Origin of the sequence: Marinobacter sp., assembly GCF_041690455.1 — a bacterium.
Taxonomy (GTDB): Bacteria; Pseudomonadota; Gammaproteobacteria; order Pseudomonadales; family Oleiphilaceae; genus Marinobacter.
On sequence record NZ_JAWLHI010000018.1, the window covers coordinates 1 to 57,671 of the forward strand.

The window sequence follows — 57,671 nt, forward strand, 5'->3', positions numbered from 1 at the left end:
CGCTCCAGTCTTCAGGTTGTTCGAAACGGTTCACATGGGGCTGACCGGGATCTGCAACGGACCAGGCCTGTTTCAGCTCCCAGAGGGTGCCATCCAGCAAGGTGGAAATGGCCAACCGCCCTTCCGGCCGGAGAAGCCGGCGGCATTGGGCCAGGACGGTTTGAGGGTGTTGGCACCACTGGATCATCAGGTTGCTGAAAATCAGGTCAAAGGTGTCCGTTGAGAACGGTAAGGATTCGGCGTCGGCAGTGAGCCATTGGATGCTTTGCGGGCTTGAGGAGCTGGCCTTTTCGATCATTCCGGGTGAGAGGTCCACGCCAACAACGTGCGCTTCCGGGAAACGGTTCTGCAGCTCCCGGGTAAACCAACCGGTGCCGCAACCAAGATCAAGAATGGTACGGGGAGCTGCGTTTTGCTGAGTCAAGCGCGCCAGCATGGCGTCTCCCATCCGGCGCTGCAGGCGGGAAGCCTGTTCGTAGGTAGTCGAAGCCCTGCCGAATTCCCGGGCGATATCGCTCTTGGCGGCCGGAACGGGCTGGCCCAGTGACTCTGGCGGTGTCCGGATTACGCCCATGCGGTCTCCGGCGCTTCCATCATTGGCCGGCACTCCTTCAGCGCCGCCAGAAGGCGATCAACGTCCGCCATCCGGTGCGCGGCGCTCAGGGTAACCCGCAGCCTCGCCTCGCCGGCTGGTACCGTTGGCGGGCGGATGGCGGTTACCAGCAGCCCCCGGTCTTCCAGCGCCTTGCTCAGAGCCAGGGCGGCGTCGTTGGTGCCAACCATGATCGGCTGGATCGGGGTGTGGGATGCCATCAATTCGTAACCGAGCGCCCTCGCCCCGGTCCGGAATCGGTCAATCAGGGCCTCCAGGTGTGAACGCAGGTAATCGCCACGTTCGATGACATCGAGGCTGGTGCACGTCGCCTTGGCGACAGCCGGCGGCATCGCGGTGGTGTAGATATAGGTCCGGGCTTTCTGGACCAGATAATCCATCAGCAACTCCGAACCGGCCACGAAGGCACCGCTGGTGCCAACCGCCTTGCCCAGGGTCCCGATCAGAACCGGCACGTCCTCTTCGGTCAGTCCGGCATCCAGCACACTGCCGCGACCCTCCGGACCAAGAACACCGATGCCATGGGCATCATCAACCACCAGCAGAGCGTCGTGCGCCCGGCACACACGGGCCAACTCCCGCAGCGGCGCAACATCCCCGTCCATGCTGAACACACCGTCGGTCACCACCAGCTTGTGGCCACTCGTCTCCGCCAGCATGGCCTCCAGAGCGGCTACATCACCATGCCCATACCGCCGGATCCGGGCCCGGCTGAGGATGCAGCCGTCGATGATCGAGGCGTGGTTCAACCGGTCCGAGAAAATCGTATCGCCACGGCCTGCCAGCGCGGAAATAACGCCCATGTTGGCCATATAGCCGGTGGAGAAAAACAGGGCTGAACTGCGACGGGTGAACTTTGCCAGGCGCTCTTCCAACTGGTGGTGGGCGTCGTGGTGGCCACAGATCAGGTGGGAGGCGGCGCCGCCGAGGCCGGTTTCCGGGAGCGCGTTTTTCAGGGTTTCGATGTTGGCAGGATGGTTAGCCAGCCCCAGGTAATCGTTGCTGCAGAACGACAACAACGGTTTGCCATCGGCTGTCAGTTCCGGTTGTTGGGGACCGGATACCAGCCGGCGAGTACGGTACAACCCCGCCTGTTTCCGCTCTTCAATCTCTTTGGCAAAGTTACGCATCGCTGTCAGACCGTTAGCGAGTTGAAGTTAACTGCCAACTTCGGGTGAAGGTCGGGACCCTCTTTCCGGGACTGTTGAGGGCCATGGACGGCCCGAAACAAGCGCACATGGATGTGCTCGTAGCGTGTCCCGGAAAGAGGGTCCCGACCTTCACTAGCACCGAAGCCCAAGCTCAACGCCAGATTCAGGCAGACTCCCGAGTAGCGTCATAAAACATATGCCGGGTCGACTCATACTCCACCGCCTCGGCAATTGCCTCTTCCTCCTGCTCCTCGGTCGCACACTGCTCCCGCTGCTCAGGCCGAATCCCAAGCTTACGGAACAACTGCATATCCGCATCCGCCTCCGGATTCGAGGTGGTCAGCAGCTTCTCGCCGTAGAAGATCGAATTCGCCCCCGCCATGAAACAAAGCGCCTGCATCTGCTCATTCATCTGCTCCCGACCGGCAGACAGACGCACATGGGAAGCCGGCATCATGATCCGCGCCACCGCGATGATCCGGATAAACTCGAACGGATCCAGGTCCTCAACATCCTCCAGCGGCGTGCCCTTCACCTTCACCAGCATATTCACCGGCACACTCTCCGGATGCTGGGGCAGATTGGCCAGCTGGACCAGCAGACCGACCCGGTCATCCTCATCCTCGCCCATACCCATGATGCCGCCGCAGCAGACCTTCATGCCGGCCTTGCGCACGTTATCCAGCGTATCCAGGCGATCCTGATAGGTACGGGTGGTGATGATGTGGTTGTAGAACTTCTCGGAGGTATCGAGGTTATGGTTGTAGTAATCCAGACCGGCATCCGCCAGCTCCTGCGCCTGGTCTTCCTGAAGCATGCCCAGGGTCATGCAGGTTTCCAGGCCCAGGGACTTCACCTCGCGGATCATGTCCAGCACGTAGGGCATGTCCTTCTTCGTAGGACTACGCCACGCGGCGCCCATGCAGAAACGGGAAGCGCCCTTCTCCCGGGCAGCCTGCGCCTCGGCAACCACCTTCTCGATTTCCAGCAGCTTTTCTTTTTCCAGCCCGGTGTTGTAATGACCGCTCTGGGGGCAGTACTTGCAGTCCTCCGGGCAGGCGCCGGTCTTGATGGACAGCAGGGTACTGACCTGAACCTCATTGGGATCGAAATGCTGACGGTGCACACTCTGGGCACGGAACAGCAGGTCATTGAAAGGCAGTTCGAAAAGTGCGCGGGCTTCCTGGAGCGTCCAATCGTGACGCAGTTCATTCGCGGTCATGTTCAAGTCCTGTTAACCTTTCCCGGTCTCTGGGTTTACGGATGAAACAGATGATAAAGGGACTGAATCTGCTGTCAACCTTAAAGGAGTTAAAGGTTAACAGCGCCGCAAGAGCAGGACGCTGTGTTGCCTGCCTGTCTGCCAACGCTTTCCATGGCCTGTGCGCCCCCTGCCGGGCGGATCTGCCGGTTAACCGCTGGAGCTGTTTTACCTGCGGGCTACCCCTGCCCTGGGCGGCAGACAACCTGCGCTGCGGCGAGTGCAGCGAGGAACCACCACCGTTCGAGAGGGCCCGGATTCCCTGGCGCTACCAGTTTCCCGTGGATGGCATGATTGGCCGGTACAAGTACCACGGCCAACGGAAGTTCGCCCGCCCCCTGGTGGCAGACTTCGGCCAGTTCCTGGCGGACCAGCTGGCCGGGGAACCGGCCAGCATGCCCGACCTGCTGGTGCCGGCACCCATGCACCCGAAACGACGTCGAAAACGGGGCTTCAACCAGGCCACGGACATCGCCGAACAGGTGGGAGGGCAACTGGGCATTCCGGTTGATGCCGGCCTGGTCCGGCGGGTAAAACAGGTGCAGTCCCAACGCGAGCTGAACAGAACGCAGCGGCTGGCCAATCTGAGGGATGTTTTCGAGGTACAGGGTACGTCACCTGCGCGGGTCGCCATCGTGGATGACGTCGTAACCACCGGCGCCACGGCCCGGGCACTGACTCTGAAACTGAAAGCAGCCGGCGCGGGGGAAGTGGAAATCTGGGCTCTGGCCAGGACGCCCGGCTGAGCATTGACCGAAGCCGGTTACCGGGCCAGCTTGTCCCGGACCAGCTCCGCAATGGCAAGGCAGGAAGTCAGCCCGGGAGACTCGATTCCGAACAGGTTGACCAGTCCAGGAAAACCATGCTCCCCGGGCCCGTCGATACGGAAGTCGAAGAAGCCACCCTCCGGGCCCTTGAGCTTGGGTCGGATTCCGGCATAGGCAGGCTGCAGACGCGACGCATCCAGTCCGGGCCACCACTGTCGGATGCCTTCGACAAAACGGTGAACGCGCTGCGGGTCTACGGTGTAATCCTCGGTTTCGATCCACTCCACATCGGGACCGAACCGGGCCTGTCCCGCCAGGTCCAGGGTGAGATGAACCCCCAGCCCGCCCGCTTCCGGCACCGGGTAGATCAGGCTGTCGAACGGGTGCCGGCCGCTGTAGGAAAAATACACGCCCCGGGCGAACCACTGCTCCGGTCGCTGACTGTCCGGCAGTCCTTGCCAATTTGCCGCCAGGTCCGGCGCTCCCAGCCCGGCCGCATTGATGACCTCATCGGCAACCAGTGTGCAGGCCGAATCCCCACCCACGGTCAGACGATGGCGACCACGCTCAGACACAGCCGAAAGCACCGGGGACTTCAGCACCAGCTGCCCGCCATGATCTTCCAGCTCACCGAGCAGGGACAGCATCAGGCCGTGGGAATCAATAATGCCGGTTTCAGGGGACCAAAGTGCTGCCTCCGCCCGAACATCCGGTACCCGTGCTCGAACGTCCGCGCCGTCTAACAGTTCAAGAGGCACCCCGTTAAGTGACGCCGCGCTTTGTATTCCCTCCAGCTTAGCCTGCTGCTCAGCACGGGTTGCCACAATCCATTTGCCGCATTTCCGGTGCCCCACATTGCGGCTAAAGCAATAGTCATAGAGCTGCCGACGGCCAGCTACGCACAGACGGGCCTTGAGGGTGCCCTCGGGATAATAGATACCGGCATGGATCACTTCGCTGTTGCGGGAAGAAATACCCTCGCCGAACCGGCTGCCGGATTCCAGGACAATGACGTCCCGGCCAGCCATCGCCAGCTGCCGGGCCACGGCGAGACCAACCACGCCAGCCCCGATTACCACTGTCTGTGTTTCCAGGATATCCGTTTCCGTCAACGGCTCCCCTCCCCTGATTTCACCCTGAATGCCCGGTAAACATTACCTGAAACACCATAAACGTTATACTTGCAGCCAGGAAGATGTTAACGGAGCCCCATGGATGTCGGACCGCAAACAGTTTATTGCCGTTATGGTTGTCGCTGCACTGTTCGTGGGCTGGCTGGGATGGCGCAGTTTCGAGGTCATCAGCCTTAACGAGCTGCTGAAATCCGATGACATGGTCGCCAACTACCCCTATCAGCACCGGGTGCTGCGGGTAGAGGGCGACACCGCCATCATGGGTTCGCTCCGGTCACACTCCGTATCCACGGAAGAAGCCCTCAGGGCGATCTTTCCGAGCATGCGAAACCTCCCGGACAACCACCGGGACTGGCAACGGGCGGAACGGCAGCTGGCACAGGTGCAGGCCCGGGCCGGTGAAATCGTCCTTGCTGACTCCGGAATTGACCATGTCCGATGGGAACTGGACCAGAACTGGTATCATCTGCTGCGCATGAAATCGAAAACCGACAAAGGCCTTTGACCACACTACCTATGCCCAACGACCCGCAACCGGCCGTATCCAGCCACCCCTACGATGCCCTCACCCCGGACGTCATCCTTGATGGCCTGGAGGAAGCGGGCTTTCCGGTCAGCGGGCGCCTGTTTGCCCTGAACAGCTACGAGAACCGGGTTTACCAGATCGGCATCGAGGACCAGACTCCGGTGATTGGCAAGTTCTACCGTCCGGGCCGCTGGAGCGAAGCCGCCATCCGCGAAGAACATACTTTCACCCTGGAACTGCAGGAAGCAGGCATCCCGGTGGTGGCGCCGATGGTCATGGCAGGCGGGGACACCCTGGCCGAACATGGCGGTTTCCGGTTTGCGGTCTTTCCCCAGCGGGGTGGCCACGCGCCCGATACCAGTGTCACCGACACGCTGTTCCGGCTCGGCCAGTGGCTCGGGCAACTCCATAACATCGGGGCTCGCGAACCGTTTCAGCATCGGCCCACCTTTGCCCTGATGGAAGGTATCGAGACCAACAACCGGTTACTTATTGAGGGCGACTGGATCCCTCAAGACCTGCGGCCGGCCTGGGACAGCCTTATACCGCAACTTCTGGAGCTGTGCGCCGCCCGCATCGACGATGCCGGCCCGGTGGATACTCTGCGGCTGCATGGCGACTGCCACGCCGGCAACATCCTGTGCCGGGAGGAGCAGATGCTCTTTGTCGACCTGGACGATTGCCGCTCCGGGCCGGCCATCCAGGATATGTGGCTGCTGCTGAATGGCGAAGATCACGAGCGCGGCGCCCAACTCGGGGAACTACTGGAAGGCTACGAAATGTTCCGGGACTTCAATCGCCGTGAACGTCACCTGATCGAGCCCCTGCGCTGCTACCGGCAGATCGCCCATTGTGCCTGGCTGGCCAAACGCTGGGACGACCCCGCCTTCCCCCGCTTCTTTCCCTGGTTTGCACAGCCACGGTTCTGGTCCGACCAGATCCTGTCCCTGAGGGAACAGATGGCGGCCCTGCAAGCCCCGGCCATCAGCATCCCGGGCCAGTACTGACCGAATTTCATTCACTTCACAACGAGGTAGGCATGAGCCAGAGTGAAGCCCGTTACACCGTCCGTAGCCTGATCATCACCGCGGCGATTTCCGTCATCGGCACCGTCCTGGCACTGGAAACCGCAGGCCGGATTGACCACTCGGACAACAAAGACCACGTGCCTGTGGGCGAGTTCGAGGCCATCCACGTGACGCCGGACGAGCCGTTCCGGATGTCGCCGAAGGCGTCGGAACTGCATGCGGTCTGCGAGAACGGCTACCTGGCGATTGCCGCCGATGTGGATCCCGATTTCCGGGGCATCCTGGTGGACTACAAGAATCGTGGTGTCCGCTGTGCCCGGCCCTCACCTACCGGGCCAGCGGTACCGGAGCAGGGAGCTTCGGATGAGTAAGGAAAGACCCACCCCGACACCACCGGAACAGGCTACCGATCGCCTGTTCGCCACGGAGCGCAAACCGGAGGATTTCCGTTTCGATGCGTCCGTGGCACGGGTGTTTCCGGACATGATCCGCCGCTCGGTGCCCGGTTATACCACCATCATCCCGATGATCGAGGTGATCACCGAGCAGTACGCCCAGCCCGGGTTCAACTGCTATGACCTCGGCTGTTCCCTGGGCGCGTCTACCCTGGCGATGCGCCATGGTATTGGCGACAAGGACTGCCAGCTGTTCGGGGTAGATAACTCGGCGGCGATGATCGAGCGCTGCGAACATTACATTGCCCTCGACGACTCGACGCTACCGGTAACCCTGCGCTGCGAGGACATCCTGGACACCGAGCTGAGCGATGCCTCTGTTACCACCCTGAATTTCACCCTCCAGTTCGTGCCACCGGAACAGCGTGCAGAACTCCTTGCCCGTATCGCATCTGCGACCCGTCCCGGCGGCGTATTGATCCTGTCCGAGAAGATCCGGTTCGAGTCGGAGCAGGAACAAGAGATCCAGACCCGCCTGCATCATGAATTCAAACGGGCCAACGGCTACTCGGACCTGGAAATCAGCCAGAAGCGCTCAGCCATCGAGCAGGTGCTGATTCCGGAGACCCTGGCCGCTCACCGCGAGCGCCTGCTGGACGCCGGTTTCGACCAGGTGCTGCTGTGGTACCAGTGTTTCAACTTTGTCTCCATGCTGGCCATCAAGGCCAAATAATCATTGCAATGCACTCATGACAACTTTCGACTGGCAACGTTATTTTAACCCGGTTCTGTCCGAGCTCGATGCCCAGGGCCTGCAGGATTGGGCGGAGGGTCTTCGCACCCAGTTCACCCACAAGTTCGAAGAAGCGCCCCACGGTGACCTGAGCCGGTGGCTGCGGGCTGTGGACACCCTGCCCCGGTTGCCGGATGTCCGCGGGCAGTTGAATGCCCCGGCTGTCACCCTGGAAAGCGATCGCGCACTGACAGAGGCGGAGCAGCAGAACCTGGAAGCGGGCTTGCGCGGGCTAATGCCCTGGCGAAAGGGCCCGTTCCGGTTTTTCGATACGTTTATCGACACGGAATGGCGATCGGACTGGAAATGGGACCGGGTCGCGCCCCATCTATCGGACCTCAAGGGCCGGCAGATCCTGGACGTGGGCTGTGGCTCCGGCTATCACTGCTGGCGCATGTATGGCGCAGGCGCACAGCGGGTCATCGGTATCGACCCCGGCCTGCTGTTCCTGTTCCAGTTCCTCGCGGTGAAGAACTATCTCGGGGAGGTTCCGGTCGATCTGTTGCCGGTGAGAATGGAAGACCTGCCAACCAACCTGGAGATCTTCGACACCACCTTTTCCATGGGCGTGCTCTACCATCGGCGCTCGCCCCTGGATCATCTCCTGGAACTCAAGAGCACCCTGCGCCGGGGCGGCGAACTGGTGCTGGAAACCCTGGTGGTGGACGGTCCGGAGGGCTACAGCCTGATGCCCGAGGACCGCTATGGCCAAATGCGCAACGTCTGGTTCCTGCCCAGCTGTGACACCCTGTTACGCTGGCTGCAGCGCACCGGCTTCCGGGACGCAAAAGTGGTGGACGTCACCGAAACCACAACCGGGGAGCAACGTTCCACGGACTGGATGCGGTTCAATTCGCTGCAGGATTTTCTCGATCCAAAGGATCCTTCGAAAACCGTGGAGGGCTATCCGGGCCCGAAACGAGCGACAGTCATTGCCACGAAACCCTGAAACAAGAAAGCCCCGCGATTTGCGGGGCTTTCTTGTTTATGGCGGAGCTTTTGTCGCTTACTCGCCGAAGGGATGGCGCAAGGTGATCGTCTCGATGCGGTCGGGACCGGTGGAGATGATGTCGATGGGCGCCTCAATCTGCTCCTCCAGGAAGCGGATGTACGCCTTGGCGTTCTCCGGCAACTGATCGATGCTGGTCAGACCCACGGTGCTCTCGCTCCAGCCCGGCAGATCCGCATACACCGGCTCGATGTCCTTGTAGCTGTCGCAGCCAATGGGCGGTCGGAAGATCTCACCGTTCGGGGTCTTGTAGCCCACGCATACCTTGACGGTTTCCAGTCCGTCCAGCACGTCCAGCTTGGTCAGGCAGATGCCGGAGACACTGTTGATCTGGATAGCGTGACGCAGGGCCACGGCGTCAAACCAGCCACAGCGGCGGGAGCGACCAGTGGTGGTACCCACCTCGTTGCCTTTCACCGCCAGATGCTGGCCCATGTCGTCAAACAGCTCGGTCGGGAACGGACCGGAACCGACACGGGTGGTGTAGGCCTTGGTAATCCCCAGCACGTAATCCAGGAACAGCGGGCCAAAACCGGAACCGGTGGCGGTACCGCCAGCGGTGGTGTTGGAGGAGGTCACGTACGGATAGGTGCCAAGGTCGATATCGAGCAGGGAACCCTGGGCGCCTTCGAACAGGATGTTCTCGCCACGCTTACGATAGTCGTGCAGCAGGTCGGTCACATCTGCAGCCATGGGCAGGATTTCCTCACCCATCTGCTTGAGCTCGGCCAGGGCCGCGTCGATGTCCTCAGCCTCTTCCTTGAAATACTCCGTGAGTACGAAGTTGTGGTAGCTCATGATCTCCCGCAGCTTCTCCTCGAAGTCTGCCGGGTTGCACAGGTCGCCCAGGCGCACACCGCGGCGGGATACCTTGTCCTCGTAGGCGGGACCGATACCGCGACCGGTAGTGCCGATCTTGTCGTTGCCGCGGGCACGCTCGCGGGCCTGGTCGATGCGGACATGGGTGCGCAGGATGATCGGACAGGCCAGGCTGATTTTCAGGCGCTCACGCACCGCTACGCCATTTGCTTCCAGTTCCCGGACTTCCTTGAGCAGGGCTTCCGGGGACAGGACCACGCCATTGCCGATCAGGCACTGGACATCCTGGCGCAGGATACCGGAGGGAATCAGGTGCAGGGCGGTTTTCTTGCCCTCGATCACCAGCGTGTGGCCGGCGTTATGGCCACCCTGGAAACGAACCACGGCGGCGACCTTGTCGGTCAGCAGGTCAACAATCTTACCCTTGCCTTCGTCACCCCACTGGGTGCCCAGCACAACTACGTTCTTACCCATGATTCTCTCTCAATTCAGTCCAGCGATTCGACGACCCACTCGCCGTCCTTCTTCACCAATTGCCGGTCACACCCGCGGGTGGCAGGGCTAACACCCTCATCCTCCGGCAATGCCCGGATAACCGTTTCCGTTTTTCTCAGGTCCGAAACCGCCCCTTCCAGGGCCGGATCCTGATCTGCCGGCGCCCAAACCGCGCCGCTCTTGTGTAATGCCCGCTCGCCCAGGGACACCAGGGCCCGGATGTCGAGACTGAAGCCGGTGGCGGGACGTGGACGGCCAAAATCGCTGCCAATGGCATCGTAACGGCCGCCCTTGGCGACGGAATCCCCGTGGCCGGGCACATAGGCCGCAAACACCAGGCCGGTGTGGTAGTTGTAGCCCCGGAGCTCACAAAAATCGAAACCGAAGCTCACTTCCGGGAAGTCCCGGGTCAGCATGTTCGCCACACGGTCCAGCTTGTCGAGGGCGGCATCCAGTGCCTCGGAGGCACCGCTGAGGATCTTCCGCGCTTCGATCAGCGCCTCCGGGCCACCGCTTACGCGCGCCAGCTTCCGGAGCCGGCTGCCGGCGGACCCTTCCGGGCAGTCACCCAGGAGCTCATCAAGTTCCGGTACCGATTTCCGGGCCATGGCATCAAAGATGGTTTCTTCGGTATCCCGATCGAAATCCGCCTCACCGATCAGGCTCTCGTAAATCGCCACATGTGCCAGATCCAGGTGAATACGCGGCAGCCCGGCAACCCGGAGAGTTTCCAGCATCAGGCTAATCACTTCCATATCCGCAGACTCGGAGGCACTGCCAAACAGCTCGCAACCGGCCTGGATTGGCGTGCGGCCGGTCAGCATGTGGCGCGGTCGGGTATGCAACACGTGGCCGGCATAACACAGACGGGTAATACCTTCCTGACCCAGGGTATGGGCGTCGATACGGGCGGCCTGGGGGGTCATGTCCGCACGCACACCCATCATCCGACCGGTAAGCTGATCGGTCAGCTTGAAGGTCTGCAGTTCCAGGTCATGCCCGGTACCGGTAAACAGGGATTCCAGATATTCGATGAGAGGCGGGATAACCAGCTGGTAGCCCCAGCGTTGGCAGGTATCCATTACATCCCGTCGCAGGGATTCGATCCGTCCGGCCAGCGGCGGCAGAATGTCCTCTACCCCGTCCGGCAGTAACCAGCGATCAGATACTGTCATGAGATTCCGTTGTCTGTTATTCCCGCAACAGTCAGATGACCGCGGGGAGCACTCAGGATTTGCGGCGAAGTCGTGGGTCAGAAAAACCCGATACAAAACCGGCCGAATTTTACACGGTTGTCGGGCACAAAAAAACCGGAATACGAAGGTATTCCGGTTTACTGCTTCAAATCCGGATCAGTTGGTGGCGCCCATAGGATCCTTCAGGAACCGTAGGAAGTCGCTGTCCGAATCGATGACCATGATGTCATCCTTGCTGGAGAACGCATTCTGATACGCCGTGATGCTGCGATAGAAGCTGTAGAACTCCTCGTTCTCGCTGTAGGCATCGGCATAGATGCGCGCTGCCTGGCCATCACCCTCACCGCGCAACTGCTCGGACTTGGAAAAGGCCTCCGCCAGGATCACGGTTTGCTGGCGATCTGCATCGGCACGGATACCTTCCGCTGCCTCACGACCGCGGGAACGGAATTCCTGGGCCAGTTTTTCACGCTCGGTTGCCATCCGGCGATAGACGTTCTCACTGACCTGTTGCGGCAGTTCAATCGCCTTGACCCGGATATCCAGCACCCGGATACCGAACTCGGTGACGGAGGTTTCATTCACCTGGTCCCGGAGGGAGTGCATCAGCTCGTCCCGCTGACCGGAAACCACCTCGTGCATGGTACGCACACCGAACTCGTTCCGCAGGCCGTTGTCGACCCGGGAGGACAGCAGCGACTGGGCCCGGAACTCGTCACCACCGGTTGACCGGTAGAAGGTATCGACATCGGCAATCTGCCAGGCCACATAGGAATCCACATCCAGTGGCTTCTTCTCGACGGTCAGGTACTGGCGCGCCGGCAGGTCCATGGTCAGTACCCTTACGTCAAACTCCCGCACCTGATCAATCACCGGCACCTTGAAGTGGATGCCCGCCGGGATGTTGGTTTCAATCAGCTCACCAAAGCGCAACAGTACGCCCCGGTGGGTTTCCGGAATGATGTAGACACTGGCCGAGACCACCAGAACAACGATCAAGGCACCGGCAAGGCCGATAATACTCTTCGGACCCATTGATTATCTCCCCGTTCTGGAATTGGTAGCCTGACGATTGCGCAGTTCACGCAATACTTCGTCAGTCAGTGACTGGATATCCACCTGGCCGTCCATGGAACCGGTATTACCGGAACTGTCACGACCACCGGTCACCGTATTGCGCTTGATCATCTGATCCAGCGGCAGGTACATCATGTTGTTGGAGGACTTGGTGTCCACGAACACCTTGGAGGTGTTGGACATCACGTTCTCCAGCGCCTGGATGTACATACGCTCACGAGTCACCCGGGGCGCATCGGCATAGACTGCCAGCAGGTCAAGATAACGGGCGGTTTCACCACGCGCCATCTCGACGACACGTGACTTGTAGGCATTTGCCTCCTCGATCATACGCTGAGCCTTACCGCGGGCCTCGGGAACAATCTTGTTCCGATAGGTCTCTGCTTCCTCGATCGAGCGCTGCTCATCTTCCCGGGCACGCTGAACTTCCCGGAAGGCATCCTGAACCGGCGCAGGCGGCTGGGTGCTCTCGACGTTGACACGGACGACCCGCAGACCGGCGCCGTAGTCCTGGAGGAAGGCCTGTAGCCGCTGTTCGACGTTGATCGCCAGCTCGGCACGACCTTCGGTGAGCACTTCATCCAGGGTCGCACTGCCCACTTCATGACGCAGGGCGCTGTCAGTAGCGAAAGCCAGCGCCTGGTTGGAGTCACGCACGTTCAGCACGTAATCCCGGGCATTGCTGACCTGGTACTGGACCTGCAAGTCAACGGTCACCAGGTTTTCGTCCTGGGTCAGCATCTGGCCCGCAGACTCGGCGCTACGTACGTTGGTTACCCGAACCTTTCGCACATCATCAATCAGGGGCACCTTGAAACGCAGACCCGGATTTTCGGTACGGGAATATTCACCGAAGCGGAGAACAACTGCCCGCTCCTGCTCATCGACTGTGTAGAAGGACTGGAAGACGACGTAACCGACGACCAGTATGCCTGCCAGAGCCAAAATCGCACCGAAACCACCGGCGCTGCCCCCGGAGCCGCTGTCGCCGCCTCCGGACTTGCCGCCTTTGCCGCCCAACATCTTGTTGAGCTTGTCCAGGCCCTTTTTCAGAGCCTCGTCGAGGTCTGGCGGCCCCTGATCATTGCCGCCGCGACGACCACCACCGGTTCCCCAGGGATCGTTGTCGTTACGGTTTCCACCCGGTTCGTTCCAGGCCATAGTGCTCTCCGTTCCTATACTTGTCGAATGGCTGCAAATACTAGGGATTTATACGCGCCCCGGCAACAGTTTACGCTTTCAGGCGTGGCTGTTTTCAAGGCGAATCTCATATTCTTTCACGCCTGCCCTGCTCAGCAACTGGAGCCAGTCACGGTTCTGCAGCCGGACTTCCACCACGCTGTCACCGGTCTCCCGGTGCTCTTCACTGAGCACGGAGCCGGCTTCGTGCAGCAAGGCCCGAAGCTTTCCGTCAGCGGGACCGAGCAGTACGAAATGGTGCACCACGTCCTCGGCCAGACGCTCAACAATCGCGTCAAACAAGATGTCGAGCCCCTCTCCGCTTACCGCGGACACCCAGACACGCACCGGAACACCCTCTTCATTACGATCGATACGGGGTGTGAATCCGTCCAGCAGGTCGATCTTGTTGAACACCTGTAATACGGGAATCTCGTCCGCTCCGATCTCAGCCAGAACGTTTTCAACCTGCTCGATGTTGTCGTCCCGACGACCATCGTGACAGTCGATGACGTGTAATAGAAGGCTGGCCTCGGTGGTCTCTTCCAGGGTTGCCCGGAAGGCTTCCACCAGTTTGTGCGGCAGGTGCCGGATGAATCCGACCGTGTCCGCCAATACGACCGGACCAATGTCCGGAAGTTCCAGTCGACGTAAGGTGGGATCCAGGGTTGCGAACAGCTGGTTGGCGGCGTAGACCGTGGAAGTGGTCAGCCGGTTGAACAGCGTGGACTTGCCGGCGTTGGTGTAACCCACCAGCGAGACGGTGGGAATATCGGCCCTGTGCCTCGCACGGCGCCCCTGGTTCCGCTGCCTGCGGACTTTTTCCAGGCGCTTGTGGATGGACTTGATTCGCTCACGCAGCAGGCGGCGGTCGGTTTCCAGCTGGGTTTCACCGGGCCCCCGCAGGCCGATACCGCCCTTCTGCCGCTCCAGGTGGGTCCAGCCACGAACCAGCCGGGTGGACATGTGCTCGAGCTGGGCCAGCTCTACCTGCAGCTTGCCCTCGTGGGTCCGGGCCCGCTGGGCAAAGATATCGAGAATGACTCCGGTGCGATCCAGCACCCGGCACTTGAGTTCACGCTCGATATTACGCTCCTGACTGGGACTCAGGGCATGATTGAACAGCACCACATCCGCCTCGGAGGCAGTAATGGCATCACGGATCTCTTCCAGCTTGCCTTCACCCACAAACAGACGCGGACTCGGCTGCTTGCGCGAGCCGGTGACTACAGCCACCGGCTCTACACCGGCAGAGGTTACCAGCTCCCGGAATTCTTCCAGGTCTTCGGAATCCTCATAGGCGGTAAAATCAATGTGGACCAGAACCGCCCGCTCGCCGACATCAGGACGCTCAAACAACTTGCACAGACTCCCGGGTCATCAGAATCGACCCCTCAGAAAAACAAACACCCGCGCACCTGAAGCCGCGGGACGGCTCTTCGGAAACGCGGGTGGCAATACCGGGAAAGCGGCTGTATCAGTCTTCAGACTCGCCCTCTCCTCCCGGAGCCTGCTGCGGAATGCGAACATTGCGGGCAGGGACCACAGTGGAAATTGCGTGCTTGTAGACCATCTGGCTGACAGTGTTTTTCAGCAAAATCACGAACTGGTCGAAAGACTCAATCTGGCCCTGAAGCTTGATACCGTTGACCAGAAAGATGGAAACCGGGATGCGCTCCTTGCGCAATGCATTGAGGTAAGGGTCTTGTAAGGAGTGCCCTTTTGACATGTGTGTTCTCCTGTTTTTTAGTAGATGCAGATCGTCGTTATTCAGATTTTAATGTGGTGCGAAGTCCGAGCTTTTTCAAGGCTTTTTGGACAACCAGTTTATCGTCACTGTCAAGCCAGTGGACATCGGACCATTTTCTCAACCAGGTGAGCTGCCGTTTCGCCAGCTGGCGGGTGGCAGCAACACCCTTGCTCACAAACTCATCGTGCTCACTGTCACCGGCGAGGTATTCCCATGCCTGCCGATAACCGACACAACGCATGGAAGGAAGTTCCGGATCAAGGTCGCCCCGGGCCATGAGCGCCCGGACTTCATCAAGAAAACCGGCCTCCAGCATTCGGTGGAAACGCAGTTCTATCCGCTCATGAAGCACTTTGCGCTCACCGGGTGCGATTGCAAGTTGCGTTATAGTATACGGCAGAGCGCTCCCTTCGTCTGCCTGCCACCGGGTGAAATAGGTGTAATCCTCGACTTCCGAACCACCCGACGCTCTTTTTTGCGCCTGCCAGAACGCCGAGATCGGTTTGCCGGTCAGCCGGATCACCTCCAGCGCCCGCAACAGTCGTTGCCGGTTATTGGGGTGGATGAGGCGCGCCGCTACCGGATCTTTTTCGTTCAGCTCGTCATGAAGAGCCTGCCAACCTTTCTCCGCCGCCTCCCGTTCCAGACGGGCCCGCAGCTGAGGATCCGCAGATGGCAGCCCGGACATGCCGTGCAGGAGGGCTTTGAAATACATCATGGTGCCGCCCACCAGCAGTGGAATGCGCCCGGCTTCGGTAATTTTCTTCATTTCAGCCAGGGCATCGCGGCGGAAGTCGGCGGCGGAATAGCTCTCCGAAGGATCACAGATATCGATGAGCCGGTGCGGTGCCCGGGCCAGCTCTTCGGCGGAGGGCTTGGCGGTACCGATATCCATACCCCGGTAGATCAGGGCGGAATCGACACTGATGATGTCGCAGGGCAGGTGCTCGCAAAGGGCGATAGCCAGGTCGGTCTTGCCCGAGGCCGTTGGTCCCATCAGGAAAATGGCAGGCGGGTGCTTGCCCGGTGCATCACTGGTCGTCATCAGGACTCCCTCAACGCCCGCGCAGGAACAGCTTGTCCAGCTCGCTCAGGGTCACCAGGGTCCAGGTGGGACGACCATGATTGCACTGGCCGCTCCGCTCGGTTGCCTCCATATCCCGAAGCAGGGAATTCATCTCCGGGATGGTCAGCTGACGGTTTGCCCTGACCGAGCCGTGGCAGGCCATGGTGCCCAGCAGTTCATGGGTGACGGCCTCGACCCGATCACTCTGGCCATGCTCGATCAGATCAGCCAGCACATCCCGCACCAACTGCTCGGCATCGGCACCACGCAGAAGTGCCGGCACCTGCCGGACCGCCAGGGTTTCCGGCCCGATTCGCTCTATCTGCAGGCCCAGTTGCTGCAACCCTTCGCCGTGGGTTTCCGTGAGTGCAGCTTCTTTCTGGCTGACCGCCATGGATACCGGCACGAGCAGTGGTTGGCTTTTCAGGTCCTGCTCAGCCAGTGCCCGCTTCATCCGCTCGTAGGTGATGCGTTCGTGGGCCGCGTGCATGTCCACCACAATCAGGCCGGCACGACTCTGGGCCAGGATATAGATTCCGTGCAGCTGGGCGATGGCATAGCCCAGGGGTGGCTCCTCCTCACTGTCGGCGGGCGGCGTCGCCTGCACCTGAGCCAGTCCGGCCGAACCGGGAGAGGACTCGGCGGTCACCCCGCCACCGGCGTTGAGGGACTGGTAGAAGGCCATCTGGTCACTGGCCCGCCATTCCTGCTGCGGCTCCGGCGGCCGGTTCCCACCGAAACCGGAAGGCGGAGCGGCACCATGACCGGCATTCTCCCGGGGCGGGTAAGACCAGCCCTGCTGCGGGTTCATGGTGCCGGAATTTTCCAGACCCGCCGGCTGGGCTGAAGCCTCCCGGCCAAAGGACTGGGCCACTGCGCCGCGCAAGTGGTCATCGGGCCGGACATCCGCCAGCGCCCGGTGCAGGGTCCGGAAGATAAAATCGTGGACCAGACGGCCGTCCCGGAACCTCACTTCGTGCTTGGTGGGGTGCACGTTCACATCGACGGTGGCGGGATCCACTTCCAGGTAAAGCACAAAGGCAGGGTGACGGTTGTTGTACAGCACGTCGCGATAGGCCTGGCGCACCGCATGGGCCACCAGCTTGTCCCGGATCACCCGGCCGTTGACGAAGAAGTACTGCAGGTCCGCCTGGCTGCGGGAAAACGTGGGCAGCGCTACCCATCCCCAGAGCCTCAGCCCGGTAGCCTCGGCATCAATGACCACGGCATTGTCGATAAACTGCTGGCCACACAAGGCCCCGATACGGCGTTCCCGGTCCAGCGCAGATTCGGCCGGTCGCAGGCTCTGCACCACGCGCTGGTTATGCCGCAGGGTGAAACCGGTATCAAACCGGCTCAGGGCCTGGCGACGGATACACTCATCGACATGATTGAACTCGGTTTTCTCGGTACGAAGAAATTTTCGCCGGGCCGGCGTGTTGAAGAACAGATCCCGGACTTCCACGGTGGTCCCGACCGGATGCGCCGCGGGAGAAATCCGGGCATCCATTTCACGGCCCTCGACTTCCACCCGGGAGGCGGCTTCCTGATTTTCGGTTCGGGACGTCAGGGTCAGTCGGGACACGGAACTGATACTGGCCAGCGCCTCGCCCCGGAACCCGAGGGAAGCAACGGCTTCGAGATCATCGAGACTGGTGATCTTGCTGGTCGCGTGGCGACTGAGGGCCAGAGGCAGGTCATCTTCCTCGATGCCACTGCCGTCATCACGGACACGGATAAGCTTGACACCGCCCTGCTCTATCTCAATATCGACCCGGCTGGCACCGGCATCCAGGGCATTTTCGACCAGCTCCTTGACCACCGATGCGGGACGCTCCACCACCTCCCCCGCGGCTATCTGGTTCGCCAGCCGGGGAGAGAGCAAATGAATGTGGGGCATGTTTCGGGAAAACCTCTTACTCAGGATGCGGGGATACGAATGGTTTGCCCTACCATAACACGGTCATCACTCAAGCCGTTAAATCGCATCAACTCGTTAACGGAAATCTGGTTTTCCTTGGCCAGCTGGGACAGGGTATCCCCGCGCCGGATCCGGTACTGACTGACGTCATTGCCACCCTTGCCGTTCTGCTTCTGCCAGGCCAGCAACGTGCCTGGCGGCGGCGTCTTGCGGAAATAATCCTCGATTCCGTCCATGATGGCGCTGGCCAACCGGCTGCGATACCAGTCCGTCGCCAGGTTCTTCTCTTCCTGGGGATTGGAGATAAAGCCTGCCTCGACCAAAATGGATGGGATATCCGGCGATTTCAGCACCACGAACGCCGCCTGCTCCACGCCCGGCTTGTGCAACTTGGCGACCCGGTCCAGCTTGCCCAGCACCGAGCTGCCCACGCCCAGGCTGGCGTTGATACTGGCGGTCATGGACAGGTCCAGAAGAACACCTGCCAACATATCGTCCCGCCCGTCCAGGGATACACCGCCGGTGCCACCGATCAGGTCGGAGCGATTCTCGCTTCGCGCCAGCCAGCGGGCAGTCTCACTGGTAGCTCCTCGCTGGGACAGGGCAAAGACAGACGCCCCTTTCGGTTGCGGTGTGCGGAAGGCGTCGGCATGAATGGACACAAACAGATCGGCATTATACTTCCGGGCCAGCAGCGTCCGGTTCCGCAATCCAATGTAGTAGTCACCGGTTCGGGTCAGCTTGGCGGTGTAGCCCGGCTGCTTGTTGATCAGGTTCTCAAGGGTTTTCGCCATTTTCAGGACCACGTCCTTTTCCCGGGTTCCCCTCGGGCCGATCGCGCCCGGATCCTCGCCACCATGGCCGGCATCAATCACCACAATCACGTCCCGCTTGCCACCCGAATCCTGGGTCACCGTCGGCTGGGTCGCCCGTTCGAGCCGACTGCCATTCTCATCGATCAGGTCCACCACCAGTCGATGGCCATACTGCTGGTTGGGTTCCAGCTGGAAACTCCGAGGCTTGATATCGCTCTTGAGATCGAGCACCACCCGCAGGTCATTACCGTTCCGCGGCGCGCTGCGAATGCGCTTGATCGGGCTACCTGAGAGATCAAGGTTGTCCAGGTCGGCCCTGAGCGAGGCGTTGCTCAGGTCGATCACCAGTCGTGAGGGCCCGCTCAGGGAGAAGATGTTGTGTTGCAGCGGGCCGGTCACGTCCAGCACCAGGCGGGTGTGGTCCGGCGCGGGCCAGATCCGCGCACCCTCGACACGGTCACCAGCTGCCGCTCCCCATGCCAGGGCCCAGGCTGTGACCAGCGCCAGCAATTTGATAAGGCTGCGTTTTCCCTTGAACATACCGCTTACCTGCAAAATATCAGCTATCACCGGCGGTCAGTGTTCCGGACCGACCAGTTCGAGCTCGTTCATCAAATGGGCACCCTGGGCCGAACGGGCCCGGATAATCACGGACCGGCCGTCCCCTTCCCGCTCCAGGTGGATCTCCAGATCCGGCTCCGGCAGGACACCCTTGCCCCGCTCCGGCCATTCGATCAGGCACAGGTTGTCTCCGGAAAAATAATCCCGGATACCCATGTACTCCAGCTCTTCCGGATCGCCCAGGCGATACAGATCAAAATGGTAGGCCGGCGGTTTCAGGTGCTCGTAGGGTTCCACCAGGGTATAGGTGGGGCTCTTTACCGCCCCCTCATGCCCGAGGCCACGCATGACACCCCGGCTCAGGGTGGTCTTGCCCATGCCAAGGTCGCCGTCCAGGAATACCGTCAGCCCCTGGCCGGACTCGATGACCAGACGGGCCAGTTCCTGACCGAGCTTTTCAGTCTCCGCCTCGCCCTCCAGAAACAGGCGGCGTTCGTTACCGTAAATCGTCATCCATCCTCCCGTTTCTGAGTATCGGTAAATTCAATCCGCCGGAAAACCGACGGCAGATTATCGATCACATCGGCGGGGATCAGCCCGATGTAGCCGCGGGATTCAGAGGCCCGGTCAGCCGCTGCCAGATGGGCACAGGCCCCCAGGACCGTTGCCCGGGCCAGATCATCCAACTGACCGCACATGGCCCCGAGAATCCCCGCCAGGACATCACCCATGCCACCGGTGGCCATTCCCGGATTACTGCCGCTGACAATATCCACCGTCTGGCTACCGGAGGCAATCACGGTTCCCGCCCCCTTGAGCAGAACCACCCCACCAAAGACGGACTGCAGTTTGCGCGCCACCGCCATCCTGTCAACCTCGACTTCGGCAACGGTGCAGCCAAGTAAGCGGGCGGCCTCACCGGGATGCGGTGTCAGCACCTGATGGTCCGAGGGCACGGCGACCCGGGCAGCCATCAGGTTCAGGGCATCGGCATCCAGCACTCTTGGCTTGTCGCTGGCCAGCACCTGCTGAAGCATCTGCTGCCCCCAGGCACTCTTGCCGATGCCCGGTCCGCACACGACAACCGACGCTGCTTCAAGCAGCGGTGACAGTTCGGAGCCGTGAATAAGACCGTGCACCATCACCGAAGGACAGCGGGCCAGTGCCGCCGAGATATGCTCCGGGCGCGTTGCCAGCGAAACCAGGCCAGCCCCGGAACGGGCGGCAGCTTCTGCCGCCATCAGCCCGGCGCCGCCAAACCCGCGGTCCCCGGCGATGATGAGCACGTGCCCGAACCGCCCCTTGTGGGCGTTCGCCGCACGTTCTGGCAGCCAGTGCCCCACAGCCTCCCAGTTCCGCAAACAGGCCACAGGAAATTGGCCACTGCCATCAATGTCGTTTTCGGTACCCAGCGAGTCAAACACAACCTCGCCACATACCGCCGGCCCATGCCCGGTGAACAGCCCGGACTTGAGGCCAATAAAGGTAACCGTCATCGTTGCCCGGACCACATCACCGTCGGCAACCCCGGTGGTCGCATTCAGACCCGACGGCACATCCACCGCCAGCACCGGTACGCCACTGGTATTGCAACGGGCAATGACACCGGCAAACGGCTCCCGGGGGGCTCCGGAAACACCGGTCCCGAGCAGGGCATCGACAATCAGGCCGGCATGCTCAAACGAGGCATCGAGTGCGGACTCATCAATCGTCGACAGTTCACGAACCTCGACGCCATCATCAACGGCCTTCTGCCAGGCCTTGCGGGCATCGCCGGCAAGTTTTTCGGTTGGGGCTACGGCAATGCAGGACACGGTCAGCCCGTGCCGCTTGGCGTTGGCTGCCACCAGGTAGCCGTCACCGCCGTTATTGCCCGCACCACACAGCACCAGCACGGGGCCACAGTCGGGCCAACGCCGGACCAGTCGACGGAAAGCCGCGTGCGCCGCAGTCTGCATCAACTCGAAACCGTCCACGCCCAGTTCGTCAATCACGTAGCGGTCCATCTGCCGCACAGCATCGGCGGAATAGAGGTCGTCTGGTAGACTGTGCGCAGAGATGGGCGGCATGAGCCTGAGCTCCCGTTACAGAAACCGGTTTAAGAAAATTGGCCAGATACCTGTAAAGCATAGCAAAACAGTGAAAAAGGTCATAACTTAATCAAATTAAACTTCCGCAGTGAATCCACCCGGACCACGCCCGCTGACATTGCAGCCATGACCGAGCCGAAAGAAACTCCACCAGCACCGCCCGAACTCGATGATTTGCCGGGTAAAATCCGGCAATGGGCGCGGGAGCTGGGCTTTGCCGATGCCGGCATTACCCTGCCGGAAACCGGCCCCCACGCGGACCGACTGCAGGCCTGGCTGGCCGAGGGATACCAGGGCGAGATGGAATACATGGGGCATCATGGCGACAAGCGTTACACGCCGACGTCGCTGGTGCCCGGCACGGCGCGGGTCATCTCGGTACGGATGGATTACCTGCCGGCGCCGGATAACCCGAAAGAAGCGCTCACTGACCGGGAAACCGCCTACGTGACCCGCTACGCGTTGGGGCGGGACTATCACAAGCTGATGCGCAAACGCCTGGCCACCCTGGCGAAATGGATTGACGAGGCCGTCAGCGGGTTCGAGTACCGGGCCTTTGTGGACAGCGCCCCGGTGCTGGAGCGGGCCCTGGCCCAACGGGCCGGGCTGGGCTGGATCGGCAAGAACAACATGCTGATTCACCCGAAGGCCGGGTCGTTTTTCTTCCTGGGCGAGATTTTTACCAGCGCACCACTCCCCGTGGATCCGCCCTTCGAAACGGAGCACTGCGGCAGTTGTTCCGCCTGTCTGGAGGTATGCCCCACGGACGCTTTTGTCGGCCCTCACCTGCTGGATGCCCGGCGCTGTATCAGTTACCTGACCATTGAGCTGAAAGGTTCGATTCCGGAGGAATTGCGCCCGAAAATGGGTAACCGGGTGTTCGGCTGCGATGATTGCCAGCTGGTCTGCCCCTGGAACAAGTTCAGCAAGCCAACGGCAGAGCAGGATTTCCAGCCCCGGCACGGGCTGGACAACAGTTCGCTGGCGGAGTTGTTCCTGTGGACGGAGGAGCAGTTCCTGAAGCGGACGGAGGGGTCGGCGATCCGGCGCACCGGTTACGAAGGCTGGCTCCGGAATTTGGCGGTCGGTCTGGGCAACGCGCCCACCACCATTCCGGTAGTGGAAGCCTTGAAGCAGCGGGCGGACCATCCGTCAGAGATGGTCCGTGAGCATGTGCACTGGGCGTTACGCCGGCACGGGCTTACAGTTTGAAGAAGTGATCGCGGTAGTGGCGCAGTTCGTTGATGGAGTCGCGGATGTCGTCCAGTGCCAGGTGGCTGCCTTTTTTCTTCACGCCGTCGAGTACGTCGGGGCGCCAGCGGCGGGCCAGTTCTTTGACGGTGGAGACGTCGAGATTGCGGTAGTGGAAGAAGGCCTCGAGTTCCGGCATGTACTTCACCAGGAAGCGGCGATCCTGGCCGATGCTGTTGCCGCACAGGGGGGATTCGCCGGGGCCCACGTGTTTTTTCAGGAACGCGAGGGTTTCCTGTTCGGCTGCCGTTTCGGTGATGGTGCTTTCTTTGACCCGTTTGGTGAGGCCGCTGGCTCCGTGGGTGTTGGTGCACCATTCGTCCATGGCCTCGAGGAGGCTGTCGGGCTGGTGGACGGCGATGACGGGGCCTTCGGCGATGATGTTGAGTTCTGCATCGGTGATGATGGTGGCCATTTCTATGATGCGTTCTTTTTCCGGATCGAGGCCGGTCATTTCCAGGTCGATCCAAACCAGGTGATTGCCTTCTGCCATCTCTTTTTCCCCTAGCCTTCAAGTTTCGGTGCATGGCGGCGGTGGGGTTTTCCTCCCGGGAACCGCTACGAGCACGTCCATGTGCGCTTGTTTCAGGCCATCCCTGGCCTTCAACATTCCCGGGAGGAAAACCCCACCGCCGCCCTGAACATACGAGGTGTATTCAAAACGAAAGGTCGTCATAGTACAGCGACCAATAAGTGATTCCAGTATGATGGCACGGACGATAAAGAACTTTCACGGGATCTCTCTTATCATTTATGGCAAAACGGCGACTGAACAAACAGCAACAATGGCGGATCAAGAAGATCCAGCAGGAACGGGCTGCCCGTGCTGCCAAAAAGGAAAAGGTCATTGAACAGCAGGCCGAGGCCGGTGAGCTGGGGCCGGAGCAGGAAGGTCTGATCATCGCCCACTATGGTCAGCAGCTGGATGTGGAGGCCCTGGAGGGCGACGACGCCGGAACGGTTTTCCGATGTTTTGTCCGGGCCAATATCGACAGTCTGGTGACCGGCGACCGGGTGATCTGGCGCAAGGGCAAGAGTGAGACCGGGGTGATTGTCGCCCGTTGTGACCGGCAGAACCTGCTCCAGCGGCCGGACAATTTCGGGGCGCTGAAGCCGGTGGCGGCAAACATTGATCACATCATTCTGGTGATTGCCCCGGAGCCGGAGCCCCATGACAACCTGATTGACCGGTACCTGGTGGCTTCGGAGACCAGCGATATTCCGGCGGTGATTCTGCTGAACAAGACGGATCTGATTACCGATGAGAACCGGGCGCAGATTGAAACCCTGCTTTCCCGGTATGAGAGCCTGGGCTATGAGGTTGTGCATACGTCGGCCGCTGAATCGGGCAATGAGCCGGCGCCTGAGGTTGCGGCGCTGGTGAAGGATCAGACCAGTGTGTTTGTAGGTCAGTCTGGTGTCGGCAAGTCGTCGATTATCCAGACGCTGCTGCCGGGGGAATCGCTTCGGGTGGGGGCGGTTTCGGAGAGTACCGGTAAGGGTATCCACACCACCACGACGGCCAAGTTGTTCCATCTGCCCCTCGGTGGCGATTTGATTGATTCGCCGGGTATCCGGGAGTTCGGGCTGTGGCACATGACGCCGCAGGAGATCGAGTACGGTTTCCGGGAGATCCGGGAGTTGATCGGCATGTGCAAATTCCGGAATTGCCGTCACATGGGGGATCCGGGGTGCGCCCTGGAGGCGGCGGCCGCGGACGGGCGGATCAGTCCGGAGCGGCTGAAGAGTTTTCACCGGATTCTGGCGGACATGGCCGAGCAGCAGGCCCGGGGCCTGAGGGTAGACTGAGTCGCAAAGCGGCAAAACCGTTTCTACACCCCTACGCCGTTTTGCTAAACTGCGCGCCTTCTCAAGTAAAGGGTTCGTTTTGATGCTCGATAAACTGTTCGTTCTGAGCCAGTACCTCACTCCGCAGCTGGCTGTTTCACGTCTTGCCGGTCGGTTTGCAGATAGCGACGGCAATCCGGCTTTGAAGAACCGTGTGGTGAAGTGGTTTATCGGCCGCTATGGCGTGGATATGAGTGAAGCTGCGGAGCCGGACCCGACCGCTTACCCGAGTTTCAATGCGTTTTTCACCCGGGCGCTGAAACCGGGCATTCGTCCCATTGCCGAGGGTGAGAAGACCCTTGTCAGCCCAGTGGACGGCAAGATTTCCCAGCTGGGCCAGGTGACCGGTGACCGGGTGTTCCAGGCCAAGGGTCAGTCTTTCAGCCTCAATGAGCTGCTGGGCGATAACCTGGAGCGCACCGAAGCATTCTCCGAAGGCGAGTTTGCCACCATTTACCTCGCCCCCAGCGACTATCACCGTATCCACATGCCCATGGCGGGCAAATTGCGGGAGATGGTGCACATCCCCGGCAAGCTGTTTTCGGTGAATCCGGTGACGGCGGAGCACGTGCCGAACCTGTTTGCCCGCAACGAGCGGGTGGTCTGCATCTTCGATACCGATGCCGGCCCCATGGCGATGGTGCTGGTGGGCGCGATGATTGTTGGCAGTGTCGAGACCACCTGGTCCGGCGTGGTGGTGCCGGGCAACGGTCTGGTAACCGACTTCCAGTACGAGGGAGAGCAGGCCCGGGAGTTTGCCAAGGGCGAGGAGATGGGCCGGTTCCGACTGGGCTCCACAGTGATCATGGTGATGCCCAAGGGTGCTGTCAGCTGGAACGATGATCAGGTCGCCGGCAAGACCGTGCGCATGGGCGAGGCCTTCGGCGAACTGGCCTGAACTCAGGCGCGTTCGAAGGGGAAGGCCAGCACGTCCGAGATATCGGCTGTTCCGAGCTTGAGCATGAGCAGCCGGTCCAGCCCCAGCGCCACCCCGGCGCAGTCCGGCAGGCCCTGCTCCAGCGCCGCCAGAAAGGCATCATCGATCGGCATTTCTGGTTTTCCGGACAATCGGCGTTGATGGTTATCCGCCTCGAACCGGCGCCGTTGCTCGAACGGATCGGTCAGCTCCCAGTAGCCGTTGCACAGCTCCAGCCCCCGGACATACAACTCGAAGCGATGCGCGACGAGGTGCCCCCGGTGTTCCGATACCCGTGCCAGTGACGCCTGGGAAGCCGGATAGCCGGTGATAAACACCGGGCGCTCAATGCCCAGATTCGGCTCGACTGCAAAGCTCATCAGCAGGTCAAGGCAACCATCCCGCCCCAGCCCTGCCAGCTGTTCAGGCTCCAGCCATTCCTCGCAGCGGCGCATCAGCTCACGCTCCGTGGACTCGAGCGGGTCCACGTGCGCCCAGGTCTTTACGGCATCCCGGTAATACAGGACCTCCGGTTGCTCGCAGCCCAACCAGCCGCACACCAGGTCGGAAACCTCGGCCATCAGCTCCCGGTCATCGAACCCCGGCCGGTACCATTCCAGCATCGAGAATTCGGGGTTGTGGCGCCGGCCCCGCTCACCATTACGGAATACCTTCGACACCTGATAGATCGGGCCGGACCCGGCGGTCAGCAGGCGTTTCATGTGGTATTCCGGAGACGTCTGCAGCCAGCCACCCTCGATGCCGGAGGCGGATACCTGCGCCCGGATTCCGTCCAGGTTCACATCGGTCACGCCGCTGCGACCCAACACCGGGGTTTCGACTTCCAGTACCCCTCTTTGCGCAAAAAAGCCGCGCACAAACTCCAGTTGTTGTGCGCGGCTTTTCAGGGCAGCCTGCGAGGCAGCGGGCTGCCAGACAGGTTGATCAGTCATGCCGGATCAGCTGCTCTTGACGCGGCTGACGTACTCGCCGGTCCGGGTGTCGACCTTCAGCACTTCACCGATGGTGATGAACAGGGGCACGTTGACCACGGCACCGGTGGACAGGGTCGCCGGCTTGGAGCCGCCCTGGGCGGTGTCGCCTTTCATGCCCGGATCAGTATCCACCACTTCCAGCTCGACAAAGTTCGGCGGGGTCACGGACAGGGGCGCGTCGTTGTACAAGGTGACGGTGTACTTGTCCTGCTCCTTGAGCCATTTGACGGTATCGCCAACCGCTTTCTCACTCGCCGGGTACTGCTCGAAGGAACCGTCGGTCATCATGAAGTACCAGAATTCGCCGTCAGAATACAGGTATTCCATTTCCAGCTCGACCACATCGGCCGCTTCCAGGCTCTCACCGGACTTGAAGGTCCGCTCCCAGACGCGGTTGGTCATCAGGTTCCGCAGTTTTACCCGGTTGAAGGCCTGGCCCTTGCCCGGTTTTACAAACTCGTTCTCGAGCATGATACAGGGGTCGCCATCCAGTAAAACCTTAAGACCGCCGCGGAATTCGTTGGTAGAATATGAAGCCATGAAATGTCCACCTGACACAATGTCGTTAAAATTTCAAAGGTCGCTATGATACAGCGAACCCCCGCCCGTATAGAAGCCCACATCTGTGAACAGGATTCCCGAAGCTGGCAGGAGCTGCTGTCTGCCTCGATGACCACGCCCGAGGCACTGCTGGAGCGACTGAATCTGCCCACCGAAACCTGGCTTGAGGGCGCGCGGGCCGGACACCGGCTGTTTCCGATCCGGGTTCCGGAGCCCTTTATCGCCCGTATGACGCCCGGAAACCCTGACGACCCACTGCTGCGCCAGGTGCTGCCGCGAATGGACGAGGCGGCCGAGGTGTCCGGTTTCATCCGGGATCCTCTGCATGAAGATGGGGCTATCCAGACCACCGGGATGATCCGGAAGTATCGTAGCCGGGCGCTGCTGATGGTAACCGGCCAGTGTGCCATCAATTGCCGTTACTGCTTTCGCCGGCATTTCCCCTACGAAGAGCAACGTCTCACCCCTGAGGACCGGGACCAGGTACTGCGCACGCTTGGGGACAGCCCCGAGATCAATGAGGTCATATTCAGCGGGGGCGACCCCCTGGCGGTCAATGACCGGCTGCTGGCCCGCTGGGCGGCGGATATCGCCAAGGTGCCCCACATCCGAAGGATCCGGCTGCACACCCGGCTGCCGGTGGTGATTCCCCAGCGTGTGTGCGACGCCCTGCTCAAGTGGGTCAGCAGCTCGCCGCTGCAGGTGGTCATCGTGCTGCACATCAACCACCCGGCCGAGATCGACAAGCCGACCCGCCGGGCCCTGGGTTACCTGCATTCGGCCGGAGCCATACTCCTGAACCAGAGCGTGATCCTCAGGGGCGTCAATGATACGGCGGACGCCCTTGAGGACCTGAGCGAAACCCTGTTCGAAGCCGGGGTGATGCCCTACTACCTGCATGCTTTCGACCCGGTGGCCGGTGCACATCACTTTGATGTGGGTGATAATGAGGCCCGCGAGCTGGTGCGGGAGTTGCTCAAACGGCTGCCCGGGTTCCTGGTTCCGAAACTGGTCAGAGAGGTTCCGGGCGAAGAAAGCAAGACGCCTCTGGACCTGTGGCCGTGAGCGAGATCACAAACCTGGACGTCGATCACTTGCAAAAGTTTGTTAACTCGTGATCTTCTCGCTTTTCGTCGACCGTTTGCTATTTTACAGTCGACTATGGGTTACAAATAAAAACATAAGGGAAACCGACGGTGGCCCGGACATTGGCGCGAATTCATGGAAGGCACGATTCTGAAACCTGATCTACGAGTACCGGAACAGAAAACCACGACCCTGTCCTTTTGCGAAACGGCGCCGAAGCCCTTCCGCAACTGGGTGGCTCAGTTGCCCATGGCCAACATTGGCGAGGTGTCCCGACAGCTCTACCATGCGATCATCGAGCTCAACCACCTTTCGGTCGCGCCCCAGCAGAGATTGCAGTTTCTGGAACTGATCCGGGAGAAGATCCATTTTGTCTGCAACGAGCTGTCCCGGCATTACCTGGGCCTGGCCGTCGCCCTTCCGGAGAAGCAGCGCAAGATTGCCAACCTGGCCCAGGCCCTGCAGATGCACCTGGCCACCGGTTACAAGATTTGTATCCTAGACGGCCTCGACAACGGCGGACTGGACAGGAACCGTAAGCCCGTCACCATGGCAATTCACCGGGCTATCTCGGAGCTGTCCGCCACCATCCTGCGCTCCCATCAGCTTTATTGCCCGAGCCCTGCTCGCAGCTGGCTGGAATGCCATCGTCTATACCGTTTTGCCTACCGCAACGGCATGACCCATCTTCAGGTGGAAGACAACACCCTGAAGTCCCGCCGCACCAGCTCCCTGGCCGACAGTTACAAGCGGGTTCTGCTGCTCGGTTGCGCTCGCCCCAACCAGTTGCGGCAGTCCGAACTCAACCAGGCGTACGAGCTGTTCGAGACCTGGACGGAACACACCCAGTGCGGCCCGGATATTGGCGAAGACAGCCTGTTTGTGGTGAACATGGAGCATGACAATCCGCCGATCTATCGCAGCCTGCTCGATAACCAGCCCGGTGACGACAGCTTCGGTTTCGACACCCGGGAGCTGTCCAACATGGTTTCCGAGACGCTCCAGGCCCGGCGCACGCACCAGGAAAAAGAAAATCCCCTGCGTATCCCGGCCAATATCAGCGACACCCTGCTTACTCACCTGAGCCAGGCCCTCGGCATCCTGGCCAAACGCAACTTCAACCGCATTGCCAGCCAGGGCACCCTGGAGGTCTGCGTCGGCCTCACCGCTGTCCATTATTTCATCGCCGGTGAAAAATCCTTCGCGGAATTCGTCAGTGGTAATGCCAGCGCCCGGGAGGAAGAGGACAACCACTTCCTGACCGAATCGAAGAAAGCGGAAGATGCCTGGGCCGGCGCCCATGATGCCGGCCCCAGCGAGGAGCGGCACTCCTCCCCAGACACCCCGATCAACTTTCGTGGTGGCTATTTCGGCAAGCCCGCTGCAGATCCGATTCCGGAGAAGAATCTGCCCCGCTCCCACCAGGCCCTGCTGATCAACACCAGCCCTGGCGGCTACTGTGTTGGCTGGGAAACCAATGTGCCTCCGTCCATCCAGGCCGGTGAGATCCTCGGCGTCCGCGAACAGCAATCCCATCCCTGGAGCGTTGCCGTTGTACGCTGGATCCGGCAGGTAAAACACCAGGGCACCCAGGTGGGCATTGAGCTGCTGGCCCCCAGCGCTGCGCCCTGCGGGGTCCGGTTGCTCCAGAAAATCGGAAACAACAGCGAGTACCTCCGTGGTTTACTGCTGCCGGAAATACGTGTGGTCAACCAGGCCGCCACCCTGATCACTCCCCGACTGCCGTTCCAGTCCGGGAGCAGGATCTCCCTCCTGCACGATGGCAGGCAGGACCAGGGCACACTCGGTCGCAAAGTCTCGTCCACAGGCAGTATCAGCCAGTTCGAACTGAAACTTCAGAATAATACGGCACTGAATATCTCCAGCCAGACCGATACGCCGGTGGCCAGTGAGGATGAGTTTGATTCGCTGTGGCCGTCGCTCTGATAAGCGAGACGCGGGTGGCGAACTGGCCAAACAGAGGGTTGTTATTACCCCCTATCCCCTGCATCATTCTGCATAAGTGATAGACCGGCCTCTGACTCTCGGCAAGCAGTTTTCCTCAAAACACTGTTTTACAAGCAGATCTTAATGCTGCCCTGGAGCCGGCTCCGCAAACGAGTAGCACGAGACTTCTTACGAATGCAGAAAAAGAACGCCACAGTACACCTGCTGATTCTTGATCCATCTCAAAATGATGCTGAATCACTGGTCAGTCTGCTGAGGAATTCCGGGAAGGCCACACGAGCCCATCGCATCACCTCGGAGGAAGATCTTGAAGAGGTGCTGAAAACCGGCAACTGGGATCTTTTGCTGGCCCGGGATGTGGACGACGAATTCGGTGCCAATGAAGCCCTGGCGATGGTGCGCCGGATGGACAAGGATATCCCGTTCATCCTGCTGATGCCTGAGGATAGCCGAGAACGGAAGGTCGGCATCATGAAGGCCGGTGCCCAGGACGCTGTCCCCTTCGACTATACGGACCTGCTGGTGCTGACAGTGAACCGCGAGATCGCGGCACTGGAAGAGCGCCGGCGCCGGCGCGTGCTGGAATCCCACCTCCGGGAGGCGGAACAGCGTTGCCAACTACTGCTGGAGAGCTCCAAGGACGCCATTGCCTACATCAATGACGGCATGCACATCTATGCCAACCAGTCCTACATGGATTTCCTTGGCTACGACGACATCGATGATCTGATCTGCATCCCGGTCCTGGATACACTGACTCCGGAGAGCCAGGAGCGGTACAAGGAATTCATGAAGCGCTTCGCCGATAAGGGCGAGGACGGCATGACCCTCAACTGTACGGCACAACGCAGCGATGACCAGGAGCTGAAGGTCACGATGACCGTGTCTTCTGCCACCTACGATGGCGAAGCCTGTACCCAGATTGTCCTCCAGCCCGAGCACAGCGATGCCGAACTGGAGGAAAAGCTGCGCCAGATCAGCAGCCAGGATCTGCTCACCGGCCTGTATAACCGGCAGTACCTGATGGACGCCCTTTCAGAAACCATCGCCCGGGCCGGTAAGGACAACCAGACCGGAGCCCTGGCCTATATCGCGCTCGACAACTTCATCACCATGAAGGGTCAGGTGGGCATTGCCGGGGCCGATCTTTTGCTCGGCGACCTGGCATCACTGCTGAAGGAAACCGCCGGGGAAGACGTCACCCTGGCGCGGCTGAGCGATGATGCCTTCTGCATGATGTGCCTGCCATGCGACGAGAAAGTCATGGCCGAACGGGCGGAAAGTGTCTGCAAGGCCATCGAGGACAACCTGTTCGACATCAACGGGAAAACCGTTCCGATGACGGTCAGTATCGGTGTGGCGGCGATTACAGAAAACTCGCCCAAGGCCGAAGAACTGCTCGGCCGGGCTCACACCGCCTCCTCCGACGTAAAAAAGCAGGAAGGCCATGCCCAGGGCAACGGGGTGCTGGTCTACAATCCGGCAGATTACGAAGCCCTCGATTCCACCAACTCGGTGGAGGCTATTCAGAAAGCTCTCGAGGACAACAGTTTCCGGCTCCTGTTCCAGCCGGTCATCAACCTGCGCGGTGAAGGCGAAGAGCATTACGAGGCCTTCGTGCGGATGTTCGACAAGGACGACCAGGAAGTTTCGCCCTACGACTTCTTGCCGCCCGCAGGGCCCAATGAGACCGCGATCAAGATCGATCGCTGGGTGATCCTGAACGCAATAAAACAGTTGGCCCACCACCGCTCCCACGGTCATGACGCCCGCCTGTTTGTCAATATCACGGCAGAGACCCTGCAGGACAAGACCTTCACTCCCTGGCTGAGCGTGGCCCTGAAGGCAGCGAGGCTGCCCGGCGATGTGCTGATCCTCCAGGTTCGGGAGGGCGATGCCAACAACTACATGAAGCAGGCCAAGGAATTTACCCGGGCGGTTCACGAACTGCACTGCAAGGTGTCGATTTCCCAGTTTGGCTGCGCCCTGAATCCGTTCAACACCTTCAAACATGTGGACGCGGACTTTGTGAAGCTGGATGGCTCCTTCACCGAGGAGATCCAGAAGAGCGACGACGCCAAGGCGCAGGTGAAGGAAATGATCAAGACCCTGCAGAACTCCGGCAAGCTCTCCATCATTCCGCTGGTGGAAAACGCCAGTATCCTGGCCACTCTCTGGCAGGCCGGCGTGAACTATATCCAGGGCTACTACCTGCAGGCTCCGGCCCCGGAAATGAACTACGATTTCGGCGAGGGCTGAAAACTGACAAGGGCGCCACGTGGCGCCCTTGTTCTTTGCAACTTACCTGCCCTCAGAACTCCGAATCCTGCAGGGTCTCACTGGTTTCCCGCTCTCTAAAGCCAATCAAATACAGGATGGCGTCCAGGCCCAGGGTCGAGATCGAGTGACGGGCAGACTCCTTCACCAGCGGTTTGGCCCGGAACGCGACCCCCAGGCCCGCCTGGCTCAACATAGGCAGATCATTGGCGCCATCCCCGACGGCGATTACCTGCTCCCGGGAAATGTGTTCTTTCTCGGCAATCTCCAGCAACAACTCCGCCTTCCGCTTGCCATCGACAATCTGCCCGGCGACCCGTCCGGTCACCTTGCCGTCCTCGATTTCCAGCTCGTTGGCATAGATGTAATCGATCCCCAGTTTACGCTGGAGGTGCCGCGCGAAATAGGTGAAACCCCCGGACAGGATCGCGGTGCGGTACCCCAGGGCCTTGAGGCTGCGAATCAGGTGTTCGGCCCCCTCGGTCATGCGCAAGCGGGCAGCAATACCCTCGAGTACCGACTCATCCAGCCCCTTGAGCAGCGCCAGACGCTCGGCAAAGCTCTGACTGAAGTCCAGCTCCCCCTGCATGGCCCGCTCGGTGATCTCCGCCACCTGAGCACCCACGCCTGCCTCCAGCGCGAGCTCGTCAATCACCTCCGCTTCGATCAGGGTGGAATCCATGTCAAACACAACCAGGCGCCGGTTACGCCGGAAGATGGAGTCTTCCTGGAAGGCGATGTCCACGTTCATCTCGCCGGCGATCTGCAGGAAATCCGCCCGCAGCTGTTCCAGGTCTGATGGCGTACCGCGCACCGAGAACTCCACGCAGGCAATGCGGTTTTCCGAGGGGTTCAGCGACGGCCGGCCCGACAACCGGGAGATGTTGTCGATGTTCAGTCCGTGGCGGGCCGTGATCGCGGAAACGCGGGCAATCTGTTCCGCCTTGATGTCCCGGGCCAGCAACGTAACGATATAGCACGCGCGGTTCCGGCCGGCGGCCCAGGCCTGGTACTCCTTCTCGGTGATCGGCGCGAAGTGGACCTGGAGGTCAAGGGCATGCAGGCGGAACAACAGGTCCCGAATTACCGGCGAGGATTTGGACTCGTCGGGAATCTCGATCAGGATGCCCCAGGTCAGGTGATCGTGGATCACCGCCTGGCCGATATCCAGGATCCTCACGTGGTAGCGGCCCATAATGCCGGTGATCTCGGAGGTCAGCCCCGGCTTGTCACGTCCGGAAACGTTAATCAGTACCAGTTCACTCACTGTCCGGGCTCTCCTCTTGTCCGGCCCGTGCAGCCGAAGGAATCACATCAATGGCATCAACCCGCTGCAGGCCCCGGGGCAGCTTGTGGCCGCGCCGGCCGCGCTCACCGAGGTAGTGCTCCAGGTCACTGAACTGCAGCCCCATCTTGCGTTTGCCGGCCCGGATCTCGAGCTGGTCATCCTCGGCAAATACCGCCACGGCCACCACAAACTCCTCCCGGTTCTGGACCCGGGCGGAGGGAATGCTGATGATCTTGTTGCCCTTGCCCTTGGCCAGTTCCGGCAACTCGTTCAGGGGAAATACCAGCATCCGCCCCTCATTGGAGATGGCGGCTAGATAGAGGGTATTGTCGGCCTTCGGCACCATCACCGGCGGCATGATCTTGGCGCCCTTGGGAACCGACACAACCGCCTTGCCATTGCGGTTCTTGCTGATCATGTCCTGCAGCGAGGTAACAAAACCATAGCCGCCATCAGTCACCAGCAGGGCCTTGCTGGACGGGTCACCCATCAGCAGTCCGGCAAAGGAGGCCCCGGAGGGCGGATTGATCCGGCCCGTCAACGGCTCACCCTGCCCTCGGGCGGAGGGCAGCGAGTGCGCCATCAGGGCGTAGGCACGGCCGGTGGAGTCCAGGAAGATCGCCTGCTGATTGTTGCGGCCACGGGCGGCCAGGGCAAAGCGGTCGCCGGCCTTGTAGCTCAGGCCCTCGGGCTCGATGTCGTGGCCCTTGGCCGCGCGCACCCAGCCCTTCTCCGAGAGCACCACGGTGACCGGATCGTTGGAGACCAGGTCCACTTCACTGAAGGCACGGGCCTCCTCACGCTCGACAATTGGCGAGCGACGGTCATCCCCGAAGGTCTCGGCGTCCTGTTGCAGTTCGGTCTTGATCAGCTCCCGGAGCCGATCCTCGGAGCCCAGGATCGCCTGCAGCTCGTCCCGCTCGGCGGACAGTTCGTCCTGCTCGCCGCGAATCTTCATTTCTTCGAGTTTCGCCAGGTGGCGCAGTTTCAGTTCGAGGATAGCCTCCGCCTGCTCGGGCGAGAGTCCGAACCGAGCCATCAGCTCGTCCTTGGGCTTGTCCTCGTAGCGGATAATCTCGATCACTTCATCGATATTCAGGTAGGCGACCAGCAGACCCTCGAGGATGTGCAGTCGGGCCAGCACCTTGTCCAGGCGGTGCTGGAGACGGCGGGTCACCGTAGTACGGCGGAACGCCAGCCACTCGGTCAGGATCTGGTGCAGCCCCTTCACCCCCGGGCGGCCATCGTTACCGATGACGTTGATATTGACCCGGTAGGTCTTCTCCAGATCGGTGCTGGCAAACAGGTGGGCCATCAGCCCGTCCAGGTCGACGCGGTTGGAGCGCGGCACAATCACCAGCCGGGTCGGGTTTTCGTGATCGGATTCATCCCTCAGGTCCGCCACCATCGGCAACTTCTTGGTCTGCATCTGCTGGGCAATCTGCTCCAGAACCCGGTTGCCGGAGACCTGGTGCGGAAGATCCGTGACCACCACTTCGCCATTTTCCCGGATCCAGCGGGCCCGCATGCGCAGGGAACCACGCCCCGTCTCGTACATCTGGCGGATGTCCTTGCGTGGCGTGATGATTTCCGCCCGCGTCGGGAAGTCCGGCCCCTTGATGTGCTCACACAGCTCGTCAACGCCAGCCTCAGGCTTGTCCAGCAAGCGGATACAGGCAGCGGTCACCTCCCGGACGTTGTGCGGCGGGATATCGGTGGCCATCCCCACCGCGATCCCGGTGGTGCCATTCAGCAGCACATGTGGCAACCGCGCCGGCAGGACCGATGGCTCCTCCATGGTGCCGTCGAAGTTCGGCACCCAGTCCACCGTCCCCTGGCCCAGCTCGCTGAGCAGCACCTCCGCGAAGGGAGCCAGCCGCGACTCGGTGTAACGCATGGCGGCAAAGGACTTGGGATCATCCGGAGAACCCCAGTTGCCCTGCCCGTCTACCAGCGGATAGCGGTAGGAGAAGGGCTGGGCCATGAGCACCATGGCCTCATAGCAGGCGCTGTCACCGTGGGGGTGGAACTTACCCAGCACATCACCGACGGTACGGGCGGATTTCTTGTACTTGGAGGTGGACTTGAGCCCGAGCTCCGACATGGCGTAGACAATCCGCCGCTGGACCGGCTTCAGTCCGTCCCCGACGTTGGGCAGGGCCCGGTCGAGGATGACGTACATGGAGTAATCGAGATAGGCCTTCTCCGTGTAATCCCTTAACGAGACGCGCTCGAAGCCTTCATCGGTGGTCTGAAATTCTGGCATGGATGCCCCTTTTGCCTGAATTGCCTGTTGTTTGGAATGGCTGTGATGCTACCCTCCCCGCCCTCTAATTACACGGGGCCAGAGGAAGAACGCACATTATATGGACGCAGGGGCGGATACACCAATCCGTTGCTGACCTGGTGAGGGTGCGCAAACGCCAATAGCGGAATTCCCGCATGGAGAGACTGTAAGGGTCACCGTATTCTCACCAACAGTTAGTTTCCACTCCCGAACAAGCGGAACACTATGAAACCCAACCTGAAAGCCTGCGGGCAAGCCATGGTGACAGCCATGGTCAATGCAGTACTGGCAGTAGCGCTGATGCTCCTGGTGGAGTTTGCAATCAGTGGGAGTTTCGCGGTACCGGAGCCCTATCTGTGGGCGGGTCTGCTGATCTGGCTGGTGATTTTTGCCGGTCAGTTCTGGCGTCAACGCCACCTGTGCAAGAACTGCCCGTCCTCCCGGGAGTCGTCAGGCTCGATCTGATTAACGGCAATATTCCTGTCTTCTGGCGGAAGACTTTGAAAGGCAGGAAGGTTCCGGGCTGAGCCCGGAACCGGATCTGGCAGGGTCAGCCAGGCTTACTGTCGAATCCCCTCGACAGAGATAATGATTTCAACAGTCTCGGCAGCCGGGCCGAGATCCATTGGAATACCAAAGTCCTTCAACCGAAGTTCGGTCTCTGCCTCAAAGCCCATACGGTAGCCACCCCAGGGGTCCTCACCGTGGCCGATCATCTCGGCATCCAGGGTAACTTCTTTCGTAACACCGCGAAGAGTCAGGTCACCGATAATGTCCGCTTCGCCATCCTCGTCGACAACCACACGCTTGCTGGTGAAAGACGCTTCCGGGTGTTCGTCCACGTAAAGGAAATCTTCACTGCGCAGGTGCTTGTCACGCTCGGCGTGATTGGAATCAACACTGGAAGTATCGATGGTCACGTTGACCGAGCTGTTCTCGGGATTCTCGGCATCATAGACAAACTGACCGTCGAAATCGTTGAAGCGGCCATACAGCCAGCTATAACCCAGATGGGAAATCTTGAAAGTGATGAACTGGTGTGTACCCTCGTTGTCGAAGGCGTAGGTGCCACCGTGCTCATCAGCCTGGGCGGCACCGCCGACCAGCGCCATGGATACCGCGGATGCAAGCAATATTTTCTTCATGAATGGTTTCTCCCTTATTTGGTAAACCAGCCCGGTCATCGGGCGTCACTTCTTTGTTGCCTCGCCACTCACTTACCGAGCATACGAAGCAGGGTCCGGTCACGATCAACAACGTGGTGTTTCAGCGCCGCGAGGGCATGCAGCCCGGCGAGCACCACAATCGCCCAGGTTGACCAGTAATGTATGGTGCCGGCGATGTCCTCCATGCCTTTCACCTGTCCGGTAACCGAAGGCACATCGAACCAGCCAAAGACGCTGATGGACGAGCCGTCCGCCGTCGTTATCAGATAACCACTGACCATTGCGACAAACAGCAGCACGTATAACACCGCATGCGCCGCATGGGCAGACAACACTTCCAGGCGTGTGTGCTCCGTCAGGGGCGCTGGTGCCGGATTGATGAAACGCCAGATTACGCGGACAACCATGACCGCCAGCAACAGGATGCCGATACTCCGGTGAATGTCGGGGGCACGACGGTACCAGTCGTCATAGTAGGTCAGGTCTACCATCCAGTAACCGAGGGCAAACAGCCCGATCACTGCAACAGCAACCAGCCAGTGGATAAAAATCGCGATCGCACCATAACGGTCGATACTGTTTCGAAACTGCATTGCCTGGAGACCACTCCCTGTCTGCTGAGTTGATGAAAAGAGTCTAGAAAGACCGGACGATGAATAAAATCAAAATGTTTTGCTGCCGAACATCAGAAATTCTGATCATCCGCTCCGACCTATTCCTTTAGTCGTATACGGGTTATACGGATTGTTCAAATTCACGACAAAGATAAACTTCTCACATATCTTTTCAATCAGCCGGGATGAATCCAGGAGAAACGTCATGGAACTCGAATTCGACGAAAGCGTTGTTGTTCCCAGCAACAACTGAGTAAAAAGCGGTCTTCGGGCCGCTTTTTTCATTCTCTCATCTCGCTAACCCCTCCAGAACACCGACGGATTCCCGTTTCTTCACGGAAGTTGTGGTAATGCCTGCATTTTTTTGGCAATCTCCGCGAAAGAATGCAGTCTCGCGCCGTAAAGACGACCCGAAGAAACCATGCCCCAGCCATTGCCTCAAAAGTTGAGATCGCCCGAGCTTGATCAGCTCTCGCCCATGCTCAACCAGGAAGGCGATGTCTGGACCGCGGAATTCCAGGGCCTGACCCTGAAAACCGCACTGCAGCCTATCTACAGCGTCTCTCACAAACGGATCGTCGGCTACGAAGCGCTGATCCGGGCGTTCGACACCAGGAACACCCAGATCCTGCCGGTGGACCTGTTCAAGCTGCCAGCCTCGGATTTCGAGAATCTCCTGCTGGACCGGCTGTGCCGCTACCTGCATATCCGTAACTACAGCGGTATCAAGGATGAACTGAACTGGCTGTTCCTCAATGTTTCACCCAAAGTGGCCACGGTAGGCAACCCCTCTGACTCCTTCTTTGCCCAACTGCTGAAGAAAACCGGGCTGCCACCGCACCGGATCGTGATGGAAATCGTCGAACAGCCCACGGATGACGCCGAGCGACTGCGGGAGACGGTGGCCTATTACCGGGAACTGGGCTGCCTGACAGCCATTGACGACTTCGGAGCGGGCCACTCCAACTTCGAACGGATCTGGAACCTGTCACCGGACATCGTCAAGCTGGACCGGACCCTGCTGACACGGGCCACCGAGGATCCGAAGGCCCGGCAGATTCTCAACGGCATCGTCTCCCTGCTACACCAGTCGGCGTGCCTGGTTTTACTGGAGGGTGTGGAAACCCGGAGTCAGGCGATGATCGCCATCGATGCCGGAGTGGACTTCGTCCAGGGGTTTTACTTTCGAAAGCCAAGTACCGAGCTCAGCGGCCTGGAGACATCGCCCGCGGATTTTGGCCAGTTACTGGACGAGTACAAACAGCATAATCCGGTAACCTTTGATCCGACACAGCAGGTAGTGAACTTCTTCGAGCGCTTCTTCCTGAGAGCCACTGACCGGATGTGGTCAGGCGCCACCATGGCGGAAGCCTGTGCGGAACTACTCAACCATCCGACCGTTTCCCGCTGCTACCTGGTGGACGCCAACGGCATACAGATCGATGCAACGCTGGTTTCGAATGCCGGCACGCGAAACCTCGACCCACGGTTCCGGCCGCTGGAAGACAGCAGCAGCGCCGACTGGTACCGGCAACAGTACCTCCGCCAGGCCCTGGCACAACCGGAGAAACTGCAGGTTACAGCTCCTTACCTGTGTGTCACCGGTGCCTATATGTGCGTGACCCTGTCCCTGGGTTTCTATCAGAACGGCGAACTCAGAGTGCTGTGCTGCGACATCCTGTCCAGCCCGATCGATCCCCGGATCAGTACAGACTGATTCCGTAGACCATCGCAATCACAGCGACCGTTACCAGGCCGATAAACAGGTTCATGGGCAACCCGACCCGCACGAAATCGGCAAAGCGGTAGCCACCGGGGCCGAACACCATCATGTTGGTCTGATACCCGAGGGGCGTGGCAAAACTCGCGGATGCTGCCATCATGACCGCAATCACAAAGGGCTCGGCGGGAACCCCCATGGCGGTGGTCATGGACAGCACCACGGGTATCACCAGCACGGCGGCCGCGTTGTTGGTCACCATCTCGGTCAGGGTGGAGACCGCAAAATAGACCAGCAGGATCGCCAGCAGGATGTGGCCATGACTGAGCCCCAGTATGCCCTCGGCCAGGTAGCCAGCTGCTCCGGTTTCCTGCAGGGCCGCGCCCAGGGCGAACGACGCGGCAATGGTCAGAACCACCGGCACATCCACCGATTTCTGGGCCTGGCCCACGGAACAACAGCCGGTCAGGATCATCAGCGCAGCTGCCACCAGGGCGGCATTGAGCATACTCATGATGCCGCAGGCCGCCAGGCCCACCAGCACCACCAGAATGGTCCAGGACACCCAGGCCCGGTCGTGTCGGGGCGTGTCGGTGTCCAGATCGTTGATCAGCAGGAAATCCTTGTTATAACGCTGCCGGCTAACGAACGCGGGCCGGGCTTCCAGCAACAGGACATCCCCGGGCTTGAGCCGGATATTGCCCAGATTGCCGGACACCCGCTCGCCACCCCGTGCCACCGCCAGCACCACGGCACCGTAGCGGTCCCGGAAGCGAGCATCCCGGATGGTCAGACCCAATACGTCGGACTGGGGTGAAAGCACTGCCTCCACCAGCCGTCGCTCGGCCCGGTCCTTGCTCAGGGACGGCTCGTCCTCGTGCACCGAGGGCACGATACCGTTGATCCGCAGCAGGTCGGAGATGGCCTGGGTATCCCCGGCAAAGACGAGGCGGTCGCCCCCGCGCAGGTGCTCCTCGGAGGGCACCGCCGTCACCACGCTGCCATCCCGTTCGATTTCCACCAGGTACAGGCGCTCAAGCTCCCGGAGCCCCGCCTCGCCCACGGTCTTGCCCACCAGCGGGCCACCGGCAGAAACCGCCACTTCCAGGGTGAACTCCCGCATGGAACCGAATTTCTGCTGATCTTTCCGGTCCGGCAAAACGCGGGGCATGACCAGAAGCATGACCGCCAGGCCAATAACGGCCACCGGCAGGCCCACCATGGTAATGGAGAAAATGGAGAAGCCGTCGCCGCCGGTCAGTTGCTGGTACTGGCCATTCACCACCAGGTTGGTACTGGTGCCGATCAGCGTCAGGGTGCCGCCGAGAATGGCGGAATAGCTCAGGGGAATCATCAGCTTGGACGGTGAGATACCAATCTTGCGGGACCAGGCATGCACCGCCGGAATCATGGTCGCCACTACTGGAGTGTTGTTCAGAAAACCACTCAACAGGGACACCGGCAGGGCGATACGGGCCTGGGCACTGCGGACGGTTTTGGGGGAGCGAAGCAGGTGCCGGACCAGGAGATCGACGCCGCCGGAGTGGTGGATGCCCGAGGCGACCACAAACAGTGCCACCACGGTAATCAGGCCGGTGTTACTGAACCCGGCCAGGGCCTGTTCCGGGGAAATCAGGCCACTGACGCTCAAAACCACCAGCACGCCCATCATGACCATGTGGGGCGCAAAGCGTCCTGAACTCATCAGTAGTAATGCCGCGCCGGACAGACCCAACGCGAACCAGCCCTGCCAGTCCATATCCGGTATTCCCCGTTATGAAAACTGGCAGCATAGCGACTATCTTGAATACTTAAAAAGAATAAAGCGCGATTTTTAAATCACTTTATAGAATATCAGACCGCAATGTCGGCCATATTGCCGTAGGTTTCCAGCCACGCACGGCGGTCCGACGCCCGCTTCTTGCCAAGCAGCATGTCCATCCGTTCATCGGTCTGATCACCCTCCTCCAGCGTCAGCATCACCAGTCGGCGGGTGTCCGGGGCCATGGTGGTCTCACGCAGCTGCAGCGGGTTCATCTCGCCCAGACCCTTGAACCGGGTGACCTGGATCTTGCCCTTGCGCTTCTCCGCCGCCAGGCGATCGATGATGCCCTGCTTCTCGTGCTCATCCAGGGCATAGAAAGTTTCCTTGCCCAGATCGACGCGGTACAGCGGTGGCATGGCAACGAACACGTGGCCAGCGGCAACGAGCGGGCGGAAATGCTTCACGAACAGCGCACACAGCAGGGTGGCGATGTGCAGGCCGTCGGAGTCTGCATCCGCCAGGATGCAGATCTTGTTATAGCGCAGGCCGGCGAGGTCGTCCGAGCCCGGATCCACACCAATGGCAACCGCGATGTCGTGAACTTCCTGGGAGGCCAGGATCTCACCGGAATCCACTTCCCAGGTATTGAGGATCTTGCCCCGCAGGGGCATCACCGCCTGGAACTCACGGTCCCGGGCCTGCTTGGCGGAACCACCGGCGGAGTCCCCCTCCACCAGGAACAGTTCGGAACGGGCGGTATCGCTACCGGAACAATCGGCCAGCTTGCCGGGCAGCGCCGGCCCCGAGGTCACTTTCTTGCGGGCCACCTTCTTGCTCGCCCGCAGGCGGCGCTGGGCATTGTTGATGAACAGCTCCGCCAGGGCTTCAGCGACATCGGTATGCTGGTTCAGCCAGAGACTGAAGGCATCCTTCACCACTCCGGAGATGAAGGCAGCAGCCTCCCGGGAAGACAGGCGCTCCTTGGTCTGCCCAGAGAACTGGGGCTCCTGCATCTTGAACGAGAGCACGTAGGCCACACGCTCCCAGATATCGTCCGGCGACAGCTTCACGCCCCGCGGCAGCAGGTTGCGGAACTCGCAGAACTCCCGCATGGCCTCGAGCAGACCAGTCCGAAGCCCGTTGACGTGGGTACCGCCCTGAGCAGTCGGGATCAGGTTCACATAACTTTCCATGACCGCTTCGCCGCCCTCAGGCAACCACTGGATGGCCCAGTCCACGGCCTCCGTGTTACCGGAGAAGCTGCCGGTGAACGGCTCCAGGGGAACCGCCTCGATGTCTGCCAGCGCGGTGCGCAGGTAATCCCTCAGACCATCCTCGTAGAACCATTCATCCTTCTCGCCGGTTTTTTCCTGCAGGAAGGTGACGATCAGGCCCGGGCACAGAACTGCCTTGGCGCGGAGGTTGTGGCGCAGACGACTGATGGAGAAGTTGGGGCTGTCAAAGTACTTGGGGTCCGGCTTGAAGCGCAGCCGGGTGCCGGTATTGCGCTTGCCGACGGTGTCGATCACCTCAAGCTCGGTGACCTTGTCGCCGTTTGCGAAGGTCATCCGGTGCAGCTGGCCGTCGCGTTTGATGGTCACTTCCAGCTCGGTGGACAGGGCGTTGACCACCGAGACACCGACCCCGTGCAGACCGCCGGAGAAGTTGTAGTTGCCCTGGGAGAACTTGCCGCCGGCGTGCAGCCGGGTCAGGATCAGCTCGACGCCCGAGAGCCCCTCTTCCTTATGGATATCCACCGGCATGCCACGACCGTCGTCCTCGACACTCAGGGATCCGTCGCTGTGCAGGATGACATCAATGCGGCGGGAGTGACCGGCAAGGGCCTCGTCGACACTGTTATCGATGACTTCCTGGGCCAGGTGGTTCGGGCGCGAGGTGTCCGTGTACATACCCGGGCGCTTGCGCACCGGATCCAGACCGCTCAGGACTTCAATGGCGTCGGCGTTGTACTGTTGCTGGCTCATAGTCAGGAAGTGACTCCGCAATTGGTCAGAAAAGCTGAGCCATAGCTTAGGGATTCAACGGCAAAGATCAACGGTTGTTTTGCTCGGGCGTGATGCGGATGTCACTCCAGCCGCTGGCAGTGACTGCAATGGCGGCACAGGGAGTGGCCAGCGCCTGGGTGACCAGCATACCCGGTTGCGGTTCGCGGATACTGACGACAAGCTCCAGGGTGTCATCCTCGATGGCAGAGGACACCAGGGTGACGCTATAACCGCCCGTGGGCTTCTGCCCCAGAGCCGCAAGCACCACTTGCTCCCGGTCAAAATCCACGGCCCTGAGTGGCGCCAGGGGCAAGGTCCGGCCCTGCAACCCTTCCAGGCGTCCGACATCAGTCTCACTCTTCAGAAGCACATGACCGGGCGCCGTCAGGCCGCAGTGGGATGACTGACTAATCTGCCGGGCCAGGGGCGCACCCTCGTCGGTCTGCACCTGGGGCTCACTGGTTGCACAGCCGGCAACCACCAAACTGGCGCCGGCGAAGGCGAGAGAAAGACAACGGGACAACAACGTCATGATCAGCGAATACTCTTGGTGGTTTCGTTATCAGGCTGTGCCGAGAGCAGACGATAGCCCTCAAAGCCCGGGCGCGGTAGCACATCGGGGGACTGGGCGGAAATCGTCGGCCTCGAGTAGCTGGTGGTCATCCGGATACCCTGGATGGCCTCGCCTGCGGTAATGGTGATTTCCTCCCGCAGACCGGAGACCGGGTACTCGGCACAGGCTTCGCCAGCATGACAGATCAGGCCGTCGTTATCGAGGTCCGAACCGGCCACCAGGAAGTAGGTTCCGGGCGGAACTTCGGAGAGGTACCTGGGTTCGACGCCGTCGTCCGGACGGAAGCTGAACTGGTACTGGCCTTCAACCACGTCCACGGTGGCCTGGGATACCGTGGTGAAGATGTCGCCTTCGGGCACTGGATCTACCAGCAAGACAAAGTGACGCCCTGCGTTGCGGAGTGCCTGGTCGGCCAGTTGCTGGCCGATGACCGGGATTTCGAGAGTACGCTCTTCAACATCGCCCTGATAGGTAACGAGTAAGACAGTTCGCTCGGACACGCCTTCTTCCAACGCTTCGGCATTCAAATCCAGACCTATCGAGAAACTCTTGCCAGAGCTACCGGGTTCAGGTGCAGTCACGTCAAGCCACGCTGCGACTGTTTCCAACTCCACCGCGTTGATTACGACATCTGAAGGTGAATCCCCATACACCTCCAGCGACACCGTTACCGAAGATGTACCTTCGGTCGAAAGAGTGACAATCGCTGGAGACGCCGTCAGCAAGTCGGTCACCGATGCGTCCGAAGCCGCCAATACAGACTTGGCGGCATCCATCAGTCCCCAGCCAAGTTCGTCGTTTCTGCAGGGATTATCGCAACTGGAAACGGTGAGCTTGCCGGCCTGAAGCATTGCATTGACGGCCGTATAGTCCAGCAGGGCGTTCTGGCTCTTCATCAATGCCAGCACACCGGAAACATGGGGCGCGGCCATCGAGGTGCCCTGGAGCCCGGCATAGGTGGCCGTCAAAGTCCCGTCGATTACCGCTGCGCTGGTACTGCTGACCAGGTCGCCCCGACCATCGGCATTGCCATCCCGCGTGGCGTCACCACCCGGGGCCGCCAGGTCGACCCATAAACCGAAGTTGGAATACGACGACAACACCCCGGCTCCATCCACCGCGCTGACTGCAAACACATTATCAAAGGCCGCCGGATAGGACGGCGTGCTGGATGCGGCATTGCCCGCTGCCGCCACATAGATAGCGCCACGTGTGGCACCCAGGTTAATGGCATCCTGTAAACTCTGGATAAAGGGCAGGCCGCCCAGGCTCAGGTTAACGATATCGGCCCGGATAGGCCCGGTATCTCCGCCGGCAATCCAGTTCAGTGCATTGAGCAAATCTTCAGAGGATCCGGTACCACCCTCGCCCAACACCCGGACAGGCACCAGCGTTGACTGGTAGGCAACACCGCCCCCGCCCCGGTTGTTGACAGCAGCAGCGATCGTGCCGGCCACATGGGTGCCGTGGTAGACGCTGCCACCCACACTGTTGCCGGGGTCGGAAGGGTTATCGTCGGGTTCGGGATCGCCATCGTTGTCGTATTCGCCAGAAACGAAGTCTTCAGTAATTCCGACATTGGCGTTCAGATCCACATGCCAGTTTCCCGGCTGACCAAAGAGCCCGGTATCCAGAACCGCGACTCTCACTCCTTGTCCGCCTTCCTCCTGCGCAAGTTGCCAGGCTATGGGAGCATTCAACAGCTCATAATGCCACTGCTGACCCAGAGCGGGGTCGGCATAGAGGGGTTCGCTCACTGGCGTCTGCTGGGATTTGACCAGGTAGTTGGGCACAGCACTTTTTACCGTTCCCTCTTTTCGCAAGCGTTCAATCCACGCCAGAGTCTGGCTTGTCCGGCCCCCAGGGTGCTGGCTCAGAGCCTCGGCCATTCGTACTCGCCAGAGACCCCGGCCAAGCCCCCGGGCCTCGGTCATGCCGAGCGCAGACAGCTGCGCTGACGCAGCCCCCGGAAAACCCTGCTGCTGGTCGAGGGCAACAATGGCCTCTCCCTCTACAAACTGATGGTTGGGCCATTCATGGGCAGACTGGACAGACAGGCCGGCGGCCGAGGACGACAGGATATAGAGCATGGGGATGGAGTCGGCCAGCACCTCTATCCGGTAGGTGTCTTCCGGCCAGGGGGTGCTGTCGTCAGCAAGGCTGACGCTCACCTGGGAGCTGGTATCACTGGTACTGGCGCTGGCGATCAGCTCACCTGAATCGGGATCCAATAACCTGAGGGTTACAGTGGAGCGGCCGGCCCGGGTGGCAAACGCCTGCAGCGACACTCGCTGATCCGGAGCCAGGTTCAATGCGAACCGGTCAAGGGCATCAATGAAGTAGTCGGTACCGGGAAACCCGCCAACAGTCGGATAGCTTCCTTCCTCGCGACTCACATAGCCGGCGAGAATGAATTCCGCTGGCAACGTCTGCACAGAGTCAGACGGAGACGGATTCAGGGAGAGCGAATCGGCAGTATCGACATCCACACGGGTCCCCGCCTCGATGTCGATAACTCCGGAGAGCGCCACATCCACCGGCTCGCTTTCGCCATCACCGGAGCCACCGCCACAACCGGCCAAAGCCACTGCCAGGCCCACTACCAAGCTTTTCCGAAACATCCCGGGTCCCTTTCCTTCTTCCAATCTGCCTTTTCCGTCTGCCAATTGAAGCATACACCATCCCCCGACATTCGTTACCGCTCTTGTGTTCGAGTACGGGGATACACCCCCCACGGATGAAAAAACCGCCAGCGGCCGGGCCGGTGGCGGTTACTTCAATGTGCCGAAGCAAAGTTACAGCGCGTAGAACAACAACGGGATAAAGGCGACCAGCAGGAGTGTCGGCCCCATGACTGCCAGGGGCAGCAGGAGACGCTCATAGCGGTGCCAGAAGGAACCGGTGCGCTCGGCAGCGAGCACTTCCGTTTCCCCGACCACCTGCCGGGTCAGCAGGTGGTTCAACGCCACCGGCGGGCTGAGGTATCCCAGCTCGAAGGCAACGAGACACACGATCCAGAAATGCAGTGGATCGATACCCAGCTGGATCGCTGGCTGGGCAATAGTTGCCGATACCAGGATGACGGCGCCGAACGGGTCCATCACCATGCCGATAACGGTCAGCATCACCACGATCACCAGCATGGCAATCCAGGGGCTGGTCAGGTCCTCCGGGAACAGCGCATGGACAATATCCGAGCGCTCCAGGATACCGCCCAGGCAGATCGAGAAGCCGATCAGGGCCAGCAGCGCACCAATATGCACAGCGGAATCGCTGGCGGCCGAGGAGCTCCGGTTCCAGAACGCCTGGGCGCGGGTCTCGCCATCGTCCCGGCTATCCTGGCCGGCATCCAGCAGCACCAGCGCCAGCATCACCAGCGGCAGGATCAACGGCGCACTGTACTCGTTGAACTTCAGCCCCAGGATGATCCAGATCGCCACGATGACGATGGCGCCCACAATCACATAGGGCAGCAAGGCCCGGGTCTCGCCGATGGCCGCCCGGAAAGCGCCGGGTGCGGGCCGCGGTTTCCAGTTACCCTCGGTCTTGCACACGATCAGCGCAAACAGGCTGGCGGACATGAGGAAGACCCAGAAGCCCCAGCCGTACATTTCGGTGGTGGTGACTTCTTTGTTCAGGGCCGCCACCACAACGATCAACAGGCACGGGTTGAGCACCACACCCAGACTGCCGGACATGGCGGTGGTGGCCAGCGACAGCTGGCGTCCGGCGCCGGCACGACGCAGCTCGTCGTAGACTACGCCACCGACGGCCAGGATGAAGATGCCGGAAGCGCCGGTAAAGGCAGTCGGGAAGGCAGTGGAAAAGATGATCACCGAGGCCAACAGCGGTGCCGGCAGGTTGAAGGGCTTGATGACGTTCAGCAGCAGCTCCGGAATCCGGGTCTGCTTGAGCATCATGCCCACCAGCACGTACAGGCCGATGTTGATGAACATCGATGACAGGTTGGACATCATTCCGAAGTAGATGGCGAGGCCCGACGCATAGCCATCCACCAGGAAGAAATAACTCATGGCGATCAGGCCCATGCCGCAATACAGCGGAATCACCAGACCAGAGGACGGCCTGAGCTTGCCGGCACGGATCCGGTCCGGGACGTTCAGGAATCGGGTCGCGTTGATCACCATGAACAGTCCGAACACCCCGGCCCAGGCATACTGCAGACTCATGGTGTCCTCGGAACCTGGGGAGGTGGCGAGCTTGCCCAGATAGGCATTCAGGGACAGGACCATCAGGCCATTGACCACAAACTGCACGCCCTGGCTCAGCCGCCATTCGGCCCGATTCCGTGGCAATCGAAGTGCAATGTGGTCGGTGTCCAGCGCAGCAATCGCCGCCGCCATGGCAAACATGGCAATGAACAGGTACTTGGTGAGCTCGATGTTATCGAGCAGGAACTCGGCCAGTCCCTGTTCCACCGTTTTGAACATACCCAGCGCCGGGGTGGCGTGTTTCAGGTTTTGCTCGTAGACCGCGTACTGCTGCTGACACAGCTCGAGGTTGCTCTCCAGGGACTTGCGAATTGCCTCCGGGTTGGGCGGTGAGCTGAACAGATCGTCAGGGTCCGGCTTGTAGGCAGCCACCCGTTTGGCCACCTCCGCATCAATGTCCATTTCCAGCTGACACGAGGGCTCTGTAGCATCCGGATTCAGCAGGTAGTAGTTCGGCCAGGTCTGCTCGCCCACCCACAGCAGGCGGGAATGCAGGGAATTCCCCATCCCCAGCAACAGGGTAAACAACAGCAGTAGCAGAAGGACTGCCCCGTGCATACGATGCACGGGGTAGAGGGTCCTCGCGGCCGGAGCGGTCAGTGCTCGCCAGTTCATGAGTTTTCCGCCCTGTTATTCGCGGTTAGCCGCGGTGCACTCGGCAGCCGAAGGATTGCTCGCGCAGCGGATCTTGCTGAGCAGGCCCATCATCTTCGGGTGGTAAACATCCGGGGCGCCGTTCACGCCATCCCGCATTTCGATGCGGTTCTCCCGGAACATCTCCTGATAGCCACGAATGTCTTTCTCGGGGATACGGACCCACTTCTCGTCCGGAATCGCCGCTTCCTGCTTCTCGATCAGGTTCATGGCCTGCGGGAACATACCCCAGGCAACTTCACGGGCTTTTTGAGCGGTTTCGTCATCCAGGACCTCATCCCGGGCGACCATCTGGAGGGTCAGTTGTGCCAGCGGATAATCCACAACGCCCCCCTTGTCACCGATGCCCTTGTACAGCTCGAGGGCCTCATAGGCGAACGCCGGCGCGTAGGCGGTATCAACAGAGCCGTTGTTGAACTTGCCGGCAAAGTTGGTGATGTCAGACGGCACAACTGTCGCTTTCACGTAGTTAACCATGTGAATGGCGTCTTTCTGGTAGTCCAGGGTGGCCATGCGTTTGCCCGCCAGCTCACCAGCGGTGTCGATGCTACGATCATTCACGAAGAGGTAACCCGCACCTACCGGCACAATACCCAGAACCTCATAGCCGTTATCTTTCATCAACGGTGCTGCCTTGGGCTGGGCCAGGGTTGCCAACAGGGTCTTCAGATTGTCGTAGGTGGGAATGGCACCCACGGCGCTAATGCTGCCCGTGAACTTGTTGAACGGCCGGATCCGGATATCGGTTGCCGCCACCGCGTCACACTGGCCGGCGTTGAAGTCACCGATGGCGACACCTTCGTCGGTATAGGGCTTCAGCTGGAAATCCACCCCGTGGCTCTTCATCTCCAGGGCGTAATCCTTTACGAAGTTGTAGAAGTCACCGTTGGCGCCGATGACATCGAACACACACATCGATACAGGCTGGGCCGATGCAAAGGGCGATGCTGCTACAAGGGCCATGGCGGTTAGGGATTTGCGGATCATAACGACCTCCGGGTCATTCTTGTGTTTATCGGTTGTTCAGAGGGTGATGGCAGCCCGCCTCAGAGCAGGCCGTCCAGACTCATGGTCTCAACGTTCTCGGTTTCCCGCTCCGGGCTCATCTTGCCGAAGAAAGACTGCGGGGTCCGGTAGCCGTAGTTGGCGGACCAGTGCTTGTCCGAGGAGAAGCGGATTACGCCGGCGGCCACTTCATCCACCAGACGGTACTCATCCCAGACATCAATGGTTGCGTTGGCTTCGACAAAGGAGGCAATGGCTTCCTCAAGCTTGTCAGGCCTGCCGAAGGTTTCGGCGGCCACGGCCTGAAGTGCGTGGGGAACCCGCATGCCTTTCTCGACGCCCAGCTCCGTGCTGTGCTCAAGCACCTGCCAGGGATCCGGAGACAGCGCCGGCCGGGTATCCGGCAGCAGCAGCCAGACCAGGGCCCGGATCGCGTTGGGCATACCGCCCCACTTTTCATTATCCAGGCAGGTGGCGGCGCGCTCGGCCTGGGGCGCAATGTTTTTGGGCACGCCCGCCATGGCGCCGGAGTTGGCATCGTTCACGATGGCCTGCATGCCAGTCAGCAGGCCCAGCAGGAAGGTGAGCTCGTCCTGCTCGCTGAACAGGAACGGGCATTCCACCGGCTCGACTGAAGGATCGAATTCATAAGCGGCCATCGCTCTCTGGAAGGAGGCATAGCGGCGCTTGGCGGTCAGGGCGTTCAGGCGCTTGGCTTCTTCCCGGGCGTCCTTGGCAGCTTCAACATTGCCCTGGTAGTCCGCCCGCAGGTAGGCCAGCTCCGCCTCCCAGGCCTTGTATTCGGCGCAGTTACCCGCCAGCAACATCAGCAAAGAACCCGTGGTATCCGGTGCGGAGGTTACTCGTGAAAAGGAATAGAGCAGCGGATCGATACCCTCACCCAGTGCGCAAGCCATCTTGGGATCGGACATCTGCAGCACATAAGGGGTGGCCTCGCCCTCGGAATAGTTCGAGAGCACCACGCCGGTGGTGGTGTAGATCGGGTTCGCGGAACAGCCCGCAAGCAGGATCAAGGCCCCGGCGGTCAGGATTTTCTGAGGAGCCACGCGACTGCGGCGGTATAAGGTAACCAGAGTGGAAATCATAATTCGCCCTGCTTTAAATTGTTTTTATAGATTGAGGGTACCCGTTCAGGTGCCCGTCCGATTTCTGATGACGTAACGTCGCACCAAAAGGTTTCCCTACCCTCGTTGTTCACGGCTGCAAGGATGCGATCAAAACTGTCAGACAAAAATGGCTCGAATGCCGAAGCGGATATGCCGATGAGGCCAATGGCCCTCATGGAAAGGACTGCATGTCCAATTTTTTGATACGTATTAATGCATTCAGAGTAACAGTACGTTCGGGTGTGTCGTCTATCCGGTAGGCGAACGAAGAATATCACAGCCAAAGCCCGGAACCTTTTGCCGGTTCGCCCCGTTCCCTGCGTTGCCAAAACAACAAAACAAGGCGACACGATGATGAACCCGAAACAAGCAATTCAACTGGCACTGATTCCCTTTATCCTGGCCGGCTGCATTTCCGACAGTGACACGCCTCCCTCACCCGCCCTGGGAGACAATACCGAGATTGCGGGAGACAACAAGACCCTTTATCGGGCGACCCTCAGGCGCACATCTTTCGGCATTCCACACATCGAGGCAGATGACTTTTCCAGCCTCGGTTACGCCTACGGCTACGCGCAGGCCGAGGACAATCTGTGTCTGCTTGCCGAGGATACCCTGACCATCCGGGGCCTGAGATCCCGGTATCTTGGCCCGGAAGGGCCTTACAGCATTCCCTCCAACGGGGCCACCACAACCAACCTGAATGCGGATTTCTTCTGGCGTACCACCCTGACCGATGAAGCCATTGCGCCTTTCAAGTCAAACAGTGACCCGGAGGTGCTGGAAGCCTCGAAAGGCTATGTGGACGGATTCAACCGTTATCTATCGGAAGTGCGGGACGGCCAGCACCCGGGCCGGCACGAGGCCTGCCGGGACAAGGAATGGCTGTTCGCCCTGGAAGAGCAGGACATGTACCGGCGCTACCTGCGGCTTGCAGTACTGGCTAGCTCTTCGGTATTCGTGGATGGCATCGCCACTGCGCAGCCGCCGGAAACCACCGATACCACTCTGCCCACCGCCGAGGATCTGCTCTCGGCCCTGGAGGGCGAGGGTAGCGAAAGCCTGCCCTTCCCCTTCAGCGCGGAACTCCCGATTGGCAGCAACATGTATGGCCTTTCAGCAGAAGCAAGCCGGACTGGCGAATCAATGCTGTTCGGCAACCCGCACTTTCCCTGGGAGAAAACGGAACGCCTTTATCTGGCCCACCTGAAGGTCGGCAACGACACCGAAATCATGGGGGCGGCGTTGTATGGCCTGCCCGCTGTCCTTATCGGTTTCAACGAGCATTTTGCCTGGAGCCACACGGTATCCACGGCCTACAGGTTCACCTTCTACGAGCTCACTCTGAACCCGGCAGATCCGACTCAATACCTGTACGAGGGTGAATATGTCGATATGGAAAGCTCCGATATCACCATTGAAGTACTGGAAGAGGATGGCACCGTCGGAGAACGCACCCGCACCCTGTATCGGTCGAAGTACGGCCCGATGCTGACCTTCGAGGCCGCTGGTGTTCCGGTGCTGAACTGGTCCTCCCTGAAAGCCTACACACTCCGCGATGCCAATGCGGAAAATGACCGTTTGCTGAACCAGTTTTTTCGCTGGAACCAGGCAGAAAGTTTCGAGGAATTCGTGGACCTGCATGCCAGCGTCCTCGGCGTGCCCTGGGTCAATACCGTGGCAACCGGTCCCGGTCAGCAGGCGTACTACGGCGATGTGACGGTCGTACCGAACGTACCGGATGACAAGGCCACAACCTGCGCCACCGCCCTGTCCCCGGTTTTCGACCAGCTGGCGCCGGGGCTACCGGTCCTGGATGGCTCCCGGGCCGATTGCGAATGGGACAGCGATCCGGATGCACCGGCAGCCGGAATCTTCGGGCCGTCCAATCTGCCAACCCTCCGCCGGGACGACTGGGTGCATAACTGCAACGACAGCTACTGGGTCACCAATCCGGATCAACCACTTACCGGCTTCGCCGCAATCATCGGTGACGAGGAAACACCGCGAACCCTGAGAACCCGCAAATGCATGCAGCAGGTCCAGGACCGCCTTTCCGGCGCCGATGGCTTGGGCGGCAGCCTCGGCTTCGACCTGGCCAACCTGCAGTCCGTGGTACTCAACAGCAGTCTGCTCTCCGAAGAACTTGCGCGACAGGATGTGCTGGACGCTTACTGCCCGCTGGGTGCGTTACCGAGCAGCTCGGGCCAACCGGTGGACATTTCCGGAGCCTGCGAGTTGTTGCAACAGTGGGACGGCACCCACAACCTGGATTCCATGGGAGGCCATATCTGGCGGGAATTCTGGCGCGGCATCAACCCGTTGCCGGTCACCTCGCCGGACAAATGGCTGACTCCGTTCGACCCGAACGATCCGGTCAACACACCGGCGAATCTCAATGTGGCAAGCCCCCTGGTCCAGACCGCTTTCGCCGATGGCGTGAAACGAATCCAGGACTCGCCGATCGCGCTGGATGCTTCCGTAAGGGATATCCAGTTGTCCGGGATCCACGACACGCCCATCCCCATCTTCGGAGGTGAGGGATTCGAAGGCAGCTTTACCATCGCCAGTTCCCGACCGAATGATCTGAGTGATGGACGGTATGATGTGAACTACGGCAACAGCTACATCCAGACCGTCACCTGGGGAGAAAATGGCATGCCAAAGGCCGAGGGATTTGTGACCTACTCCCAGTCCACCGACCCGGCATCGCCCTACTTCAAGGATATGACTCAGGCCTATTCCGAGAAGCAGTGGATTGCCTTCCCCTATACCGAGGAAGCTATCCGTTCCGATCCGAACCTGGTGGAATACCGGCTCGTGGAACTGGCCCGCGACTGATCCACGCCAGAACGAACAAAGGGCCCTATCCGGGGCCCTTTGTCTAACACGAAACCCCATTCAGGGCGCTGCGGGAAATCCGAGCATGGCCATGACCTGATCGGTCAAACCGTCCAGGGTCAGGCCACCCCGCTCCGGCCGGTACCAGGTGACGGTCCAGCTCAGGGCGCCGGTCAGCATGCGCCGAACCACGAAAGGCTCCGCCAGTAGCCGACCCTGTTCTCGCAGGGCACCGAGCACATCCAGCCAGAGCGCTTCATAGATATCCCTCAGTTCCAGTACTTCTGCCTGGGAATCCGCGGACAGGCTGCGCCACTCGAAGACCAGAACCGCCATGGCCTCACCGGTCTGGCCATTGATGGATTCCAGCTCGGCCCGGACCAGCGCCCGGAGCTTGTCTTTCGATGTTTCCGCCGCTTCCATGGCCGCCTGCATCAGTGCGGTGTTCAGCCGGATGGTCTCCACCATCACCGCCTTGAGGATTTCCTCCTTGGTGCGGAAATGGTGAAACAGGCTGCCGGACTGGATGCCCACGGCAGCGGCCAGATCCCGAACCGTCGTGCGTTCATAGCCTTTTTCCCGGAACAACCGGGCCGCTTCCTTCAAAAGGCGTCCACGAGCGCCCTTGGGGTCGGAGACGAGGTTTTCAGCGATGAGGGACTGGAGGATCTGGTTCTGGCTCACTAAGGCTGTCCGGTTGGCTGATGAGGCCTTTAATACTACCTCAAATTTGCCTGTTTACAAACCAAGCGCTTGCTTGGTATTGTCATTTCCATCCTCCGATAAACCCGTGGGATGCGGGCGACAAAAACAAGGCAGAGAAGATGTCAGATTCCAACCGCAACACCGTGCGCATCGGCTGCTCCGCCGCCTTCTGGGGCGACACCGAGACCGCCGCCGCCCAGCTGGTCAGGAAGGGCAATATCGACTACCTGGTGGCGGATTACCTGGCCGAGATCACCATGTCGATCATGGCCGGCCAGAAGATGAAGGACCCCACCCAGGGTTATGCCCGGGATTTTGTCCAGACCGTGATGGGCCCCTTGCTTGGCGAGATCAAAGAGAAAGGCATCCGGGTACTGGCCAATGCCGGCGGCGTGAATCCCGTAGCCTGCCGCGATGCCCTCCAGGCGTTGTGTGAAAAGGCGGGGGTCGATCTCAAGATCGCCCTGGTGCTCGGTGACGACCTGCTGATGAAAAAGAAAAAACTCAGCGACGCCGGCATCACTGAGATGACCACCGGCCAGCCCATGCCGGCCATGATGGTCAGCCTCAATGCCTACCTGGGCGCACCAGGCCTCGTGTCCGCTCTGGAACAGGGGGCCGACATTGTCATCACCGGCCGCGTGGCGGACAGTGCCCTGGTGCTGGCACCTCTGGTACACGAATTCGACTGGCAATGGGACGACTACGACAAACTGGCCCAGGGCAGCCTCGCCGGCCATCTGCTGGAATGCGGCGCCCAGGCCACCGGCGGCAACTTCACTGACTGGCAGGACGTGGCCGACGGCTATGCCGACATGGGTTTCCCGATTGCCGAGGTCAGCGCCTCGGGCGACTTTGCCATCACCAAGGCCGAGGGTACCGGCGGCATGGTCAGCCGGGGAACCGTCGCGGAACAACTGGTCTATGAAATCGGCGATCCCCGTGCCTATCTGCTCCCCGACGTGGTGTGTGATTTCACCGGGGTCACCCTCGAGGAGTCCGGCCCCGACCGGGTAACGGTCAAAGGGGCCCGTGGCCAGGCACCCACCGACAGTTACAAGGTATCCGGCACCTGGCCGGACGGTTTCAAGTGCACCGTCACCTTCCTGCTGGCCGGCCTCGACGCCCGCAACAAGGCGCAGACCGTGGCCGAAGCCATCCTGGCCAAGACCTCCCGCATGTTCAGCGAGCGGGGCCTGCCCGATTACTCCGAAACCAGCATCGAACTGTTGGGCTCCGAAACCACCTATGGCGCCCACGCCCGCGGCCAGGACTGCCGGGAAGTGGTGGTAAAGATCAGCACCGCCCACCCGAAGAAAGAGGCGCTGGTGCTGTTCTCCCGGGAGATTGCCCAGGCCGCCACCGGCATGGCGCCGGGAATTACCGGTATTGTCGGCGGGCGCCCCACGGTCTGGCCCAAAATCCGGCTCTGGTCCTGCCTGGTTCCGAAGACGGACGTCTCGGTAGCCGTGGATCTGGAGGGAGCGCAGACGCCAGTGTCGATCCGCACGGAAGGCAGCTTCGATCCATCCGGACTCCCCGACTGTCCGGAGACCGCCACTATCACGGAAACCGACCTGGTGGTCCCGTTGATCGAGCTGGCCTGGGCCCGCAGCGGCGACAAGGGCGATCACAGCAACATCGGCGTCATCGCCCGTGACCCCGCCTTCGAGCCCTACATTGCCTCCGCCCTGACCGAGGCCGCCGTCGCGGACTGGATGGCCCATACTCTCAATCCCGAGACCGGCAAGGTGACCCGCTGGGCCATGCCCGGCCTGCATGCGTTCAACTTCCTGCTGGAACACAGCCTCGGGGGCGGCGGCGTTGCGAGCCTGCACATCGATCCCCAGGGCAAGGCCTTCGCCCAGCAACTTCTGGAATTCCCCGTGCCCGTCAGCCGGGCCGTGTATGAAAAAGGACAAAAACGATGAGTTTTCGCTCTGTATTCCAGCCGAACCTGTTCAAAGACCACGTCTACATCGTCACCGGCGGTGGCTCCGGGATCGGCCGCTGCACCGCCCACGAGCTGGCTGCCCTGGGGGCCCGGGTGGCACTGGTGGGCCGAAAGCAGGAGAAAGTTGATGCGGTGAAGGCGGAGATCACCGAGGACGGCGGCATCGCTTCCGCTCATGCGTGCGATATCCGCGAAGAAGAGTCGGTCAAAGCCACGGTCGCCGCCATTATCGCCGAACACGGCAGCCTGAACGGTGTGGTGAACAATGCCGGTGGCCAGTTTGCCTCCCCTCTGACCGGCATCAACCAGAAAGGCTGGGAAACCGTGGTCCGCACCAACCTCACCGGCGGCTTCCTGATGGCCCGGGAAGCCTACACCCAGGCCCTGAGTAAAACCGGCGGTGCCATCGTCAATATTGTCGCCGACATGTGGGGCGGCATGCCCGGTATGGGCCACTCCGGGGCAGCGCGGGCCGGAATGGTCAATTTCACCCAGACCGCCGCTGTGGAGTGGGCGCCCTCGGGGGTACGGGTCAACGCCGTGGCCCCTGGCTGGATCGCCTCCAGCGGCATGGACAACTACCCGGCCCACATGAAGAACTGGATCCGCAGCCTCGCCGATTCCGTGCCGATCAAGCGCCTGGGCACTGAATCGGAAGTCAGCGCCGCCATCTGTTTCCTGCTCAGCCCCGCCGCCGCCTTCATCTCCGGCGATTGCCTGAGAATCGACGGCGCCGCTTCCCAGGGTGGCCGGGTCTGGCCGATGCCCAAAGCCAAAAATAACGAGGCCTGGAACGGCTTCCACCGCGCCGTCACCCCGAAAGTACTGAGCGAGGACTGAGGAGCCGACCATGCAGGTACTCGAAACCACGGTAAATCCCCAGTCCGACGACTTCCGGGCCAACGCCGAAGCCATGGAAGCCCACATCCGCACATTCCGCGAGGTCGAGCAGAAAGTGCTGGACCTGGCCGAATCGGCACGGGAAAAATTCACCAAACGAGGCAAACTCCTGCCCCGTGACCGGATCAACCGGTTGCTGGACCGGGGCAGCGAATTCCTGGAACTCTGTTCCCTGGCCGGCTACAAGATGCACGACGACAAGGACGGCTCCCAGGCCGGCGGTGGCATCATCGCCGGCATCGGCACCGTCAGCGGCGTCCGCTGCCTGGTTGTGGCCAGCAACAGC

General features: G+C 60.7%; 48 protein-coding genes (1 of these 48 running past the window's edge). 18 read left to right on the plus strand and 30 right to left on the minus strand.

Annotation, left to right across the window (positions count from 1 at the left end; genetic code table 11):
- The 3 genes from ACESMW_RS06125 to bioB all read right to left on the minus strand — a co-directional run.
- On the minus strand, positions 1–574 hold a 574-nt coding region (locus ACESMW_RS06125; RefSeq protein ID WP_372986176.1), incomplete at its 3' end, for a methyltransferase domain-containing protein.
- Positions 565–1,743 (minus strand): 8-amino-7-oxononanoate synthase, encoded by a 1,179-nt coding sequence (bioF, locus tag ACESMW_RS06130; RefSeq protein WP_372986177.1) that lies wholly within the window; start codon positions 1,741–1,743, stop codon positions 565–567. The genes bioF and ACESMW_RS06125, both read right to left, overlap by 10 nt.
- Before the next feature lie 184 nt (positions 1,744–1,927).
- On the minus strand, positions 1,928–2,986 hold the full coding sequence (gene bioB, locus ACESMW_RS06135; protein ID WP_372986178.1) for a biotin synthase BioB: 1,059 nt from the start codon (positions 2,984–2,986) through the stop codon (positions 1,928–1,930).
- A gap of 50 nt (positions 2,987–3,036) precedes the next feature.
- On the opposite strand from bioB, the gene ACESMW_RS06140 reads away from it, so the two are divergent.
- A complete protein-coding gene (locus tag ACESMW_RS06140) occupies positions 3,037–3,771 on the plus strand; it encodes a ComF family protein (protein ID WP_372986179.1) in 735 nt (244 codons plus the stop codon).
- Between the two features lie 17 nt (positions 3,772–3,788).
- On the opposite strand, the gene ACESMW_RS06145 is transcribed toward ACESMW_RS06140, so the two are convergent.
- Positions 3,789–4,904 (minus strand): NAD(P)/FAD-dependent oxidoreductase, encoded by a 1,116-nt coding sequence (locus ACESMW_RS06145; RefSeq protein ID WP_372986180.1) that lies wholly within the window; start codon positions 4,902–4,904, stop codon positions 3,789–3,791.
- A 103-nt stretch (positions 4,905–5,007) separates the two neighbouring features.
- Here ACESMW_RS06145 and ACESMW_RS06150 point away from each other — a divergent pair, with 103 nt between their 5' ends.
- The 5 genes from ACESMW_RS06150 to cmoB are packed head-to-tail and all read left to right on the plus strand — an operon-like array spanning position 5,008 to position 8,616.
- Positions 5,008–5,430, plus strand: coding sequence for a hypothetical protein (locus tag ACESMW_RS06150; RefSeq protein WP_372986181.1), 423 nt, complete (start codon positions 5,008–5,010; stop codon positions 5,428–5,430).
- 11 nt (positions 5,431–5,441) lie between these two features.
- The gene (locus tag ACESMW_RS06155; RefSeq protein ID WP_372986221.1) at positions 5,442–6,458 is read left to right on the plus strand and encodes a serine/threonine protein kinase; all 1,017 of its coding nucleotides are present in this window, start codon (positions 5,442–5,444) and stop codon (positions 6,456–6,458) included.
- A gap of 32 nt (positions 6,459–6,490) precedes the next feature.
- The gene (locus ACESMW_RS06160) at positions 6,491–6,850 is read left to right on the plus strand and encodes a kinase (protein WP_372986182.1); all 360 of its coding nucleotides are present in this window, start codon (positions 6,491–6,493) and stop codon (positions 6,848–6,850) included.
- Positions 6,843–7,607, plus strand: a complete 765-nt coding sequence (gene cmoA / locus ACESMW_RS06165) for a carboxy-S-adenosyl-L-methionine synthase CmoA (RefSeq protein WP_372986183.1) — start codon at positions 6,843–6,845, stop codon at positions 7,605–7,607. Before ACESMW_RS06160 ends, cmoA begins: the two co-directional genes overlap by 8 nt.
- A gap of 16 nt (positions 7,608–7,623) precedes the next feature.
- On the plus strand, positions 7,624–8,616 hold the full coding sequence (cmoB, locus tag ACESMW_RS06170; RefSeq protein ID WP_372986184.1) for a tRNA 5-methoxyuridine(34)/uridine 5-oxyacetic acid(34) synthase CmoB: 993 nt from the start codon (positions 7,624–7,626) through the stop codon (positions 8,614–8,616).
- 57 nt (positions 8,617–8,673) lie between these two features.
- Here cmoB and ACESMW_RS06175 read toward each other — a convergent pair whose 3' ends face one another.
- From ACESMW_RS06175 to ACESMW_RS06225, 11 genes are all read right to left on the minus strand, one after another.
- Positions 8,674–9,969, minus strand: coding sequence for an adenylosuccinate synthase (locus ACESMW_RS06175; RefSeq protein ID WP_372986185.1), 1,296 nt, complete (start codon positions 9,967–9,969; stop codon positions 8,674–8,676).
- 14 nt (positions 9,970–9,983) lie between these two features.
- The gene (locus ACESMW_RS06180) at positions 9,984–11,165 is read right to left on the minus strand and encodes an ATP phosphoribosyltransferase regulatory subunit (RefSeq protein WP_372986186.1); all 1,182 of its coding nucleotides are present in this window, start codon (positions 11,163–11,165) and stop codon (positions 9,984–9,986) included.
- 177 nt (positions 11,166–11,342) lie between these two features.
- On the minus strand, positions 11,343–12,221 hold the full coding sequence (gene hflC, locus ACESMW_RS06185) for a protease modulator HflC (RefSeq protein WP_372986187.1): 879 nt from the start codon (positions 12,219–12,221) through the stop codon (positions 11,343–11,345).
- Positions 12,222–12,224: 3 nt separating this feature from the next.
- Complete coding sequence (gene hflK, locus ACESMW_RS06190) at positions 12,225–13,424, minus strand: FtsH protease activity modulator HflK (RefSeq protein ID WP_372986188.1); 1,200 nt, start codon at positions 13,422–13,424, stop codon at positions 12,225–12,227.
- A gap of 78 nt (positions 13,425–13,502) precedes the next feature.
- A complete protein-coding gene (gene hflX / locus ACESMW_RS06195; protein WP_372986189.1) occupies positions 13,503–14,801 on the minus strand; it encodes a ribosome rescue GTPase HflX in 1,299 nt (432 codons plus the stop codon).
- A 118-nt stretch (positions 14,802–14,919) separates the two neighbouring features.
- On the minus strand, positions 14,920–15,171 hold the full coding sequence (hfq, locus tag ACESMW_RS06200; RefSeq protein ID WP_008170056.1) for an RNA chaperone Hfq: 252 nt from the start codon (positions 15,169–15,171) through the stop codon (positions 14,920–14,922).
- A 37-nt stretch (positions 15,172–15,208) separates the two neighbouring features.
- The gene (gene miaA, locus ACESMW_RS06205; protein ID WP_372986190.1) at positions 15,209–16,237 is read right to left on the minus strand and encodes a tRNA (adenosine(37)-N6)-dimethylallyltransferase MiaA; all 1,029 of its coding nucleotides are present in this window, start codon (positions 16,235–16,237) and stop codon (positions 15,209–15,211) included.
- Between the two features lie 10 nt (positions 16,238–16,247).
- A complete protein-coding gene (mutL, locus tag ACESMW_RS06210) occupies positions 16,248–18,158 on the minus strand; it encodes a DNA mismatch repair endonuclease MutL (protein WP_372986191.1) in 1,911 nt (636 codons plus the stop codon).
- 20 nt (positions 18,159–18,178) lie between these two features.
- The gene (locus ACESMW_RS06215; RefSeq protein WP_372986192.1) at positions 18,179–19,534 is read right to left on the minus strand and encodes an N-acetylmuramoyl-L-alanine amidase; all 1,356 of its coding nucleotides are present in this window, start codon (positions 19,532–19,534) and stop codon (positions 18,179–18,181) included.
- A gap of 36 nt (positions 19,535–19,570) precedes the next feature.
- Positions 19,571–20,068: a tRNA (adenosine(37)-N6)-threonylcarbamoyltransferase complex ATPase subunit type 1 TsaE gene (gene tsaE / locus ACESMW_RS06220; RefSeq protein ID WP_372986193.1), complete on the minus strand. Its 498-nt coding sequence runs from the start codon at positions 20,066–20,068 to the stop codon at positions 19,571–19,573.
- Positions 20,065–21,624, minus strand: a complete 1,560-nt coding sequence (locus ACESMW_RS06225; RefSeq protein ID WP_372986194.1) for an NAD(P)H-hydrate dehydratase — start codon at positions 21,622–21,624, stop codon at positions 20,065–20,067. Before ACESMW_RS06225 ends, tsaE begins: the two co-directional genes overlap by 4 nt.
- Positions 21,625–21,771: 147 nt before the next feature.
- On the opposite strand from ACESMW_RS06225, the gene queG reads away from it, so the two are divergent.
- On the plus strand, positions 21,772–22,857 hold the full coding sequence (gene queG / locus ACESMW_RS06230; RefSeq protein WP_372986195.1) for a tRNA epoxyqueuosine(34) reductase QueG: 1,086 nt from the start codon (positions 21,772–21,774) through the stop codon (positions 22,855–22,857).
- On the opposite strand, the gene orn is transcribed toward queG, so the two are convergent.
- The gene (gene orn / locus ACESMW_RS06235; protein WP_372986196.1) at positions 22,847–23,389 is read right to left on the minus strand and encodes an oligoribonuclease; all 543 of its coding nucleotides are present in this window, start codon (positions 23,387–23,389) and stop codon (positions 22,847–22,849) included. The genes queG and orn overlap by 11 nt on opposite strands.
- A gap of 260 nt (positions 23,390–23,649) precedes the next feature.
- Here orn and rsgA point away from each other — a divergent pair, with 260 nt between their 5' ends.
- On the plus strand, positions 23,650–24,705 hold the full coding sequence (rsgA, locus tag ACESMW_RS06240) for a small ribosomal subunit biogenesis GTPase RsgA (RefSeq protein ID WP_372986197.1): 1,056 nt from the start codon (positions 23,650–23,652) through the stop codon (positions 24,703–24,705).
- Between the two features lie 82 nt (positions 24,706–24,787).
- Positions 24,788–25,642, plus strand: a complete 855-nt coding sequence (gene asd, locus ACESMW_RS06245; protein WP_372986198.1) for an archaetidylserine decarboxylase — start codon at positions 24,788–24,790, stop codon at positions 25,640–25,642.
- 2 nt (positions 25,643–25,644) lie between these two features.
- Here the strand turns inward: asd and epmA are convergent, their stop codons facing one another.
- Together epmA and efp are read right to left on the minus strand one after the other, a co-directional pair.
- Positions 25,645–26,613 (minus strand): EF-P lysine aminoacylase EpmA, encoded by a 969-nt coding sequence (epmA, locus tag ACESMW_RS06250; protein WP_372986199.1) that lies wholly within the window; start codon positions 26,611–26,613, stop codon positions 25,645–25,647.
- A 6-nt stretch (positions 26,614–26,619) separates the two neighbouring features.
- Positions 26,620–27,195, minus strand: a complete 576-nt coding sequence (gene efp / locus ACESMW_RS06255; protein ID WP_372986200.1) for an elongation factor P — start codon at positions 27,193–27,195, stop codon at positions 26,620–26,622.
- Positions 27,196–27,240: 45 nt separating this feature from the next.
- Between efp and epmB the strand changes: the two genes are divergently transcribed.
- The 3 genes from epmB (at position 27,241) to ACESMW_RS06270 (ending at position 32,529) form a co-directional block, all read left to right on the plus strand.
- On the plus strand, positions 27,241–28,281 hold the full coding sequence (epmB, locus tag ACESMW_RS06260) for an EF-P beta-lysylation protein EpmB (protein ID WP_372986201.1): 1,041 nt from the start codon (positions 27,241–27,243) through the stop codon (positions 28,279–28,281).
- A gap of 156 nt (positions 28,282–28,437) precedes the next feature.
- Entirely contained in the window at positions 28,438–30,249 is a 1,812-nt protein-coding gene (locus tag ACESMW_RS06265; RefSeq protein ID WP_372986202.1) for a GTPase, read from the plus strand.
- Positions 30,250–30,444: 195 nt separating this feature from the next.
- Positions 30,445–32,529, plus strand: coding sequence for an EAL domain-containing protein (locus ACESMW_RS06270; protein WP_372986203.1), 2,085 nt, complete (start codon positions 30,445–30,447; stop codon positions 32,527–32,529).
- A 52-nt stretch (positions 32,530–32,581) separates the two neighbouring features.
- Here the strand turns inward: ACESMW_RS06270 and serB are convergent, their stop codons facing one another.
- Both serB and parC read right to left on the minus strand, forming a co-directional pair.
- Positions 32,582–33,814 carry a phosphoserine phosphatase SerB gene (gene serB, locus ACESMW_RS06275; protein WP_372986204.1) on the minus strand — a complete coding sequence of 411 codons (1,233 nt, stop codon included), beginning with the start codon at positions 33,812–33,814 and terminating at the stop codon, positions 32,582–32,584.
- The gene (gene parC / locus ACESMW_RS06280) at positions 33,807–36,101 is read right to left on the minus strand and encodes a DNA topoisomerase IV subunit A (RefSeq protein ID WP_372986205.1); all 2,295 of its coding nucleotides are present in this window, start codon (positions 36,099–36,101) and stop codon (positions 33,807–33,809) included. The genes serB and parC overlap by 8 nt, the downstream gene beginning before the upstream one ends.
- A gap of 246 nt (positions 36,102–36,347) precedes the next feature.
- Between parC and ACESMW_RS06285 the strand changes: the two genes are divergently transcribed.
- Positions 36,348–36,587, plus strand: a complete 240-nt coding sequence (locus tag ACESMW_RS06285; protein WP_092001157.1) for a hypothetical protein — start codon at positions 36,348–36,350, stop codon at positions 36,585–36,587.
- Between the two features lie 95 nt (positions 36,588–36,682).
- Here the strand turns inward: ACESMW_RS06285 and ACESMW_RS06290 are convergent, their stop codons facing one another.
- Positions 36,683–37,267 carry a YceI family protein gene (locus tag ACESMW_RS06290; RefSeq protein WP_372986206.1) on the minus strand — a complete coding sequence of 195 codons (585 nt, stop codon included), beginning with the start codon at positions 37,265–37,267 and terminating at the stop codon, positions 36,683–36,685.
- Between the two features lie 68 nt (positions 37,268–37,335).
- Positions 37,336–37,881 carry a cytochrome b gene (locus ACESMW_RS06295; RefSeq protein WP_372986207.1) on the minus strand — a complete coding sequence of 182 codons (546 nt, stop codon included), beginning with the start codon at positions 37,879–37,881 and terminating at the stop codon, positions 37,336–37,338.
- 442 nt (positions 37,882–38,323) lie between these two features.
- On the opposite strand from ACESMW_RS06295, the gene ACESMW_RS06300 reads away from it, so the two are divergent.
- Positions 38,324–39,619, plus strand: coding sequence for an EAL domain-containing protein (locus tag ACESMW_RS06300; protein ID WP_372986208.1), 1,296 nt, complete (start codon positions 38,324–38,326; stop codon positions 39,617–39,619).
- Here ACESMW_RS06300 and ACESMW_RS06305 read toward each other — a convergent pair.
- From ACESMW_RS06305 to ACESMW_RS06335, 7 genes are all read right to left on the minus strand, one after another.
- Positions 39,606–41,381 (minus strand): SLC13 family permease, encoded by a 1,776-nt coding sequence (locus tag ACESMW_RS06305; RefSeq protein ID WP_372986209.1) that lies wholly within the window; start codon positions 41,379–41,381, stop codon positions 39,606–39,608. The two genes, ACESMW_RS06300 and ACESMW_RS06305, sit on opposite strands and share 14 nt — an antisense overlap.
- Positions 41,382–41,476: 95 nt before the next feature.
- The gene (gene parE, locus ACESMW_RS06310; RefSeq protein ID WP_372986210.1) at positions 41,477–43,372 is read right to left on the minus strand and encodes a DNA topoisomerase IV subunit B; all 1,896 of its coding nucleotides are present in this window, start codon (positions 43,370–43,372) and stop codon (positions 41,477–41,479) included.
- Positions 43,373–43,439: 67 nt separating this feature from the next.
- Positions 43,440–43,925, minus strand: coding sequence for a protease complex subunit PrcB family protein (locus ACESMW_RS06315; protein ID WP_372986211.1), 486 nt, complete (start codon positions 43,923–43,925; stop codon positions 43,440–43,442).
- Positions 43,926–43,927: 2 nt separating this feature from the next.
- The gene (locus ACESMW_RS06320) at positions 43,928–46,588 is read right to left on the minus strand and encodes a S8 family serine peptidase (RefSeq protein WP_372986212.1); all 2,661 of its coding nucleotides are present in this window, start codon (positions 46,586–46,588) and stop codon (positions 43,928–43,930) included.
- Positions 46,589–46,762: 174 nt separating this feature from the next.
- Positions 46,763–48,814: a TRAP transporter large permease subunit gene (locus tag ACESMW_RS06325; protein WP_372986213.1), complete on the minus strand. Its 2,052-nt coding sequence runs from the start codon at positions 48,812–48,814 to the stop codon at positions 46,763–46,765.
- Between the two features lie 15 nt (positions 48,815–48,829).
- The gene (locus ACESMW_RS06330; protein ID WP_372986214.1) at positions 48,830–49,840 is read right to left on the minus strand and encodes a putative solute-binding protein; all 1,011 of its coding nucleotides are present in this window, start codon (positions 49,838–49,840) and stop codon (positions 48,830–48,832) included.
- Between the two features lie 59 nt (positions 49,841–49,899).
- A complete protein-coding gene (locus ACESMW_RS06335) occupies positions 49,900–50,964 on the minus strand; it encodes a hypothetical protein (RefSeq protein ID WP_372986215.1) in 1,065 nt (354 codons plus the stop codon).
- Positions 50,965–51,339: 375 nt separating this feature from the next.
- On the opposite strand from ACESMW_RS06335, the gene ACESMW_RS06340 reads away from it, so the two are divergent.
- Positions 51,340–53,826 (plus strand): penicillin acylase family protein, encoded by a 2,487-nt coding sequence (locus ACESMW_RS06340; protein ID WP_372986216.1) that lies wholly within the window; start codon positions 51,340–51,342, stop codon positions 53,824–53,826.
- A 60-nt stretch (positions 53,827–53,886) separates the two neighbouring features.
- Here ACESMW_RS06340 and ACESMW_RS06345 read toward each other — a convergent pair whose 3' ends face one another.
- Positions 53,887–54,510: a TetR/AcrR family transcriptional regulator gene (locus tag ACESMW_RS06345; protein WP_372986217.1), complete on the minus strand. Its 624-nt coding sequence runs from the start codon at positions 54,508–54,510 to the stop codon at positions 53,887–53,889.
- A 140-nt stretch (positions 54,511–54,650) separates the two neighbouring features.
- Here ACESMW_RS06345 and ACESMW_RS06350 point away from each other — a divergent pair, with 140 nt between their 5' ends.
- The 3 genes in view from ACESMW_RS06350 to ACESMW_RS06360 are tightly spaced (at most 10 nt apart) and all read left to right on the plus strand, a layout consistent with a single transcriptional unit that may run on beyond the window.
- The gene (locus ACESMW_RS06350; protein WP_372986218.1) at positions 54,651–56,462 is read left to right on the plus strand and encodes an acyclic terpene utilization AtuA family protein; all 1,812 of its coding nucleotides are present in this window, start codon (positions 54,651–54,653) and stop codon (positions 56,460–56,462) included.
- Positions 56,459–57,325, plus strand: coding sequence for an SDR family oxidoreductase (locus ACESMW_RS06355; RefSeq protein ID WP_372986219.1), 867 nt, complete (start codon positions 56,459–56,461; stop codon positions 57,323–57,325). Before ACESMW_RS06350 ends, ACESMW_RS06355 begins: the two co-directional genes overlap by 4 nt.
- 10 nt (positions 57,326–57,335) lie before the next feature.
- Positions 57,336–57,671: the start of an acyl-CoA carboxylase subunit beta gene (locus ACESMW_RS06360; protein WP_372986220.1), read on the plus strand. Its footprint extends 1,281 nt past the window's final position; the window shows 336 of its 1,617 coding nt (coding positions 1–336); its start codon is at positions 57,336–57,338; its stop codon lies off the right edge, out of view.

Bases quoted from the DNA above. Each gene is read 5' to 3' on its own strand.
- bioF (WP_372986177.1), bottom strand. From the start codon at position 1,743: ATGCGTAACTTTGCCAAAGAGATTGAAGAGCGGAAACAGGCGGGGTTG.
- bioB (WP_372986178.1), bottom strand. From the start codon at position 2,986: ATGACCGCGAATGAACTGCGTCACGATTGGACGCTCCAGGAAGCCCGC.
- ACESMW_RS06140 (WP_372986179.1), top strand. From the start codon at position 3,037: ATGATAAAGGGACTGAATCTGCTGTCAACCTTAAAGGAGTTAAAGGTT.
- ACESMW_RS06150 (WP_372986181.1), top strand. From the start codon at position 5,008: ATGTCGGACCGCAAACAGTTTATTGCCGTTATGGTTGTCGCTGCACTG.
- ACESMW_RS06155 (WP_372986221.1), top strand. From the start codon at position 5,442: ATGCCCAACGACCCGCAACCGGCCGTATCCAGCCACCCCTACGATGCC.
- ACESMW_RS06160 (WP_372986182.1), top strand. From the start codon at position 6,491: ATGAGCCAGAGTGAAGCCCGTTACACCGTCCGTAGCCTGATCATCACC.
- cmoA (WP_372986183.1), top strand. From the start codon at position 6,843: ATGAGTAAGGAAAGACCCACCCCGACACCACCGGAACAGGCTACCGAT.
- cmoB (WP_372986184.1), top strand. From the start codon at position 7,624: ATGACAACTTTCGACTGGCAACGTTATTTTAACCCGGTTCTGTCCGAG.
- ACESMW_RS06175 (WP_372986185.1), bottom strand. From the start codon at position 9,969: ATGGGTAAGAACGTAGTTGTGCTGGGCACCCAGTGGGGTGACGAAGGC.
- ACESMW_RS06180 (WP_372986186.1), bottom strand. From the start codon at position 11,165: ATGACAGTATCTGATCGCTGGTTACTGCCGGACGGGGTAGAGGACATT.
- hflC (WP_372986187.1), bottom strand. From the start codon at position 12,221: ATGGGTCCGAAGAGTATTATCGGCCTTGCCGGTGCCTTGATCGTTGTT.
- hflK (WP_372986188.1), bottom strand. From the start codon at position 13,424: ATGGCCTGGAACGAACCGGGTGGAAACCGTAACGACAACGATCCCTGG.
- hfq (WP_008170056.1), bottom strand. From the start codon at position 15,171: ATGTCAAAAGGGCACTCCTTACAAGACCCTTACCTCAATGCATTGCGC.
- miaA (WP_372986190.1), bottom strand. From the start codon at position 16,237: ATGACGACCAGTGATGCACCGGGCAAGCACCCGCCTGCCATTTTCCTG.
- mutL (WP_372986191.1), bottom strand. From the start codon at position 18,158: ATGCCCCACATTCATTTGCTCTCTCCCCGGCTGGCGAACCAGATAGCC.
- ACESMW_RS06215 (WP_372986192.1), bottom strand. From the start codon at position 19,534: ATGTTCAAGGGAAAACGCAGCCTTATCAAATTGCTGGCGCTGGTCACA.
- tsaE (WP_372986193.1), bottom strand. From the start codon at position 20,068: ATGACGATTTACGGTAACGAACGCCGCCTGTTTCTGGAGGGCGAGGCG.
- ACESMW_RS06225 (WP_372986194.1), bottom strand. From the start codon at position 21,624: ATGCCGCCCATCTCTGCGCACAGTCTACCAGACGACCTCTATTCCGCC.
- queG (WP_372986195.1), top strand. From the start codon at position 21,772: ATGACCGAGCCGAAAGAAACTCCACCAGCACCGCCCGAACTCGATGAT.
- orn (WP_372986196.1), bottom strand. From the start codon at position 23,389: ATGGCAGAAGGCAATCACCTGGTTTGGATCGACCTGGAAATGACCGGC.
- rsgA (WP_372986197.1), top strand. From the start codon at position 23,650: ATGGCAAAACGGCGACTGAACAAACAGCAACAATGGCGGATCAAGAAG.
- asd (WP_372986198.1), top strand. From the start codon at position 24,788: ATGCTCGATAAACTGTTCGTTCTGAGCCAGTACCTCACTCCGCAGCTG.
- epmA (WP_372986199.1), bottom strand. From the start codon at position 26,613: ATGACTGATCAACCTGTCTGGCAGCCCGCTGCCTCGCAGGCTGCCCTG.
- efp (WP_372986200.1), bottom strand. From the start codon at position 27,195: ATGGCTTCATATTCTACCAACGAATTCCGCGGCGGTCTTAAGGTTTTA.
- epmB (WP_372986201.1), top strand. From the start codon at position 27,241: ATGATACAGCGAACCCCCGCCCGTATAGAAGCCCACATCTGTGAACAG.
- ACESMW_RS06265 (WP_372986202.1), top strand. From the start codon at position 28,438: ATGGAAGGCACGATTCTGAAACCTGATCTACGAGTACCGGAACAGAAA.
- ACESMW_RS06270 (WP_372986203.1), top strand. From the start codon at position 30,445: ATGCAGAAAAAGAACGCCACAGTACACCTGCTGATTCTTGATCCATCT.
- parC (WP_372986205.1), bottom strand. From the start codon at position 36,101: ATGCCAGAATTTCAGACCACCGATGAAGGCTTCGAGCGCGTCTCGTTA.
- ACESMW_RS06285 (WP_092001157.1), top strand. From the start codon at position 36,348: ATGAAACCCAACCTGAAAGCCTGCGGGCAAGCCATGGTGACAGCCATG.
- ACESMW_RS06290 (WP_372986206.1), bottom strand. From the start codon at position 37,267: ATGAAGAAAATATTGCTTGCATCCGCGGTATCCATGGCGCTGGTCGGC.
- ACESMW_RS06295 (WP_372986207.1), bottom strand. From the start codon at position 37,881: ATGCAGTTTCGAAACAGTATCGACCGTTATGGTGCGATCGCGATTTTT.
- ACESMW_RS06300 (WP_372986208.1), top strand. From the start codon at position 38,324: ATGCCCCAGCCATTGCCTCAAAAGTTGAGATCGCCCGAGCTTGATCAG.
- ACESMW_RS06305 (WP_372986209.1), bottom strand. From the start codon at position 41,381: ATGGACTGGCAGGGCTGGTTCGCGTTGGGTCTGTCCGGCGCGGCATTA.
- parE (WP_372986210.1), bottom strand. From the start codon at position 43,372: ATGAGCCAGCAACAGTACAACGCCGACGCCATTGAAGTCCTGAGCGGT.
- ACESMW_RS06315 (WP_372986211.1), bottom strand. From the start codon at position 43,925: ATGACGTTGTTGTCCCGTTGTCTTTCTCTCGCCTTCGCCGGCGCCAGT.
- ACESMW_RS06320 (WP_372986212.1), bottom strand. From the start codon at position 46,588: ATGTTTCGGAAAAGCTTGGTAGTGGGCCTGGCAGTGGCTTTGGCCGGT.
- ACESMW_RS06325 (WP_372986213.1), bottom strand. From the start codon at position 48,814: ATGAACTGGCGAGCACTGACCGCTCCGGCCGCGAGGACCCTCTACCCC.
- ACESMW_RS06330 (WP_372986214.1), bottom strand. From the start codon at position 49,840: ATGATCCGCAAATCCCTAACCGCCATGGCCCTTGTAGCAGCATCGCCC.
- ACESMW_RS06335 (WP_372986215.1), bottom strand. From the start codon at position 50,964: ATGATTTCCACTCTGGTTACCTTATACCGCCGCAGTCGCGTGGCTCCT.
- ACESMW_RS06340 (WP_372986216.1), top strand. From the start codon at position 51,340: ATGAACCCGAAACAAGCAATTCAACTGGCACTGATTCCCTTTATCCTG.
- ACESMW_RS06350 (WP_372986218.1), top strand. From the start codon at position 54,651: ATGTCAGATTCCAACCGCAACACCGTGCGCATCGGCTGCTCCGCCGCC.
- ACESMW_RS06355 (WP_372986219.1), top strand. From the start codon at position 56,459: ATGAGTTTTCGCTCTGTATTCCAGCCGAACCTGTTCAAAGACCACGTC.